Genomic DNA, 57,267 nt, shown 5'->3' on the forward strand with positions numbered 1-57,267 from the left:
CAGCGGTAGCGCGCCGGATGTGCCCGAATCGAGTCACCAACCGACGCGGGGTTGAGGGCTTCATCGCGTAGCGCAGCGCCCTTCCTGGGCTGTCCACTGTATGTGCAGCTCAACGACTCTCGGGAGGGTTGGTGACGCCGTAGCCTTCCGTTCGGAGTGCCTATGAACTGTCCAGCGTTTTCTGGATACAGATTTCGATGTACTATCTGTGATGTGGAGACGTTGTTGCACAGTGACGCACTGGCCCGATTCGGGCACGCGCTGTCGGACCCGACCCGTACCCAGATCCTGTTGAACCTGCGCCGGGCGCCGGGATATCCCTCGGATCTGGCCGACCGGATCGGCGTGTCGCGCCAGATTCTGTCCAACCACCTGGCGTGCCTGCGCGGATGCGGGTTGGTCGTCGCGGTGCCCGAAGGGCGCCGTAGTCGCTACGAGCTGGCCGACGCGCGGATCGGGCGCGCGCTGGAGGATCTGCTCGGGCTCGTGCTGGCCGTGGATCCGGCGTGCTGCCCGGACGCCGAGACGCAGGAGTGCTGCTGATGGCCTCGCTCGGAATGCCGTCGCTGCCATCGATCGCGGGGCCCGGTTCGGCCCGGCGGGCGGTGCTGGCCCGGCGGATCCGCTGGCTGGTCGCGGCGACGATCTCCTACAACGTGATCGAGGCGGTCATCGCGCTCACCGAGGGCACGCGGGTGTCCTCCGCGGCGTTGATCGGGTTCGGCCTGGATTCGGTGATCGAGGTTTCCTCGGCGGCGGCGGTGGCCTGGCAGTTCGCCGGCCGCGATCCCGAAGCCCGGGAAAAGATCACACTGCGGATCATCGCGTTCTCGTTCTTCGCCTTGGCGCTGTATGTCACCGTCGACTCGCTCCGCGCCCTGCTGGGCGTTGGCGAAGCCCAGCACTCGCCGATCGGGATCGCGCTGGCCGCGGCCAGTCTGGTCATCATGCCGGTGCTGTCGGCCGCGCAGCGCCGCGCCGGGCGCGAACTCGGCTCGGCGTCGGCGGTGGCCGATTCCAAGCAAACCTTGCTGTGCACATATCTTTCGGCCGTGCTGCTGGCCGGCTTGCTGCTCAATAGCCTGTTCGGCTGGACGTGGGCCGACCCGATCGCTGCCCTGGTGATTGCGGTGATCGCGGTCAAGGAAGGCCTCAACGCCTGGCACGGTGACACCTGCTGCCCAACGCCCACCGCAGCCCTCGGCGCGCCCAGCACAGCCGGGCACGACTGCGACTGCTGCGACAACCCCGCACCGAAGAAGGACTCCTGATGGCCCCCATACCCGCCCCCGCCCGCGCTCGCTATCACGAGGAGATGCGCGCCGCGAAGGCCGCGATCACCGCCGATCAGCGGTGGATCCACCTCGAACGCGCGCACATCCTGTCCCAGCCCGATCCGTGGCTGCACACCCGCAACCACGTCGCGATGCTCACCCTGGCCGTGCGGCAACGCGACCGCCGCGAAGCCCTCGGCCAGGTCGTGCGGATCATCGTCGCCGCACCCGGATCACTGTCGGGCCGCTACCCAGAAGGCAACACCGGCCGCGCCCATGTCGGCCTGCGCCAACCCATGCCGACCCCGCCGGACCTCGCCGCGCTGCTCCAACCCGCCGCGGCCTGATCCGTCTCCGGCGGTGGCCTGCGCCGCGCATCTACTCGGGTTTGCGGGCCAGCACACGGAACACGATCCCGCCGCGGCCGGTGCGGTCGCGGTAGTCGATCGTGAAACCGGCGTCGGTGAGGTAGCCGACCGGCTCGCGAGTCAGGTGGTCGGCTGCCATCCGCACCGTCAGCGGCTCGATCCATCTCATCACTGCCGCGATCGGGCGGGCACGGGCCGGGCCGTGCTCCACCGCAACGAACAGCCCACCCGGACGCAGCACCCGCCATGCCTGTCGCGCCGCAGCGAGCGGGTCGGGGATCGTGCAGAAGGTGTAGGTCGAGACCACCGTGTCCGCCGAGGCATCGGGCACATCGAGCTGCTGCACATCACCGTGAACCAGCTGCACCGGCGGCGCCGCGGGCGACCGCCTCCGGGCCAGCTCGAGCATCTGCTCGGACAGGTCGACACCGACCACTCGATCGACCGCGGGCCCGTACAGGGGCAGGTTCAATCCGCTGCCCACCCCGATCTCGACGACCACACCCCGCGCCTGGTCGACCGCCCACCGCCGCGCATTTCCGAGCAGCAGGCGCTCCGACCAACCGATCTGCCGGTCGTAGTCGGCCGCGACTCGATCGAACACCGCCTGCACCCTCCCGAGCTCAGCTGGGATCGCACCGAAATCAGACATGCTCCAACTCAACCAGCCGGTCCCCATCCGGTGCATCAGGGATTCCCCTGAAAGTGGGGGTTCACCGACGCGGTGGATGCTGTTCGGGCACAGGCATTCCCGTTGCTCAGACGGTGACGAGCAGGCCGGTGAGGTACATGATCGCGATACCGCCGAGGATGCCGCCGATCGTCGCGGGGTGCAGGCGGTTGCCGTCGGTGCGTAGTACGGGTGCGATCTGCACGACGACTTGCGCGATGGCGCCGACACCGACACCGAGCAGCAGCGCGGACAGTTCGGTGTTGTTGATGCTCGCGCCGATGACCGCGCCGAGGATGGCGGGGGCTCCGGCGATCACACCGAGTATCACCAGAGTGGACACGTGCGGTCGCGCGCGGACCAGGGGAGCGACGATGGCGATGCCTTCGGTGGTGTTGTGCAAGGCGAAGCCGATGACGAGGAAGGCGCCGAGGGCGAGTTCTCCGACGGCGTAGGCGGATCCGATCGCGAGGCCCTCACCGAGGTTGTGCAACCCGATCCCGGCGGCGATCATGCTCGCCAGCCGCAAGCCCGACCGGCCCTCGTCGGAGGTCTGGGCGCGTCGTGTGGTGAGGTAGCGGTCGACGGCGGTGAGCACCCCGAACGCGGTCACGGCGCCGAGAATGACGAGTTCGGCCCCGCCGAAAGCTCCTGCGCCACCGGCGAGTTCGAGTCCTTCGAGGCTGCCGTCGACGGCCAGGAACACCAGCAGCCCGACCGTCACCGCGAGCAATACGCGCAGCGCGCCGGCTCCGGCCTGCCGTATCACGGGTAGCAGCAGCATGCCGAGCAGGACGGGGATGACGCCGACATAGGTGCCCAGTAGCGCCATCGTGGCGAAGAACCTGGTGCCGGGGCGGGGGGTTTCGACGGCGACGGGGATCTCGTGTTCGATGACCAGCCCGGTGGACGTCAGCATCGACACCAGATAGGGCTGACCATCGACCCAGGGATAGCGCAGGGTGAGGGTCGCGGTGTCCAGGCGGTCAATCGGTGCTTCGCCGCCGCGCAGATCGACGTAGGCGTCGTTGACGAACACTTGCGCGATGGTGACCGGGTCCGGCCCGGTGTTACGCACCTTCAGCTCGATCTCTCCCGGCCGTAGCACCGTGTGCTCGACAGCGATCTCTTCGACCGCCGGGCCGGTGCGCTCCGGCAGCGCGCGGCTGCCGAGCAGGCCGAGCGCGGCCAGCGCCACCGCGATGAGCAGCGCCGCTCCCGCCAAGGACACCCACCCGGGAAGCCGCGAAGACGGTTGTGCTTCTGCTTGGCTCATCGGTCTTCGACCTCGAACAAACCCATCCAGCCGAGTTCGGCGAATTCGGATTTGTGGGCGTGGAACATGAACTTGCCCGGGTGCAGGAACCGCAGTTCGCAAATGCCGCGCTGGCCCTGCGCCTGGACGATGGTGTCGGTGAATTCGGACGGTTCGAGCCGGGTCCCGGTGGGGTAGTAATCGAAGAAGTTGCCGTGGATGTGGAAGCTGTTGATCGGGTCGTACTCGAGTACGTTCACCAGATAGATCCGCACCAGCTGATCGCGGCGCACCCGCACCGGTTCGTGCATGTAGTGGAACGGGATCCCGTTGACCGCGTACAGCTGGTTGCCCTCGGCGTCGAAGGTGGTGTTGTAGCCGTGCATCACCATCACCAGCTCATCCGCGGGCGGGCGGGGCTGTTTCGGGTCGATGATGAACGTCCCGTACAGGCCGCGGGCGATGTGCTCGGCCAGCGGACCGACATGGCAGTGATACAGGTGCAGTCCGAACGGTGTGGCATCGAACTCGTAGGTGAACGACTCCCCGGGCTGGATCAACCCGCGTCCGATGCCGGGGACGCCGTCCATCTCGCTGGGATGGATGCCGTGGAAATGGATGGTGTGCGGATGCACGGAGCCGTTGCTGAACGTCACGCGCAGCAGATCTCCCTCGGTGCAGCGCAAAGTCGGCCCGGGGACGCGGCCGTTGAACGTCCACGCCGGAAACCGCACCCCCGGCGCCACCTCGAGATCCGTGTCGCCGCTGGCGATCTCCCACTCCCGCACCGTGCGGCCATCCGGCGACCGGGACACCGTGCCGTAGTCGAAATCCCGCAGTACTTCGGTCGGATCGAATCCGTTCGCGTCGTGGTCGACCACCGCGCCTAACCGGAACGTCGGTCCCTCCACCCCGCCACCGTGCGCTGCCGGATGCCCGGCCGCTTCCGCGGCGGCGACCGTATCCGACCCCGACCGGGTGATCCCGAGCGCCAGGCCCGCGCCACCAGCCAGCGCGCCACCGGCCAGGAACCGTCGACGTGACGATGACACCGTCATCGGCAACCACCTACTCGTCCGTGTCACGCCGCAATGGCAGCGTTACCCCCATCACACACAAAAGTTTGGCATAGCTAACTCTTCTGTTCAATATCACGAATATCGCTGGCCGGTGGGGGAGACGCCGCATAGCGCAATCGGCTTCGGGCGGGCCCAGGGCACCGCCCGTCAGGCCAGGGGCGAGATGACCGCGGCGGCAACTACGACGGTCTACCGGGCGGTTTCGGTCCAGGTGATCGGCAGTTCGTGGACGCCGTAGATATTCATGTCGGTCCTGAGTTTCACCTCGCCGGCGGGGATGGCGAGCTCGAGGGATGGGAAGCGGCGCAGCAGTCCGCCGAAACCGGCGCGCATCTCTATGCGGGCAAGTTGCTGGCCGAGACACTGGTGGACGCCGTGGCCGAAGGACAAATGACCGCGGGCTTTGCGGTGGATGTCCAGGGTGTCGGGGTTGTCGAAGCGCTGGGGGTCGTGGTTGGCGGCCAGCAGCGAGACGACGACGGTCGACCCCTTGCCGATCGTTTCACCGCCGAGTTCGATGTCGTCGGTGGCGTAGCGATAGAAGATGTCGGCGACGGACAGGTAGCGCATGAGTTCCTCGACGGCGTCGGGCAGCAGGTCCGGGTCGGCGCGCAGCTCGGCCAGCTGCTCGGGGTGTTCCAACAGTGCGAAGGTGCCCAATGCCAGCATGTTGGCGGTGGTCTCGTGGCCCGCGAGCAGCAGCAGGAAGGCGATGCCGGTCAGCTCCTCGATGCTGAGGTCGTCATGACGTGCCAGGTCGGACAGGAGGTCTTCGCCGGGCTCGGCGCGCTTGCGCATGACCAGTTCGGCCAGGTACGTGGTCATTGCGCCGTACGCGGCCATCTTCTCGTCGAGCGACTGGTCCCTGACCAAGAACTTGGCGGAGTTGACCTGGAAGTTCGCCCGGTCCGCGTAGGGAACACCGAGCAGTTCGCAGATCACCAGCGAGGGCACCGGCAGCGCGAACTCCTTGACCAGGTCGACCGGCGGGGTCAGGCGCGCCATCTCATCAAGTTGCCGCTCGGTGATGTCGATGATCTGCTCTTCGAGCATCTTCATACGTCTGACGGTGAAGGCGCCGATGAGCTTGCGCCGCAGCCGGGTGTGCTCCGGCGGGTCCATGGCGATGAACAGGCCGGGCACCTGCGGGGACGGCTCGGTGGCGACAGGCATGCCGGGGGTCTCGTACGGCACGTGGACAACGCCGATGTCCTGCCGGGAGCTGAACCGGGTGTCGGCCATGAGCTGGCGGACCGCGTCGTAGCCGGTGACGAGCCAGCCTCGGTGACCATCGGGGAAGACCATGGGACTGACCGGCCGAGCCTTGCGCAGCTGGGTGATTTCGCGGGGAGGGTCGAAGGGGCCCACATTGCGCTCCATGGGCAGGCCCTGCGGGATGGGAACCGTTTGACTCATGAGATTTCCTTTCGTGGCGGTTGTTGCGCCGCAGACGCGGGGTCTAGTCGGCGGAGACGAGGGTGATCGCGCCGGACGGGCACATCTGGGCGGCCTCGCGGAGGGCCGGCTCCCGCTCGGGCGCGGGCATGAGATCCGGCGGCACCACCCGGCCGTCCTCGGTGTCCTGGTCGAACACTCCGGGGGCGGTCAGTACGCACATGCCGGCGCCGATGCAGCGCTCCCGGTCAACCCTGAGTTCCATCAGCTACCCCCGCCTCGCAGGTGACCGGAGGGAGCGCACGCCGTAGCGGAGCGCGTCGGTCTGCATCGGGACCCCGGTCGGGACGGCCAGGCGCGGTGCCGGGAACCGGGTGGCCGGCTTCGAATCAACGCCGTCGGGATTGTCTTGTCCCCGTGCGTCTTCCGCAGTTGGTGCACGCCGCATGTGCGCACCCCGGTCGCCGTGATCGCCGTTGTGGATTGGATTTTCATGGTTCCTCTTGTGTCTGGCCTCGCGCTCGGGGAGCAACTCGGGGGCGATGGGAACTGGACGAGCTAGACAGCGGTGGCGTGCCGGAGGATGACGTTGCCGAAGGAGTTGCGGGCGTACACCTGCACGGTGTCCTCGTTGTCCTGCGGCCGGTCGACCGGTTGCATCAGGTTCTGCACGGTGCCGTGCTGGGCGTTGACTTCCAGGCGGGCCGCGCTGCCCGGGCGGATACCGACCTCCAGCTCGCCCATCGATGTCTCCAGCCGGAGCACGCCGCGCGAGGCTTCGCCGATGCGGATGTCGCCCTTGGCGGTTTTCGCGGTCACCGAACCCAGCGGGCGATCGACGATGATGTCACCGGCGGATATCTCCAGGTCGCACTGGCCGAGTTCGCCGGTGCCCAGCAATCGGCCCACAGCAGCGGTGCCCTCGAGCCGGGAGCCGGTGGGCACCTGGATGGTCATGTCGATCGACGGGTTGCCGCCGAACGGGGTGTACGTCCGCCAGTCTTTCGGCGTTTTCACGGTCAGGATGCCAGCGGCGAAATCGATCCGGGTCTGCTCGGCAGCGCGCACGTCGCCCTTTTTGGACGCGTCGGCGGGCCGGACCTCGACGACGGTGTCGGTACGGTCCGAGGCGATCACCGTGACGTTGCCGGACAGCACGTCGACAGTGACGGCGATCGGTTCCGGCGTCTCGAATGTGAACATGGCTGCACTCCTTCAGCGTGTGAATTGATTGATGTGTGAATACAGTCGCCAGCCCGGCTGATATCGACCTGACACTGACCTGACACGTCAGCTGACACGGTGTTCGGCCTGGTCACAGCGGGAGGGGGACCAACAGGCACCGGCATCGGCCGCGGCGCGGCGGCTACTCTTCCGCGCTGCGGATAGTCGTTGCCGCCATCGGAGTGTCATCCGTGGGACGAGCGGCCCGCTGACCGCCGATCGTCCACGGCAAAATGGTCCGGGTGCAGATCGGGATGCTTGGACCGCTCGAGATCCGAGTAGATGACGGCGGATTGATCGCGGTACCGGGTACCCGGTTACGGGCGCTGTTGATCGCCCTCGCGCTGGAACCCGGTCGCGTGGTCCCGAAAGCGACACTGGTCGATTGGATTTGGGGTGAGCAGCCGCCGTCCGACGCGGCGAACGCCTTGCAAGCACTGGTCTCCCGACTGCGCAGGGTGCTGCCGGACGGGTCGCTCGACGCGCAGCCTGGGGGGTACCGGTTGACCGTGGAACCCAGCGCTGTCGACGCCTCGCGGTTCGAACAGCTGCTCGACCAGGCCCGCAGCAGTGACGACGCGCAACGGGCCCGGCTGCTGCGCGAAGCTCTCGACCTGTGGCGCGGTGCGCTGATGCAGGACCTCGAAATACGGGACAGCGCAGCTGTCGACGCGCTGGTCGCCCGGTTCGAGGGGCTGCGCCTCGCCGCTCTGGAGGACCGGTACGAAGCGGAGATCCGCCTCGGCCGCGGTAGCGAGCTGGTCGCCGAGCTGACCGAGCTGGTGGCCAGGCATCCGGTGCGGGAACGGCTCGTCGCCGCGCTGATGCGTGCGCTCGGCGGCGCGGGTCGTGGTGCCGAGGCACTGATCGTGTACCAGCGTGCACGGGAGGCACTCGCCGACACGCTCGGTGTGGATCCCTCACCGGAGCTCTCCGCACTGCACGTCGCGCTGCTGCGCGGCGAAGTGAGAGCGGAGGAAAACGACCGGAGGACGAACCTGCGGGCCGAGTTGACCAGATTCGTCGGCAAATACGCCGACATCGCCGCGGTCCGCGAACTCATCGCGAACCATCGGCTCACCACGCTGACCGGGCCAGGTGGCTCAGGGAAAACCCGGCTGGCCATGGAAACAGCGCGGACCCTGCTCGACGACCTACCGGACGGTGCCTGGCTGGTGGAACTGGCGTCCGTCGGCGCGAGTGGTGACATCGCCCAATCGGCGCTCGCCGCGCTCGGGCTCCGGGATGCGCTGCTCGGCGGCGCACCGAACGCGGAACCGATGGACCGGCTCATCGCGGCGATCCGCGAGCGCGAAACGCTGGTGATCCTGGACAACTGTGAGCACGTGATCGAATCCGCGGCGGCGTTCGCCCACCGGCTGCTCGGAGAGTGCCACCGGCTGCGGATCCTGGCGACGAGCAGGGAACCGCTCGGCATCACGGGTGAGGCGTTATGGCAGGTGGAGCCGCTGGCGTTGCCAGGCGAGGATGCGGACTCCGGCGAGATCGAATCCTCCCCGGCCGTTCAGCTGTTGCGCGACCGAGCCGGTGCGGTACGCAAGGATCTCGCGGCCGATGCCCGCGCACTGTCGACCATGGCGCGCGTCTGCCGTGCGCTCGACGGGATACCACTGGCGATCGAACTGGCGGCGGCCAGGCTGCGCACCATGTCACTCGACCAGCTCGCCAACCGCCTCGACGATCGCTTCCGCCTGCTCACCGGCGGCAGCCGTACCGCCATCCCGCAGCACCGGACGTTGCGCGCGGTGGTCGACTGGAGCTGGGAGCTGCTCACCGACGCCGAACGGATGGTCCTGCGCAGGCTCGCGGTGTTCTCCGGCGGCGCTAGCCTGGACGCGGCCGAGCAGGTCTGCGTGGGGGGCGGGCACGAAGGGCAGGACGGCGGGAAGAATGTGGCGGTCGAGCGATGGGAGGTGCTCGAGCTGCTGACCGCGTTGACCGAGAAATCGCTGCTGGTCACCGCTGAGGACAGCGGGCCGCGCTATCGAATGCTCGACACGATCAAGCAGTACGCCCTCGACCGGCTCGTGGAGGCGGGGGAATCGGATCCGGCTCGCCGGGCGCATCTCGCGTACTTCACCGGACTCGCCGAAACCGCGGAGCCGCACCTGCGCCGCGCCGAGCAGTTGGAGTGGCTCGCCACGCTCGAGATCGAGCACGACAACATCGCTGTCGCGATGCGTGGCGCGCTCGCGGGAGGCGATGCGGCCGGGGCGATGCGGCTCGCGGCGGCCGCGGGCTGGTACTGGTGGCTCAGCGGGCACAAGGCCGAGGGTATGGAGCTGGTCACCGCAGCCGCCGACGCGTCCGGCGACGTGGACGACGCCACCCGGGCAACGGTGTACGGGCTGGCCGTGCATTTCGTGAGCTCCGGACGCAATGACGAGTACCAGGTGGAGGAATGGATCCACAAGGCGTACCGATTCAGCCGGGGTATTCGGGCCGGCCATCCGGCGTTGGCGTTCGTCTCCGCGCTGGAACGCCTGTTGCAGGGGCCGGATGAGTATCTGCCCGCGTTCGAAGCGCTGCTCACCGACGACGATCCCTGGGTGCGCGCGCTGGCCCGACTACAGCTGGGCAAGATGCGGATCGTGCTCGGGCGGGAGGGGCGGGATGCGGACGCGTACCTCGAGACTGCGCTCGCCGAGTTCCGGGCCCTCGGCGAGCGCTGGGGGATTTCGTTCGCGCTGACCGAGCTGGCGAATCGCATCGCCACGCGCGGCGAATTCGCCTCCGCATGCAAGCTTTTCGAGCAGGCGATCGCGGTGGTCACCGAGGTCGGCGCGATCGAGGATGTGGTCGCGATGCGGTCGCGCCAGGCTCAGCTGTACTGGTTGTCGGGAGATATAGCGGCGGGGGCGGCCGCCATGGCGGAGGCGCAGCAGTGTGCGGATCGGGTTGCCTGGCCGAACGCGCTGGCCGAACTGGCCCTCGCGAAGGCGGACCTGGCCCGATGGAGCGGCGACACCGAGCAGGCATACGAGCAGATCGGCGTCGCGACAACCATGCTGGGCAGCCAGGCCGAGCAGCCGCATATCAGTGCGGTGATACATAGCCTGCTCGGATACCTCGCAAACGGTCCCAGTGAAGCCCGCGAACTCCATGCCGCGGCCTTCCAGGCGGCATCCGCGACGGGGCACGCGCCCCTTGTCGCCCAGGTTCTCGTCGGCGTCGCGGACTTGGCGCTGCGTGACCAGGAATATGAGCAGGCCGTGCGGCTGCTCGCGGCGAGTGCCGAGGTACGCGGACTGCCCGATCGTTCTCAACCGGATACGGCCCGGATCGAGCAGACAGCGCGTCATCGCCTCGGCGAAGCGCGGTTCACCGAGGCGACGAGGGAGGGTGCGCAGGCGAGCTGGCGTGAACTGGCCGGCACTACGCTCGCTTGTTGAATGGCTGCCACACCTACAACATCAGGCTCTACCACGCCTGGGATTCCGCGAGGCTGAGCGGAATCTCCTTGGCGGCCAGGTGCGCCTCGACCTCCTCGGCAGGCAATGGCTGCGCGATGAGGAACCCTTGGGCGCGGTGGCAACCGAGATCGAGCAGTGCGTGTGCCGCCGCGGCGGTTTCGACTCCTTCTGCGACGACTTCGAGTTCGAACGCGCGGGCCAGACCGATGATGGACTCGACGATGGCGCGGTTGTCGCTGCTGTGGTTGAGGCTTCTGACGAAGCTGCGGTCGATTTTGACCGTGTGCACGGGCAGTGCTTTCAGGCACGGCATGGTGTTGTATCCGGTGCCGAAGTCGTCTATCGCGACCTGCACGTTCAGACGTGTGAGCGCACCCAGGGTCGTCTGAGTGCGGGGCAGGTCCTCCAGGGACACGTTTTCGGTGATTTCGAAGCACACCAGGTTTCCCGGAATGCCGTACCTGAGGAGCGCAGTCTCCACCTTTTCCACGAAACCGGGTCTGATCAGCTGCCGCGGAGATACGTTGATCCGCAAGATCACATCCGTGGTCAGCCGACGGCGACGCCAGTCAGCGAACTGTGCGCAGGCGGTGCGAATCACCCAGTCGCCGAGTTCGCCTGCGAGGTTCGTGGCTTCCGCGACCCCGACGAATGTGTCCGGTGCCAGCAGGCCGCGGGTGGGATGCTGCCAGCGCACCAACGCCTCCACGGCAAGCACGCGCCCAGTGCGCAGGTCGACTTCCGGCTGGTAGTGCAGGACCAGCGAGTCGTCGGAGACCGCGCTGGACAAGTTGAGCGCGACATCATCGCGGAGGTCGAACTGCATGAAGATGTTGTCGGTGAATACCGCGACCCCGTCGCCGTCTTGCGTTTTCGCCGCCCGCAGCGCCTGATCAGCTCGGCGCAGCACGTCAGCGGCGACCTCGCCCGGGATGCCGACGGCGACACCGATACTGACAGCGCAACCGATGGATTGACCATTGACGGTGACCCTGCCCGCCAGTGCTTGCCGAATCCCTGACGCGATGAATTCGGCAGTACAAGCGTCCATAGGCTTCGCCAGCACGATGACGAACTCGTCACCGCCGAACCTGGCGATCATGTCGCTCCGCTCCAGATTCTCTCTCAGCCGTGCTGTGACGGCGCGCAGGACGCTATCGCCTGCGGTGCGCCCGAGGTGGTTGTTGACCGTCTTCAACCGGTCCAAGCCAACACACAGCGTCGCTACCGGTCCGGGTCGTCCGGGCCGCAGCCGCTGCTCCAGGTATCTCCACAGCGCGTGGTGGTTGGGCAGGCCGGTCAGGTCGTCGTGCAGGGCGTCATACTGCATCTTCGTCTCGGCCGCGATCCGTGCCTGTAGTTGGGCCAGCAGTGCGGCGATCACCGTGAGAGCGCCCAGCTCCTGGGCGCTCCACACCCAGTCGCCATGCTTGACGAAACCGAGAACGCCGATCGATTCACCCCGCACCAGCAGCGGCACCACAGCCGAGGTCACCTGCTGATCAAAGTAGGAGTCCGCCTGGATGAGCGTCGGCTCGGTCACGTCCTCGACCGCATGGAAGGGCGAGTACGGCTGGTCGAAGTACACGACGTCGAGCGGATCCGGGTCCGGCGCCGACCTACGCGGCCATTCGGCGACCAGCACGGTCGCACGACGGTCACGATCGATACGCCGCAGGTAACCGAATTCGAAACCCAGGTAGTCGATCAGACTGGCGAGGACGCGTTCGGTCGCGGGCGCCATCGTCGTGGAATCGACGGCCATGAGTTCGGTGGCGAACTGCGTGACCAATGATTCGAGTGTCGATGTCGAGCTCCGCCGACCGACGACATCAGCGGAGGGTGACAGGGTCGGGCCACCGCGTCCGGGTGCCGGCCCATCTTCGGCAGTTTCGCGCTCGGCTGCTGCGGGCCTTGTATCGGCGTCCTGCGGAGGCCGGTCGAGGAGCTCGAGGATCCGGTCGATCTGGTTGCGAGAAGCCCGCCGCCGTAGCCGGCGAGGCCCTTGTTCCCCGAGCGACGACTGGTCGATCAGGGCCTGGGTATAGGCGGCAAGACCTGCCGCGGTGGTGAGGTCGAATCGGTTCATCTTTCGCTCCTCAGGGCCAGACGAGCGTTCTTGCGGATCCGATCCAGCCGGCGTTCGATCGCCTTGGGGGTTGCCGTCTGGCTCGAAAGCAGGTGCGCGATTTCAGCGTGCGTGTAGCCCTGGGCAACCGCCAGGACGATGAGCTTGTCGGATTCTGCCAGCGTCGCGAGATAGTCCTCGATCATCAATCGGTCGATCACGGCTGTGCTGGGGTCGGCAGCACCGCCTGCGCTCGAGGGGCTGCGGGCATCCAGGAGCTCGGCTATGTTGTCGTACTCGACGGGTACCGGCTGATTGGCGCGCCGCCACCGCAGTTCCTCCTCGAAGACCTGCGGGAAGGCATAGAGGCAGGCGGTGATGAAGTAGGTCCGCAGCTTCGCCCCTCGGCAGGGGTCCCAGCCCTTTCCCGCACGCATCGCCTCTTGAAACTTCGTCAGCGCGCCGACCACGGTGCGCGCGATGATCTCCTGTCGATAGTCACGGTCCGCGGTCAACGCCTCCCGCTCGGCGGCGTTGGCCTTCAAACCGATGGCCTTGTCGCTGAGCTTGCGGTAGATCTCACCAGTCCAGATCCACGGGTCCAGAACTTGGGTGGCGTACTCGGACATCGCGATGATCACCGTCTCCCAGACGGGCCCTCGGACGCCGTGGGCACGAAGCAGTTCGAACAACTTCCGCTCCGCAGCCGCCTGGTTCAATTCCTCAACGGCCTGCTCGACAGGCCCCGCAGGACGGTTCGCCGCGTACCGATTCCCCCCGGAGCCGCGCTGGTGTTCTTCGCTGAAAGTGCCGGATTCGTGCCGAGGTACGGCCTCTGAGCTCGATGTACCCATGTGTTTTCTCCTCCACGCGCGCGTCACTCCTCGCGATAGCCACCGGTAGCTACTCCCGGGGCACAGATCGAGCACCAGTCGTAAGGGGTTATAGGACGGCACGAACTACATCCCCCATTGAACCGAAAACTGCTGCGCACTTGCGATCCTGGGGGATCTCGCGCTGACAGCACTAATAGATCCGGTGAGAAACACGAACCGGGAAGGACCTCTCATGCCGATCGACCAGCGCCCACGCCGAAGCAATCCCAGATCGGCCACCGTGCTCGACTTGGCGGCGTTGACGCTGATCCTAACGGCCGTTGTCGCGATCGTGGCCCTCAGCAACGCCACCTCCGCGGTCCTCGCAACCGCAGGCGCAACCACCGCCCTGTGCTACCGGGCCTGGCGCGGCCGCAACACCGACAACCAGAACCCGCCTACCGACATCAATGCCAGTGGCAGCCCTCAACGTCTCAGCGAGTCCGGACCACTGATACACAGGAGTTCTCATGATGTCCAGTGAAAGCCAGCGGCAGGCACCCATGCATGGGATGCCGAACTGACCGCCGCCTTCGACATCCTGCTCGGCGGAAAGCGGCCGACGACGGCTCTGATCGGCACCCAACTGCGGATGCCCGCGCTGCTGGAGGTAGTGGTGATGGTGCGGCAGATCGGGCACGGCGCGGCGCCACACCGCATTCAGCGGCCCGTGCGCCGCGCGTGGGCATGGCGACGAGGTACACGCACTGGGACGGCACGAACTGTTCGAGGGTGAACCGTTCGGGCAGCGGCTCGATGCCGGGGCGGCTGTCTGCGCGGCGGGGGTAGTGCAGCCCGTCGTCGGAGACGAGGCGTGTCAATGTGCGACAGGAAGGCTTACGGCTGGATGGCGTAGCAACACTCGATACAACCGGGCGGCTAACAGCAGTACCATCAACGGTCGAACCGAAAGTGAATGAAAATGACCCGATCTGCTGAAGAATCCGCAGGTTAGGAAGTGTGCTCCCCGCGCCAGCGGGGATGAGCCCCCTACCGGCTTCTTCTTCAACCGCGACGTTCCGTGCTCCCCGCGCCTGCGGGGATGAGCCCTCACGACCGCGCGAGCGGAGGTGTGGAATTCAGTGCTCCCCGCGCCTGCGGGGATGAGCCCGCTTCAGGACCGGACTTCTCCGGCCAACTGCTGTGCGCCCCGAGCGAGCGGGGATGAGCCCTGGCCGAGGTCGTCGTCGATCACACCGCGCGTGTGCTCCCCGCGCGAGCGGGGATGAGCCCTCGATCACCACGTGGGCCCGGGCGTGAGTTCCAGGCGCAATCCGGGCCGCCAGCCCAGTTCGGTGAAGGCGTGCTTGTCCACGACACGGCCCGTCTCGCCGACGGTGCACATGCCGTAGATGATGCTCTGGTCAGCGGTCCGCACAACGGGTGTCGCGGAGAGCTGTGCCTGCAACCGCGACTGCGGTGGAACGACAGGCGCGATCACCGGCAATCACCCCGCCAGCAAACATTTTCGAGGCCGCCGAAGCGGCGGGATCCGGCAGATACGCCAAAGATCGGCGCAGGTCAGAGGAACGATTCACTGGTGATCCTGCGTGTGTTCGAGTGCACTCGCACACACGGCACCGATAGTCCAACAGTTCCGTTGGGACTCTGTGCGCGAGAGGGGACTTGGTTACCGATTCGGGCCACCGATGGGGTGGATCCGTGCGGAAGACACCTCTAAGATAGATCGCTGACTGGTAACCGTCAACTTGGATCTTCGGCCTGTATGTGAAAGTGGCAGGGGTGGCACAAGTTTCGCCACCTTGATGAAATAGCTGAGAAATATTTCTGTGTGGAAACGGGTACAGAAGAGGTCGAGACGGCCGCGCAGCGTCCCGCGAGCCGATTGTCGGGCCGTGAGTTCTTCGAAGTACCAGTGGACGAAGCGATCGACGCCGTCCAAGTTGCCGCGCGACAGGTGGCCGGAATCGGTCGCTGGGCCTCTACCGACTCCTACCGCATAGTCGGAGCAGGTGATCGGGTGGCGTTGAAACCACTGCTGCGGCTGAGGCGCACGGTCTTACAGTGGTCGCGCCGACGTAGGAGCTTCGGCAGTCGCTGTGTTGACACGCCAACTGGCCAACCGATGATCGCAGGTCATCGCCGTTGCCATGTGTGATGTGCCCCGCCGAGGGTACATCGCACATGGGAATCTAGTGTCCTGAGTCGTTAATTCGTTGGCGGGCTACGATATTCGGGTGTCGCAGAAGGTGAAGCCTCTGGAGCTGTCGGATGCCGAGCGTCAGGTATTGCGTGGGTGGGTGCGTCGCCGAAAGACCGTGCAGGCGTTGGCAATTCGATCTCGGATCGTGTTGGCGTGCGCGGAAGGTGGGTCGAACACCGAGGTCGCGGGTCAGCTGGGTGTGACGCGAGAAACTGTGCGCAAGTGGAGAACTCGGTTCGAGCGTGATCGACTCGAGGGGGTGTCGGACGAACCGCGGCCGGGGGCGCCGCGCAAGATCACCGATGAACAGGTGGAACGGGTGATCACAGCGACCCTGGAATCTCAACCGTCGCACCATGATTCGCACTGGTCGACGCGGTCGATGGCGGGCGCGACGGGCATGTCGCAGTCGGCGATCTCGCGGATCTGGCGGGCGTTCGGACTCAAACCCCACCTGGTGCAGACCTGGAAGCTGTCGACCGACCCGCAGTTCATCGACAAGGTCCGCGACGTGGTCGGGCTGTACATGAACCCGCCGGAGAACGCGCTGGTCTTGTGCGTGGACGAGAAAACCCAGATGCAAGCCCTGGACCGGACCGCACCGACACTGCCGATCATGCCGACCACGCCGGCGCGCATGACCCACGACTACGTGCGCAACGGCACCACCAACCTGTTCGCCGCACTCGATCTGGCCAGCGGCTCGGTCATCGCCGAGCACTATCCGCGCCATCGCCACCAAGAGTTCCTGCGGTTCCTCAAAACGATCGACAAGGCGGTACCTGTCGAGTTCGACCTGCACCTGATCTGCGATAACTACGCCACCCACAAGACCCCCGAGGTCAAGAAATGGCTGCTGCGCCACCCCCGCTTCCATGTGCATTTCACCCCCACCTCCGCCTCGTGGCTCAACCTCGTCGAACGCTGGTTCGCCGAGCTGACCAATCGCAAACTCCGCCGCTCGGCCCACCGCAGCGTCACCGGACTCCGCGCCGACGTCCAAGCCTGGATCAACGCCTGGAACGCCGACCCGAAACCGTTCGTCTGGACCAAAACAGCCGACGAGATCCTCGAAACACTCGCTGCCTACTGCCAAAGAATTAACGACTCAGGACACTAGCAGCCCATGGTCGCGGCGTCGGTGTTGTGTGCGGGGTGATGGCGGTGCGCGCAGCGCGCTGCGCGGCGGCCTGCGGGCATCCGGCGGTTCCGCCAACGCGCGCTCATAGCCGCTAGGCGGGTGCTCGCTACGGTGGCAGTTACGGCCCGAGGTGACAACTACAACCTGTCGTAAACGTATCAATGCTGGTTGCGGGACAAGAGGATCCGCCCCTGAGCCCGCTGCGCGGGTCGCCATCCATCCGCTGGCCGCCGCGGCTGCTGTCGCGGCCAGAAAACGTCGACGTCCCAGGTGGTAGCGCTGGCTGGTCACGAAGTCTCCTCGGTGCGGTGGTGAGCGGCACGGTTGGGCGCCGCGGGACCGGCGACGAGAAACGCGGGCCGGATGAACCGCGACCGGGCGGCGCGGGGAATGAGCAGGCAGGGCGAGCCGGCTTCTCGAACTCGAGCCACGCCGTGGCCCCGGGACTGTGCGCTGACCATGATAAAGGACACAGTGTGACCGTTATCATGTTCGGTGTCAAACCGGGTGCACCCCGGACGTTCGGGGAAGAAGGGGCCGCTGGTCTGAGCTGCGACGGACATGGTGCTTGCGAGGTGCGGGAGTATGCCGCGGCGGACCTCGAGTGCAGAATTGGGGACCGAATCCGTTGCCTTATCGGATTCGGTCCCCATCTCCGTTGTCTACGGACTCATCGCCGTCGAATATTTCACGTGACGGGTTCGGACCGGGGAGTTGTGCGGGGTACCGGATCTGCCGTCGATGAAGGTGTGGATGACATGGTGGCCGCTGAACTCGCTACGGTTTCCTTCGCTGATTCGTCGACTTCTTTTGCGGTATCGGGCGGCGGGGTTACCTTGGTCTTCTTGCGTGCCCACCGGCGCATGATCGGCTTGTCCACCAGGTGGTAGAGCGCGGCGGCCAGTGGTAGCTGAATGACGAATGTCAATGCGGTGATGAACAGATAGCCGTGGAGACCCCAGCTGTGCCCGGCGATGAGGTGGCGCTGCAGGAACAGCTGGACGGGATATCCCACCATGTAGAACGCGAAAGATACGTCGCCCAACCACACTCCGAGCCTGCTGCTGTAAATCCCTTTGATGCCGCGGAGATCGCGCACCGCATAGGTCGCGATGAGTGCGGCGAGGGGCAGCATCATCACCATGGAGGTCTTGAACGCCATCGGCACGTAATAGGTCAGGGCGTAGGCCCCGGCGCTGGCGACCAGCGGCCAGGCGAGGTTGGTGTTGCGCCACATTCCCGATTTCACCAGGCGGCAGAACATGACGCCGACAAAGAATTCCAGCAGGCGGGTGGGCGGGAATTGGTAGGACAGCCATGCGCTGGTCGGCATCGTAAATGTTCCTGAACTACCGCCGGACCCGGGCATGTCGGGGGACATGGGCATACCAGGGGACGCGGACATGGCGGCCGAATAGTCATAGCCCGACCAGGTTATGTCCGGCGATTTCTGCAGGGGTGGATACATCGACGCCATGCTCGAAATGTCGAAGGCAGGAAAGGCGAAGTGGATTATCAGGTGTATCGCCAGCAGGATTCCGGAGAGGATTCCGATGGTCCACCAGATCGCTCGCCCGCGGATTCGGTTGATGAGTGGCACCAGGAATGGGAAGAGGAAGTAGAACAGCATTTCGGAGCCGAGGCTCCACGACGGACTGTTCAATTCCGCACTGGTGCCCCAATCCTGCGACCAGGTATGGATCAGCAGGAAGTTCGGGATCTGACCGGCCAGTTCGGCGAGTGGGAAACCGAGCAGGACCACGACTATGAGGGCAGTGATCAGATGCGACGGAAAGATTTTGAATACCCGTCGCCGAAGAAATGCGCGGATGGTGTCCTTGGCGCTGTCGTACGACCAGTCGATGATGAATCCCGACAACAGGAAGAAGAATGCGACGCCGGTCGCGCCGAGTTGCAGCGGGATGATGTCCGACAGCTTTTTCGAGGCGTCCGAGGTCGCGAACGGATATATTTGGACCAGGAATCCCGAGTGCAAGAGAAATACTGCGAAGGCGGCAATAAATCTCAACCCGGTAAGGGAAGGTAGCGCGGGTAAACGGCCTTTCGTGGAAGCTATTTCCACAGCGGGTGCAGACATGGAAAGGTAACCACCTCTCGGGCGGGAATGTAGTCGGCGAAATGTGGTGACACGTCGATTCGCCGTTGAGTGAAGTCCGGCTCGGTGTCCGTTCCCAGCCTAAGTCAAAGTTGCATACCTCGGCAAGTTTGCACAACCTGGCAGAATTCTAAGAATCTGCTCCGGGTTGGTTCAGGGCAGGTCGCAGGCGCTCGAACGCCTCGCGCAGCAGCTCCTCGAAGTCGCGCCCGGATCCCTTGTCCGCCAACGCTACTGCGGCTTCGACCGCCGCCTCCGAAGCCGCGACCACGAGCATCGGATACACATCGGTGACGGCGTCGGTGCCGGTTCGCCGCGCGACGACCTGCGCCAGCCGCTGCTTATCCTCCATGCGGGCGAGGGTGTACCTGGCCATCATGGCGGGCGTCGATTCGACGGTCCGAATCATGGCGGTGACTCCATCGATGCCACCGGGTACCGCTTCGAACATTTCCAGAGTGACGGCCAGCAGCGCGTCCCACACACCCTCCTCGGCGGGCCGGGTGGCCAGTGCCGAGACCATGTCGTCGAAGCTGCTGCGGACAGCGTGCTCGACGGCTGCTTCCTTGCTCGTGAAGTAGTTGTGAAAGGTGCGGACCGAGACGTCGGCGGCTTCGGCGATAGCGTCGATCGTGACCTTGTCCAGACCGATCTCGTTGGTCAGTGCCGCGGCGGCCTGGGCGATCGCGGTGCGGGTGGCCGCCTTCTTCCGTTCCCGCAACCCCGGTCGTGTACTCATTTCTCCCAGCTTAAGGCCGTTGCCAGGCGCTCGGATGCACGGCGCGCGATCCCGCGTGGCGAGTTCTGTCCAACACAGTTGTACTGCATATGCAGTACTGCCGATAGCCTGCATGTGCACGATGACGACTACGGATCCGCCCGGCGACTATCGACGTCGTGGCTGAATTCCTCTACCGACTGGGTCGGTTCTGCTTCGAGAAGCGGCGTATGGTCGTGCTGCTCTGGGTGGGTTTGCTGGCCGCGCTGGTGTTCGGCGCGGCAAGAGCACCCGAGGCCGCCGAGAGCGAGATGTCGATGCCAGGCACGGAATCGCAGCAGGCGTTCGACCTGCTCGATCAGCGCTTCCCCGGGGGCAAATCCGACGCCGCCGACGCACGCATCGTTTTCGTGGCGCCGCAGGGTCAGCAGATCACTGCCGCCGGGAACCAGGCCGTGGTCGAGAAGGTTGTGGCCGATGTCGCGCATGGTCCTCAGGTGGCCAACGTGCTCAACCCCTTCCAAGTAGGTGCGATCAGTAAGGACGGTACGACCGCTTACGCCACTGTCACCTACGACGCCGGGAGCGCGAACATCACCGACGCGACGAAAGCGGCCTTGGAGGACGCGGTCGAGCAGGGTCGGGCGACCGGGCTCACCGTCGAGTTCGGCGGCACCGTCCTGCAGGCGATACCCGAGGCGGGTGCGACCGAGGTGATCGGCGTCGCCATTGCCGCAGTCGTGCTGCTCATCACCTTCGGATCCCTTGCGGCGGCAGGGCTTCCGCTGGTCACAGCGCTGATCGGAATCGGCGTCGGGGTGGCCGCGATCGTGGCGATCGGTTTGTCGTCGACGACCTCGATTCTCGCCATGATGCTCGGGCTCGCGGTCGGCATCGACTACGCGCTATTCGTCGTCTCGCGGTATCTGGCCGAACGAAAGGCCGGACGAACTGCCGGGGAGGCCGCCGGGCGTGCTGTGGGCACGGCGGGGTCGGCGGTCATTTTCGCCGGCCTGACCGTCGTCATCGCACTGGCGGGACTGTCGATGGTCGGCCTGCCCGCGCTGACCACCATGGGTTTGGCGGCGGCGGGCACTGTGCTGGTTGCGGTCGTGATCGCGTTGACATTGCTGCCCGCGCTGCTCGGGTTCTTCCCGAACGCCGTTCTGCCGCGCCGACTCCGCGAGGGCGATCGCGCGCCGGACGAGGCCCGAAACACTCAGGACAGCATGGGAACTCGCTGGGCGAGGTTTGTCGTGCGCCGACCGATCCCGGTCCTGTTGCTCGCGGTGATCGGTCTCGGGGTTGTGGCCATTCCGGTCAAGGATCTGGCGCTCGGCATGCCGAGCGATGCGTCGCAGCCGACCTCGACCACGCAGCGCCGTGCTTATGACGCGCTCGCCGCGGGTTTCGGTGCCGGCGCCAACGGACCCCTCACCATCGTGGTGGACGCGCAGGGCGCTCCCGATCCGAAAGCCGTTGTGGCACAGGCTGAAAAGGAGATCTCTGCGACCGAAGGCGTGGTGTCGGTAACCGCTGGGATGTTCAATCAGGCCGGTGACACCGCCGTGCTCACCGCGGTGCCGCAGGCCGGACCGACCGCCGCCGAGACCAAGGACCTCGTACAAACCCTGCGCGACGAGGCGGGTGAACTGCGCACGGCAACCGGGGCGAAAATGCTGGTCACCGGAACGACCGCGCTGAATATCGACATGTCGCAGACGCTGTCCGATGCGTTGGTTCCTTATCTGGCGGTGGTGGTCGGATTGGCGATTCTGTTGCTGATGGTCGTCTTCCGGTCCGTGCTGGTTCCGCTCAAGGCGGCCTTGGGCTTCCTGCTGTCGATATGCGCATCACTGGGCGTGATCGTCGCGGTGTTCCAATGGGGTTGGTTCGCCGACCTGCTCGGGGTCCAGCAGACCGGACCCGTCATGAGCATGATGCCGATCTTCCTCATCGGCGTGGTGTTCGGCCTGGCCATGGACTACGAGGTCTTCCTCGTGACCAGAATGCGCGAGGCATATGTGCACGGCGAGTCGGCGACCGAGTCGATCGTTACCGGATTCCGGCACAGCGCGAGGGTTGTCGTCGCCGCGGCGACCATCATGATCGCCGTCTTCTCGGGCTTCGTCGGGATGAGTGAGTCGATGATCAAGATGATGGGTGTCGGCCTCGCCGCTGCGGTCGTCTTCGACGCGTTCATCGTGCGGATGACCATCGTTCCGGCTGTGCTGGCGCTACTCGGCGACAACGCGTGGTGGCTGCCGCGTCGGCTGCAGCGGATCTTGCCGAACGTGGATGTCGAGGGCGAGAGCCTGCGTCATCTCGAGGTGCCCGAATCGGCTCCCGCACGCGTTTGAGCTGATCGGCGAGCGGTAGGCCACTGCCGGGTGGTCTACCGCATTCGCGTGGTTCGGTGGATTACCTTCGACACGACAAAAGATCCGATCTCGCGAGACCGAGGGCAGTTGATGCAGCGCAATTTCCGCATCGTCGACGTGGCGCTCGCCAGTGCGTTGTTCGGGTTTACCCTCTTCGCGAGCACGCTGGACGCCGAAAGCGGCCCTCCGGAGATCGTCCGGCCTGTGTCTGCGGCCGCCGCCGCGTTCGCCGCCGTCGCGGTTATCGCCTTGCTGTGGCACCGCGGCTACCCGCGCAGTGTGCTGGCGGTGACGACAGTCTGCGGTGTCGTTATGGGCGCAATGGGATCCGGAGTCTCGGGAATGCTGGTGGGACCTGCCCTGGTCGCAGCGCATTCCGTCGGTTCGCGACAGGATCGCCGGTGGATCCAGCCATATCCGCTGGCATCCGGCGTCGTGCTGATGGCTGCGGCAATCGTGCTGAGTCCCGGATCGCTTTTCACCCCCGGCAAGATCAGCCTCTTCGCCGGATTCATGTTGGCCGGCGCGTTCGCCGACGCGACACGGAGCCGGCACAACTATCTCGCTGCCATGCAAGCGAGAGCGGAACTAGCCGAACGCACCCGCGAGGAGGAGGCACGCCACCGTGTCGCCGAAGAACGAGTCCGCATCGCCCGGGAGTTGCACGATATCGTCGCCCATCATATGGCACTGGCCCACGCCCAGGCATCCACCGCCGCCTACCTGCTGCGCATCCAACCCGAACAGGCACAACAGATGCTGGATCAGCTGGCCGACATCACCTCCTCGGCACTGCGAGAACTCAAAGCGACAGTCGGGTTGCTGCGCCGGGCGAACGATCCGGAAACCCTTCTGGAACCGACCCCGGGATTGTCCCGTCTCCCGGAACTGCTGGCCTCCTTCGAGCCCCTGGGACTCCAGATTTCGACATCGGTGACGGGGGAGCCGCAGCCGCTGTCACCCGGAGTCGACTTGACGGCCTACCGCATTGTGCAGGAGGCGCTCACCAACGTCACAAAACATGCCGGAACAGCCTCGGCGTCGGTCCGTCTGGACTACTCCCGGTCGCTGCTGACGATCAGCATTTCCGACAACGGTCACGGCTCCGAGCAGGCGGGCGAGCCCGGCTACGGTCTGATCGGCATGAACGAACGGGCCATCTCCGTCGGCGGTGAACTGTCCGCCGGATTCCGACCAGGCGGCGGCTTCGAAGTATCCACGAAACTACCCCTGGAACCGCGTACCGACGGCCACGACGAGAAGGACACCGAGCAGCGATGACCATCCGCGTCGTGATCGCCGACGATCAAGCCCTGCTGGTCGGAACCTTCCGGATGCTGATCGACTCCACCGACGACATGGAGGTGGTCGGCGTCGCGGGAACCGGCAGACAGGCCCTGGAAGTCGTACGAGCCACGAAACCCGATGTCGCACTGATGGATATCCGCATGCCCGAACTCGACGGACTCGCCGCCACCCAGGAGATCTGCCGCGACGAGTCCCTGGCCACGCGCATCCTCATCCTCACCACCTTCGAACTCGACGAGTACGTCGCGCGAGCCCTGCGCGCCGGTGCCGGCGGCTTCCTCGGCAAAGATGTCGGACCGCAGGAACTGCTCAGCGCCATCCGCGCGATCGCCGCCGGAGACACGCTGCTCTCCCCCAGTGCTACGAGGGCTCTCATCGCCCGTTTCCTCGCGTACCCGGCACCGCAAACCGCGCCCGCCGAATCTCTCGAGGTGCTCACCGCGCGCGAACGCGAGGTCGTCGTGCATGTGGCGCAGGGATTGTCCAACGAGGAGATCGCCGAGCGAATGTATGTGAGCCCGTTGACTATTCGCACCCACGTTCAGCGTGCCATGACGAAACTCGGCGCTCGGCATCGCGCACAACTCGTGGTCATCGCATTCCAGACAGGTCTGGTACGCGTCGAGCCACGGGGCTGAGGTCTGATCGCCTCGTACCTGAGGTGGAGAGCGCCGCATAATATTGACGAAATCGTCATCAACGGTCGGTCTGCGGATCCAGGAAGGAGCGTGTGCCGATGACCTCGGCGTCCAGTGGTCTATCCCAGTGGGTGCGCGATCTCGCCCCGGCGGACCCGGCGGCGCTGCACCGCTCGGTGCTGCCGCCGGAGAAGGTCGCGGAGTTCGCGGCCCGGGTAGGTACCGGTGCTGCCGGGTACGCCGTTGAGCTCGGTCAGGCGATGGCGGCACATATCCTCGCCGAGATTCCCGAGCTGGATGTGGACGGAATCGTGCAGATGGTGCGCGGCGGCTGCGAAGCGGTGGCGTTGGAAGCCGTCGGGGTGATCGCAGGCGTCAAGGACTTCACGGTCGAGGCTGCCCCTGGCGTCTTGCTCGGCCCCGCCGAGGTGGTGAGCCGCGGGATCGGCATCGAACATATGCTGCGCAGCATTCAGGTGGGCCATTCGATGGTTGTGGAGTACGTACTCGACGCCGCCGAACGACTCGTGCCCGGCGCGCAGCGGTTCGCGGAAATGCGGCGTATCACCGCACTCTCGTTCGGCATCGCCGATCGGCTCACGAGCGAGATGGCCCAGGCATATGGCAATGCCCATGAGGCGTGGGTGGCGAGTTCGGCCGCGGCGCGGATGGAGGTGATCCAGCAGATTCTGCGCGGTGACGCCGTACCGCTCGATCGGGCGGTGCGCTTGCTGGGCTATGACCTGACCAGGCAGCATCTCGCCATGGTCGGTTGGTCCGACGAGCAGGTACCCGTTGGTACAACGCGGCTCGAAGACATGGTCGCAGGCCTGCTGGAATCCGCGGGATGCTCGTCGACGCTGGTGATACCGGTTGGCGGTCGCCGTGTGTGGGCGTGGGGTGCGAGCGTTCGCCGTCCGCCTGCCATACCCGTTCCTGTACAGCGGCAGGCGGACGGTGTCCGCGTGGCGGTCGGCTTGTCCGGTGCGGGCGTTCGTGGGTTCGTCACCAGCCATGAACAGGCATTGGAGGTCGCCCACGTGGGCATGCTGGGCTCCGGCGAGCGCTGGTTGTTCGATTACGGCGAGCTCGATCTGGTGGCGATGCTCGGTGGCCGGTTGGACAGGGCCCGCGAGTTCGTGCTGCGTGAGCTGGGTGCGCTGGCGGAGCGGGGGGAGGCCACGGCTGTTCTTCGCGTGACGCTCAAGTGCTATCTCGATGTCGAGCGCAGCCTCAGCGTGGCTGCGGAAAGGCTGCACGTGGCGCGGAACACCGTCGCCTACCGCGTGCAGCGTGCCGAGCAATTGCGAGGTCGCAAGATCGGCGTTCGGCGTATGCAGTTGCACGCCGCGCTCGCGCTGGCCGAGGAGTTGGGTTCGGTGGTTCTCGACGATGAGTGACCGGTTGCCACGCTGACTGCGGCTTCTCCTCTCATATGGGTTCGGGTCCAAAGTGCCGGCGGGTGTTTGCATGGCAGTACAAGCGCCTCAGGGGCGCCCCGGGGTTGGCTGATGGGGATCATTATCCGTGTCCGGCACCGCTTCGGCGGAACATCGGTGCCCCTTTCGGGAGACCTCGTCGTCCGTGAATCCGGCGGCCGAGGCCCTCGAACGCATCGAGCAACGCGGTCGACCGAAAGGGACAAGACACCATGACTCATGAGGCCACCCCGAATTCCACCAACCCGGCCGCACCCGACCTACTGGCCCACTGGGTGGTCAAGACCGCCCGAAGCAAAGAGATGATCGCTTGGTACCTCCTGGAGCGACTGCGTTCCGGCGACGACCCCTCGACGCTGCTCGAACAGGGGGCAGGCACCCGTCCCGGTACGACATCGCGCAGCAACAAGAGCGCCGTTACATGGAAGACGTTGTAGTCACGATGCTCTGGTGCTCCTGCTACGCATCGAGGCCGAGCGCGGCCGAGCCGAGTACGTCGGAACATCCGGGCTCGCAACCTCAGTTCGCGACCGGTGTATAGCGGCGAGGGCGCTTACGGTGCGACGCCTTCCTCGGCGGTGGAGATCGCTGAGCCGCTGACCGTCCGCTCCAGCTCCGCCGCGGCGAAGGTGGCGTCCGCAGTGGTGCGCCAGACCACGTGCCCGTCGGGCCGGACCAGCACGGCGCCGTGTTCGCCGACCTCGAACAGGTCGAGCACCTGCTGTCGGTCCGAGGCGATCGCGGCGTCCAGACCCACCACTATGACGGGCATCGTGGGTGGGACGGCGGTACGCCAGGCCTGCGGGTCGGGTGTGAACAGCGTGTAGTCACGCAGGTCGAGCAGGTCGTGCGTGGACACGTCGTCGTCGTCACCGGCCAGCCACGCGTGCGGTACGCGGGCACCGGGCCATGTCGTCGGCACGTAGTCCACTATGCCGTCGTCGTTGATCGGCTGCGGCGTCGGTTCGGTCCGGATGAGTGCCCCCGAATAGGCGTAGCCGAATTCGAGTCCGGTGGAGGCGAAATGCTGTAACTGGTCCGGTATTCGGGATCCGACCGTGGCGCGTCGGTCACGTGCCGCGGCGCCGTCTCCCAGCAGCGGCGATCGACGGCGGGGGCGAAAGCGCGGGTTACCTGGGCGAGAGCGCGGTTGCCCGGGGCCAGGCCGGCCATGACCTCGTCGAGCCGGAAGTGGTTGTCGACGCTTTGTTCGGCGAACCGTTCCACCACAGGTCGCCGTTCCGGCTCGTAGCTGTGCAGCAGCGAGGTCGGCGCGCGAGCTTCGAGAACGGCGGCGAGTTTCCAAGCGACGTTGTGCGCGTCCTGCACGCCGCTGTTGAGGCCGAAACCGCCGGTGTGCGGAAACCGGTGGGCGGCGTCACCGGCGAGGATCACGTTGCCCTCGGCGAAGGTCTCGGCGGCCTGACTGGTCATCGTCCAGGTGCCCGTGGAATGCATTCGGAACGGGACGTGCTGCCCGATCACTCGCGGTAACGTTCGCGCCCAGAACGCGCGACCGTCCCGAGCGATCTCCTGGTGCTCGCTCAGGAACGGGGTCATGAGCACGTAGTCGTCGTCGGCATGCGCTATCAGCACCCCGCACAACGCGGGGGAGTAGATCCAGCTCAGCAACGGGCGGATGTCGTCGGTGAACAACTCGGCATTGAAGAAGACGCTGCCCATGTTGGCCAGCACCCGGCCGCGCATCCCGATACCCAGAGCTGCACGCACCGCACTGTTGGCGCCGTCGGCACCGACCACGAATCGCGAGGAGATCGCGGTCGTGCATCCGCGCGGGTCGGCTGCGTGCACCGTCGTGCGGGATGGCGTCATCCGCACGTCGCGTACTTCGGCGCCGCGACGGAAGTCGACGTGTGGGTCGGCCTCGAGGGCATCCCAGAGCACCGGCATGAGCTGGTGCTGGCCGATGTGCGAGATGAGGTACCGGCTGTGGCTCTGCACGCGTTCCACCTGCTCGGGGGAGGCCAGCAGGTCGATTTCACCGAGTGGGGCGCCGTTCAGGTCCGTGAACCAGCGGATCACACCGACCTGCTCAGCCGGTGGCGCCAGGGCGCTGATCTGCCTGGCCAAGGTCGGAGAAGCGTGGTGCCAGATTTCCTGGGACCGGGCATTGACGACATGCGCGGCCGGATGGTTCAACGGGTCGGTCCGGCGTTCGAGAACGGTGCTGGCGAGGCCGTAGCGCGACAAGAGCAGCGCCAGGGTGCATCTGGTCGCACCGGCGCCGACAATGGTTACCTCGGACACGGCAGCGCCTCGAGGTCGGCCGGTGGTGTGGTGTCGGACATCGCTCGTTCTCCGAGTTTCCCGGTCAACGCACGGTGTTGCGCTGCGTGCCGAGGTCGAGCACGCCATCGTCGGTGCGGATGGACGCCGTGACGACGTCTCCCGGCGTGAGGTAGGCGCGGTTGCGGGACTGCGTCCGTATGAACAGGTCCCACTTCTTTGCCTCGGGCAGCAGCCCGGCGAGGCGTTGCACGATCGGCTTGGGCGGTTTGATGGCCACCCCGCCTGGAGTGCCGGTGAGCAACAGGTCACCCACCGCGAAGTCCTCCAGCTGAGAGAATTCCGTGAGGGTCTGCGCGGGTGTGAAGACCATTTCCGTGGCCAGTGCCGTCTGGCGGGGCTCGTCGTTGACCGCGAGGCGGAGCCGCAGGTCCTTCCATCTGTGCACCTCGCCGCGGTCGGGCACGCAGAGGTAGGGGCCGACCGGACAGAAGGTGCGATAGCTCTTGCCCTTGTAGTACTGCCCCTGAGACAGCTGAACATCCCGGGCGCTGACGTCGTTTCCGACAACGAAAGCCCCGACGTAGTCCGGGAGGTTCTCCGCGGTAACCGTCACCGGGCCGGTGATCGCCTTGCCTATGACGATCCCCAATTCGATCTCGTAGTCCAGCAGCCGCACGTGTGGCGGAGTGACGATGTCGTCGCGCGCCCCGGTGAGCGAACCCGTGGACTTCGTGAAAAACAGGTTGAACGGCTGGTCGGGATCCACCCCGGTCTCGGCCATGTGCGCTCGGTAGTTCGTGCCCTGGCAGTTGACCTTCGCTCCGGGCAGTGGGTTGAGCGGGGTGGCGTCCGCCAACTCGATGCCGGAATCGCCGGATTCCGTCAGCAGGGCTCGAGCCACCTCGGCGCCTTCCTGAAGCACCTCGCCGGCCGTCGGGTACTCGCCGGGCAGCGGCAGCACCCGCTCGCCGCGAACGACGCCCCAGCCAGGGGCGCCCGATTCGGTGGAGTAGCGGAGAAGGTTGATGCTCACGCGACCAAGTCAACCCGCACCGGCCGGCCCTCCGCTTGGACCACGCGCCAAATCCGAACCGCCGATTTGGACTCTGATGCAATATCGATCGGCGGCACTTGGGGCGGTGTCGCGCTCGGGGCGCCTGACCCGCGGCCGACCCGGAAGACACGATCACCGAGACCGGAGCCGAAGCGTCGCAGTGTGCTTCGGGCGGACCTACAGTGTTCAGGTCGAGCGATCGGGTGTTACGCGCACCAAGGCGACCCCATGTGGCGGGATGTCGTGTGCGGTGATCGGACCTGTTGTCGTTGTGGTCGTGTGTGCCCATAGGTCACGGACCCGGTACTGCTCGGATGTTGCGAGTCCCGTTGCCGCGGTGGTGGTTTTGATGGTTGCCGGGCGGCCGCTGTCGTTGTACAGCGCTACCGCGACGGAGCCATCGGCGAGTGGTTTGACGATGATGCGATGGTCATCGGGCAGGGCGGCGCCAGGTGCGCGTGTCGGGTCTTGGTCGATGGCGATGACTTCGCGGTTGGTGAGGATGTCGCGGGTTTCGGCGGACATTGTTCGCACGTCGTTGCCTGCGATCAGTGGTGCGCCGAGCATGGCCCACAGCGAGAAGTGGGCGCGTTGTTCGGCGATGGTGAGGCTGTCCTGTCGGCGGAGCAGGTCGAGCAACTGCGGGGAGATGCGCAGACCGGTACCGAGACGCGCGGCGTCCTCGGCGGACAGCGCACCCTGTTTGGCGGCCATGGCGGGCATGCCGTCGGTGTGTGCGCCCAAGAACTCGGCCATGGTGATCCCGACGACGAGCATGTCCGGATCGCGCCCGATCCGGTTTCCGGTGGCTGTGGTGGTGTATTGATCTATGACGCCGACGAATCCGCGGGTGTCGAAGTCGCCGATCTTCGCCGGTGGTAAATCGTTGCGCCACAAGGGGATCAGGTCGCCGGTACTGCGCGTCATATCGGCCACCGTCGACCAGTCGTAGGTGGTGCCCGCGTCGGCGTCGTCGGAGCTGTTGGGGTTGATGCTGTAGACGATTGCGCGGCCGGTGGCGCGTAGCTCGTCTCGCATCGCGGTGAATACGTTGACCTGTTCGTTGTGGTCGGAGTCGGCGTGGCACCAGTCGTATTTGAGGAAGTCCACGCCCCATGCGGCGAATTGTCGCGCGTCCTGGGCCTCGTGGCCGAGGCCGGCCGTGGCTCGGGTCTGCCCGCAGGTCTCGTTGTAGGGGCTGGAGTACAAGCCCAGGAGCATGCCGTGGTCGTGGACATAGTCGGCGACGGCGGCCATGCCGTGCGGGAACTTTTCCGGATCGGCCTGCAGGTCGCCGTGCGAATCTCGCTCGGGTGCAGCCCATCCGGCGTCCAGGTTGACATACCGGTAACCGGCATCGCGCATGCCGGAGGCGATCATGGCGTCGACGGTTTCTCGGATTGTGTTCTCGTTCAGCGGAATTCCGGAATTCCAGCTATTCCAGCCCAGCACCGGGACGGGGACCGTGCCGGGCTCGGTCGGGGACGCGTTCGCTGGTGCCGTCGCCGCGGCCATGACCGTAGCCGCGACAAACACTGCGAAGGTCATTCGCCGCCGCATCACCGCTCCGATAGTTCCAGGGAAACCCGCTGGTAGATTCCTGCGGTACTGCTGATCATGACTGTCTGCTCTCGGGTCGTGGGTCACATGTGGACGGTCGGTGTCTGCGAGTCGCTTTGTTCGAGGACACCGCGGCGGTACAGCAGAGCGGTGACGACCATGCCGGTGACGAGGATGGCGGCCGACCACCAGTAGGCGGTGGCGTAGCTGGTGAGCTGAGCGTCGGCGAGTACATCGGGATTGATGGGGCCGTGGGATGCCAGGTAGTCGTTGGCTGCGCTGGTCGACATGGTGGCGAGGAACGCGGTTCCGATCGAGCCGCCCACCTGCTGCGCGGCATTCACGGTCGCGGACGCGGCACCGGAGTCCGCGGCCGCCACCCCGAGGGTCGCCGCGCTCATGGCGGGCGCCACGATCAAACCGATACCGAAACCGGCGACGAACAGTGCGGGCAGCACGTGGGTGAGGAACGCGCTGCTCACGTCGAAGGTGGTCATCCACACCAGTGCGATCGCGGTGATCGCCATACCGGGTGGCACAACGAGTTTGGGGGTGATCCGGGGGATCAGGACATTGTTCGCCGTGATGGCCGCGATCATCAGACCCAAGACCATCGGCATGAACGCCAGGCCGGTACGGATCGGCGTGTACCCGAGATTGATCTGCAGATAGTAGGTGAAATAGAGGAAGATGCCGAACATCCCCGCACCGCTGATGAAGATCGCGGTCATCGACGCGGCGCGAGTGCGGTCGGTCAGGATCCGCAACGGCAACACGGGATGATTCGTGCGGGTTTGCCACCATACGAAAGCTGCCAGCAAAACGGCGCTGGCCACCAGCAGGCCCCAGGCGGAAATATCTGCCCACCCGTTGGTCTCCGCGTTCGTGCAGCCGTAGACGAGGCTGAACAAACCAGCCGACACCAGCATGATACCGGGTACGTCGAGCCGCGCCGTGCGGTCCCGGCGAACACGCGGCAGTAGGAGTGCCCCGCCGATGGCCGCAACGAGCGCGAAGGCCAGATTGACGAACAGCGTCCAGCGCCAGGTCAGTGTCTCGGTCAGTACACCGCCGAGCAGTAGCCCGATGGCGCTGCCCGCACCCGACACCGCGCCGTACACGCTGAAAGCGGTCGCTCGTTCCTTGCCTTCGGTGAAGATGGTGGTCAGCAGCGACAACGCCGCTGGGGCGAGCAGTGCGGCGAAGATGCCCTGCCCGGCCCGGGCGGCCACCAACATTTCGAAACTGGGTGCGGCACCGCCCACCGCGGACGCGACGGCGAAGCCGACCAGACCGACGAGGAACGTCGCTTTGCGGCCGAACAGGTCTGCGATCCGGCCGCCCAGGAGTAGCAGGCTGCCGAAGGCGAGGGCGTATGCGGTGACCACCCACTGCCGTTCGTTGTCGTTGAAGCCGAGGTCGTGCTGCGCCGATGGCAATGCGATGTTCACGATGGTCGCGTCGAGCACCACCATGAGCTGCGCGAGGGCGATGACGATGAGTAGCCACCACCGCGAACCTCCGAGACTTCGGGAGGAATCGGCGGGGGCAGGGTCGCTTTTGGTCAGTTCGACAGCCGCGTGCTCGGGCATGGACTACGCCTCTCTTATAGTACGAAGTCGTTCTATAACAAGAATGGCAGCGGCTCGGGAGGAACGCAATCGTACTATTTAGAGTGTGAGGTGTGTCTCATGAAGACGACTCGGGCTGCTGCTGTCAACTGGACGCGGCCGAGATTCGATCAGCGACAGGCGGAGTGGTGTAGTGCCGGTAGCGCGATGTCGTCGATGAATCGGGTGATGTAGTCGGCATCGGCGAAGGAACCGTCGAAGACCGGCCGCGTGACGAACACGCCGAAGAACAGGGGGGACAGCAATTCGGCGGCGGGGGGCCGTGCGGGTAGTTCTCCTCGTTCGACCGCTCGGTTGACGAAGCGGGCGAGATCGGCGGTGTCGGGCTCGAGCAGGACGGCTCGCAGGGTCGCGGCCAAGTCGGGATTGGTGATTATCGCGTGGTCGAGCGCGGCGATCAGTGCCGTGTCCTGCTCTGCGCGCGGTACGAACCGGTCGGCCATGGCCACCAGGTCTCCCCGAAGGCTTCCGGTATCGATATCTTTCGCGTCGGTCGGCCCGGTGGCGCGCAGGGCTGCGGCGATCAGCTGTGGCTTGGTCGGCCACATTCGATACAGTGTCGCCTTACTGCAATGTGCCCGCGTCGCAAGGGTATCCATCGACAGCGCCTCGTATCCGACCTCGCGCAGCAGATCCAGCGCCGCGGTCAGTAGCTCGTACTCGCGATCAGGCGTCATGCGCGGCCGCCGAATGGGCGCGTTATCGGTCACGGCGGCTCCTCTCTGGGAAGTACGGTTCTGTACTTACCATAGCGGTCCGCTCGCTCGGGGGTACGTGCGCCTGGTCCGAGTCGCATTCGGTGAAGCGTCACCGCTGCCGAGGGCGTGGCCTGCACGCCCTCGGCGGGATTACTTCTACGACCGTTGGATCGACCTGCCGCTCAGATAAGCGGTGTGATGTGCTCGGGGATGCCGAGCAGGGCCTTGCCGTACGTTTCCATCGAGACGTGCGGCAGGGTCACCGCGTGCCGCGCGGCAACGTTGGAATCGCGCCAAATCCGCTGCATGGCATTGACTTCGGCGAACGATGCGGCGCCGTGTGCATCGAGCAGGATGTTCAGCGCCTCGTTGATACTGCGCAAGGTGATCGCGACATCACCGCGAATCCGGGCGCGGGCGATGAGCTCCGGGAACACTCCGGCGTCCGCGTGCGCCTGGATGTCATCGGCAGCACGGTAGGCGTGCAGGTGGGCGGTTTCGATCTTCATCGCGGCGTCGGCGACCAGTATCTGGAAGGCGACGGAGTCGGCTTGCCGAGTGACCGTGGTGTACGCCAGCGCCTTCTCCGCGGCTTTGGTGCGGACCAGCTCCAGGGCCGCACGGCCGAGACCCAGTTGCGGTCCCAGGACCGCGACGTTCATGAACGAGGTCATGGCCGAGCGGTAGAGGGGCGCATCGGGATGTTCAGCGATGTACTCGCCCGTCATGATCGGAAGAAGGGACGAAACGTGAGTGTCGGGAACGAACACGTCTTCGGCGACGATCGTGTTGCTGCCCGATGCGCGCATCCCCGCGACGTACCAGGTGTCCTCGACCTGGAAGTCCGCGCGGGGCATCGCGATCCCGACCTGGTCGAGCACCTGACCGTCGTCGTCGACCAGGAGTGCCCCGTTGGTAGCCCAGTCGGCGTGCAAGCTGGCCGAAGCGTAGGGCCAGCGGCCGTTGACCCGGTAGCCCCCGGCGACCTTGCGGACTGTGCCGGAAGGCGCCAGCACACCGGCGACGATCAGGTCGGGGCTCGCGGCGTACATCTCCTCGAAGGCGCTGCCCCCTTTGAGGGCGGCTATCCAGGCATTGGTGTTCGATATCATGACAATCCATGCCGCGCCGCCGTCGGCCTCGGCGATCGCCGAGGTTACGTCCAGCAACGCGCGCGAGCTGGTCTCGAGGCCGCCCGCGCGACGCGGTGCCAGGATTCGAAACGCGCCGGCTTCCTTCAGCGCGGCGATCGTCTCCTCGGACACGCGGCGGGCCGAATCGCCGTCGGCCGCATTTTTCCGGATCAGCGGCGTCAACTCCTTGATACGCGCCAGCACATCCTCGATGGTCTCGGTCCGGTCATTCTCTACGGTGGTCATGCGTACTCCAAAATCACTGTGGGGGTCTAAAATTCGGCAGGATCACGCCGTATCGGCGGCAACAATGGGGTTTCGCAGTTCGCCGACACCGTCGATCCGGCTGATCAGGGTCTGGCCGGGCTCCAGGAAGCGCGGCGGATTCATCGCGCTGCCGATGCCGGCGGGTGTGCCGGTGAACAGCAGGTCACCGGGCAGCAGTGGGAGCAAGGCCGACAACCGTGAGATCAGCTGCGGCACTGGGAAGATCATGTCTTTGGTACTTGTCTTCTGCACTTCCTCTCCGTTGAGCGTGCAGGTCATGTGCAGGTCGTCGGGATCGGGCAGCTCGTCGGGGGTGACCAACCAGGGGCCGATCGGGCCGTAGCCGGGAAGAGATTTGCCGAGGCTGAATTGCGGTGCGGGACCTCGAAATTGGACGGAGCGCTCGGAGATGTCCTGGGCCACGGCGACGCCGGCGACATGCTCCCAGACGCGGTCGGCCGAGACGTTGCGGGCACCGACACCGATCACGACCGCCAGCTCGATCTCCCAGTCGGCGGTTCCGTCGGTCGGTACGGGAATGCTGCTGTGGGCACCGGTCAGGCAGCTCGCGAACTTGGTGAACACGAGCGGGTCGCTCGGCAGGTCGAGACCGGACTCGGCGGCGTGCTGGCGGTAGTTCAGTCCGATGGCGAAGATCTGGGGTGGGCGTGGCACCGGAGGTCGCAGGAGCGCGGGGTCCAACGGCTCGGCGGCGGACAGATCGGCGCTGTGGGCCCACTCCCGGAACGCGGTCCAACGCTCGTAGACCGCCTGCGGCTCGGCGGTGAAGCGGCCACCGCTGGCGCGTTCGACGTCGACGGCTCCGGCTGCCGTCACGATGACCAGGCGATCACCGAGGTTACCGATCTTCATTGTCGCTCCTTGGATGAAAGATGTTGTGGTACTGCTGAATCCGATCTCCGTCAAGTGATGAGACGGCGATACCGTGAGCCGTGGAAAACCAGGGGGAGTGCGGTGGGATGTGCGTGCAGGCCGCGGATGGCGAGCACCACGATCGTGTGATCGCCTGCGCGGAACTCGTCGTGCAGGGCGCAGTCCAGCCAGGCTGCCGCGCCGGATAGCAGCACGGCGCCCTCGGCGGTGCACTCGTATTCCACGCCCGCGAACCGATCCGGGGAGCGCGACGCCAATTGCCGGCACATCGGCTCCTGCTCGTCACCGAGGATGCTGAGCCCGAGCCTCGGCGCATCGCGCAGCGACGCCCAGGTCTGGGAGCTGTTCATGATGCAGATCGACACCAGCGCTGGGTCCAGCGACACCGAGGTGAACGAGCTGACCACCATGCCCGCGGGTTGTTGGTTGCGCATGGCGCAGACCGCGATGACGCCACTGGGGAAACAGCCGAACGTCAGCCGCAATTGATCCGGGCCGCTGGGCGTAGTCAACGCTGACGGCGTGGCTTCGGTCCCGAAGCTGTTGCTCATCCAATAACTCCGCGGGAACCCTGGGAGCCGAGTTCCTTCGGATGACGGTCCCGTGGTGCTGGGGAGGCGAGTGGTTTGCCTGCCGATTCGGGCCAGTTTCTTCCCGGCATCCATGGTCGCCTCCTTGTTGCGATCCGCCCTGAACAACGCACGGCAACGGTGCGATGTACCAGTTCTGCTGCTGCGGCGGATAGGTGAGTCGGGTCACATCAAGTGATCTGGCGGTAGCGTAACAATTTTATTGATTTGATGTCAACGACTTGGAATCAACTTGTTTTTTCCCAGGTCAACCGGCACTATCGGGCGGAGAGGTGTTCAGCGATGGAGGGCGCAATGACTAGCACGACCGATAAGAGCCGACTGACCTCGCGCGCCGCGCAGGCCGCAGAAACCCGGCAGCGTCTCGTCGATGCGGCGGTCGAGTTGTTCGCCGAGCGCAGTTATGACGAGGTGGCCGTGGCTGACATCTGCCGGACCGCCGATGCCGCCCATGGGCTGGTGTTCCACTACTTCGGCACCAAGCGTGGCCTCTATTTGGAGGCGATACAGGACACGTCGAATCGCATCTTGCAGACCCATGTGCTGCGTCCCGAAATATCGCCGGTCGAGCAGATCCGCAGCGCGTTCATCGCGCAGTTCAGGTTTCTGGCCGCTCATCGCGGGCTCGCCCTGCGCTTGGTGCTGGGGGGTCGGGGCGCTGATCCCGAGGCATGGGAGGTGCTCGAGGCAGGCCGGTGGCAGGCCATCGAGGCCTGGATCTCGCTGCTGGGGCTCGACCCGCAGAATCCGGCCTTACGCATGATGATCCGGTCGATTGTCGGCGCGATCGACGAGGCTGCCGTCTATTGGCTGCAGAACGATGAGCCGTTCGACGTCGGCGCGGTGGTCGAATGCCTGATGAAACTGACTCTGGCGGCGCTGCGTTCGGCTGCCGCACTGGACCCCACTCTCGACGTGGAGTCTGCGCTTCGGCCGTTGCTCGACGAATTCTATGGATCCTGAAGTCCAGCTAGGATTTTCGCGGACAGCTCGTTGTGGGTGACTCCGCCCGCCGCCGTTGAAATGGTTACCCGGTTCGCGGCCGAATGACCCGTGCGGCGGCTTCTACCGCGCTTGCTCGGCGGTGCGCGATCACCGCCGGGTTGTCGGTGAGCGCGGTCGGGTCGGGCCATTGCGCCCAGGAAAGTCCGATGCCGAAGAGCATGACGAGCAGCTCGAGCGGGTCCCACACCGGATCGACGAGGTTTCGCTGCTGGGCTTGCTCGATAGCGGCAAGGGTCTGTGCGGGGATCGGTTTTCCGGCAGCCTGAGGTTCGTCGAGAGTCAACCCTTCCAAGTGCGCCCAAGTGATCATGCGCAGGAAGTCGGGTCGCTGACGGGCGAGATCGTAGAGCTTACCGACGAATTCGGGGACGTCGTCGGGCTCGAGAGCGACTATCTGGAAGAACTCGGCGCCGTCTCGGGCCGCCACTTCCCGGAACAACGCGGCCTTGTCGCCGAAGTGGGCGTACAGGCGTTCCTTGCTGGCGTGGGCGGCGTGCGCGATGCGATCGATACGCGCACCGGCCAGACCGTACCGCGCGAACTCATCCCTGGCGGCGGTCATGATCGCCTCGCGCAATTCGGACGTGTTTCGCATCGGCTGAGCATAGGCTTAGAACAGTCAGAAGAACTAGTTCGTTTGTTAGCCTGGTCGCATCAGCTGTGTCGAGTCGCTTTCCAGGAGGATGGCCATGACGGGTGCGAGTGAAGTCGAGTCGGCAATCGCCGCTATGCCGCGAGGTGGGCCGAACGCGTCCTGGCTGGATCGGCGCATGCAGACCGATGTGTTGGAGTACACCGACCGCTACGACATTCCGGACGAGCTCAAACAGAAGGTCATCAAGAGCCTGGACCGCGTGGGAACACTGGACAAGGTGCATGAGAAGAGTGCGCGTGCGGCGCTGCGGGTGGTCTCGCATATACCCGCGCCGCGCATACTCGAGATCGGCGCCGGCCATGGGAAGCTTTCCGCCAAGATCGTGGAGTACCATCCCCGGGCCGCCGTCACCGTGAGCGACCTGGACCCGACCTCGGTCGCCAACATCGCCGCCGGCGAATTGGGCGCACACCCGCGGGTGCGCACGCAAGTAGTCGATGCGACCGCGATAGATGCCCCCGACGACAGCTACGACCTTGTCGTTTTCGCCAGGGCGTTTCATCACTTGCCGCCGGTTGTGGCCTACAAGGCGATCGCCGAAGCCACTCGGGTGGGAAAGCGATTCCTGGTCATCGACCTCGATCGGCCGTCACCGAGGAAACTTGCGCTGACTCTGATTCTGACGCTCCCTCTGTGGGTCGTTGCTCTCCTCCCGCCGGTGCGCCCGCTGCTGCACGACGGATTCATCAGCATGTTGCGTGCCTATAGCCACTCGGCATTGACGACACTCGGCCGGGCTGCCGACCCATGGATGCGCATCGAGTTCTTCCCCGCTCTGACGCGGTTCGGGCCGCCGTCGACAACCGTTTTGTTTTCGCGCCCGGACGTCACGCTGGATCAGTAACCCACTGCCGCGGGGCTGTGTGCGCCATCGAGGGGCGGTCCCGCGATGCGGCCGAGCGGGGGCGGCCCCGAGCTGGATTCGTGTAGAGATAGTGTTCTACCTGGTAGTTCTTTCGGATACATCGTAGCCGAAGAGTCTCGGCAAAATAACGGCAACAATGTTGCTGAAACCTGTTGACGTCTGTCGTGATAGCGGTCACACTGTATCCATTATGAGTGGACGAGCTACTGCCGAGGGTCGGATCGACCCGGATTCCGCTCTTCGTGACCAGCGTGTCCACGGCAGCCCCGAGGGGGTGCTGGAGTCACAGGATGCCGACGCGGTGAACGCCCGGGCGCGAAGCGCGCTGCGCACACGCGCCGCGCTGATCCAAGCAGGCCGTCAGGCATTGGGTAGCGGCCGGGCCGCGCGGCTCGGCATCGCCGATCTGGCCCGTCACGCCGGTGTCGCGACCGGATCCTTCTACAACCACTTCCGTGACAAAGATGAATTGCTCGACCTGGTTATCGCCGAGGTGGTCGAGGACCTTGCCCGAATCCTGGACAACGCGGCCTCGGGCATCGATGAGCCGGTCGAGGTCGTCCGAGCACAGGTGCGGGCGCTCGGTGCGCTCGGCCTCGCCGATCCCGACGCCGCCGCGATCGTCCTCGCCGCGCGATGCCGGATTCTCGATAACCCCGACATCCGCTCACGCCTATCGTCCGGCATTCGAGCCGGGCTGTCGGCGGGGTGCTTCCACGTCCACGATGTGGGAGCCGCTCTGGATCTGACATGCGGGGTCGTTTTGGCGATCCTGCGAACTTCGCGGCGTGATCCGGCCGCTGTGACAGCCGAGTGGATCGAGACCCTCGCCCAGCAGGTGCTCTTCGCCCTGGGACATCCGGTATGCGAGAGCATCCCGAGCGAAAGATAGATTGTTTTGACTCTGGCACCCAACGTGTCGATCGAACAGCGCAAAGATTCATCCGCGCTGCGGATCGTACGAGCAAATTTCTCCGATACCGTCGTATCGGGCGTACGCACCTGGGGACGGACGGTCGATCTCGCGATCGAGTCCGTCCGGGAGGGGCTGTTGGATCTGGTGCGTGGCCGATTCCAGTGGCGAGAGATGCTGCATCAAGCGTGGTACATGGTCACGGTCACGGCATTGCCCGCGATCCTGATGGCGGTTCCGTTCGGTGTGATCGTCTCGGTACAGATCGGCAACATGATCCGAGAATTGGGCGGTGACTCGCTGCTGGGGGCGGCGAGCGGGCTCGGAGTCATCAAGCAGGGCGCCCCGATCGCGACGGGACTGCTACTCGGCGGTGCCGGCGCCGCGGCGATCGCCGCTGACCTGGGCGCACGCACGATCCGCGAGGAAGTGGACGCGCTGCGGGTCATGGGCGTGAGTCCGGTCCGCCGCCTGGTGATTCCGCGCATTGCCGCGATGGTGCTGGTCGCACCGCTGTTGAACGTGCTGATCATCTTCACCGGTGTGGCCGCGGGTTACATCGTCGCGATCAGCGCGCAGGGCGTGACCTCGGGCAGCTATTGGGCGACTTTCGGTTCCTTCACCACGGTCACCGATGTGGGGATCTCGCTGCTGGAGGCGATCCTTTTCGGGTTCATCGTGGCGGTCATCGGCTGCCAGCGGGGGCTGGAGGCCAGGGGCGGGCCCCGCGGCGTGGCCGATGGCGTGAATGCCTCGGTGGTGCTGTCGGTGGTGTCCGTGCTGGTCGTCAATCTCGTTGTCAGTCAATTGGTTCAGATGTTCGTACCGACGAGGATGGCCTGATGACCGCGACGCCGTACGCGCCGAAAGGACTGCGCTGGGCGTATCGGGTGATCCGCCGACGGCAAGAGCTGCTGCTGCCGATCGACTCGATCGGGTTCATGTTGTCGTTCTGCTGGCAGGTGCTGTCGGCGATCCCGTTGACGCTCAGGCACTATCGGACCCAAACCATTCGCGCCATCAGCGAAACGACGTGGGGCAGAGGCTCGCTGATTGTCGGTGGCGGCACGGTGCCGATGCTGATCGTGCTGGGTATGGTGCTCGGCGCGGCCGTGGGTATCCAGTCGTACGGCACGTTGAACATGATCGGGCTCGGCCCGCTGACCGGGATCGTCTCGTCGTTCGCGAGCACTCGGGAGCTGGCGCCGATCATCGCGGGTATCGGATTCGCGGCGCAAGCCGGATGCCGGATGACCGCGGAGATCGGGTCGATGCGCATCTCCGAGGAAATCGACGCGATCGAATGTCTCGGTCTGCGGTCGATTCCGTTCGTGGTGACCACCCGGGTGATCGCTGGCGTGGTCGCGATCGTGCCCACCTTCCTGATCACACTGATCCTCAGCTATCTGTCCTGCACATTGGTCGTCGTCGGCGTCCACGGCCAGGCATCGGGGGTCTACCAGCACTACTTCAGCCAATTCGTCAGCGGTCCCGATATTGCCGCTGCCGTGCTGAAGGTGATGGTTTTCGGCATCGCGGTGATCCTGATCCATTGCTATCAGGGGTTTTTCGCGACCGGTGGACCGGAGGGCGTCGGTATCGCCTCCGGACGTGCGGTGCGAGCCAGTTTCGTCGCGATCATCACTTTGGACATGCTGTTGAGCCTGGTCATCTGGGGTTTCAGCGCGACGATCACATTCACGGGGTAGCGAGAATGCCAACGTATGGGTTGCCAGGGGCGGCCACCACCGGGAAGTCCGCGCGGCGGACGGGCGTGATCGCCCTCGCTGTTGTCGCGGTCGTGGCCGCGGTCTGGGCCGGGGCTCAGGCGGTGCGCGCGGATGATCGAATGCGGGTAACGCTGCGCACCGAGCAGATCGGCGACGGCATTGTCACTGGAGCGCGAGTGCGGCTGGACGGGGTGAATATCGGCGAAGTCACCGGCATCGAAAGTGCCGGGGCGGGGCAGCAGCAGATCACGCTGCGGTTGGATAAGTCCCAGCTCACCGGACTCACCGACACACTCGTCCTCGACTATGCGCCGTCGAACCTGTTCGGCATCAGCGAGGTCGAGTTGCGGCGCGGCCAGGGCGGTGTCCCGTTACACGAGGGCGGGAATGTCGATCTCACCGGCGCGTCGGCGTCTCGGGTCTCGAATGTCACGATGGGCAACCTGATTCGGTCGCTGGGGCAAACCACCGACCGGGTACTGACGCCACAGCTGGCCGATGTGCTGACCGCTCTGGCCACCGATGCCAAGGCCTTCACCCCGATCTTGGAAGCCGTTGTGATGCTGAGCCGTGCGGTCGCCGAAACCCAGCGCTACGATCCGTCCTTTCTGATCGGGCAGTATGCATCCACACTGCATGGAACGGCCGAATTCGCCGGTGCCACAGTTGATCTGCTCGACCACATCAACAACATCGAAGTCCTGCGCACCGACCAGCCGCTATTCGACTCCGGAGTCGATATGATCGCCGCCAAGCTGTTCCCCGCGATCACGAACCTGGGTTACACCGGGCAGCGGCACTACACCGGCTACAGCGACATGCTGACACCGTTGCTGAGCGTCACAGCCCAGATGGTGCCCACCCGACAGCGGTCGAGTGCGGAACTGCGAACCCTTTTGGAACGCATCGATAATTCGTTCGTCGCCACCCCGGAGGGCCCGGTTCTGCGACTCGAGCTCACCTTGCGTGGGTTTCCGGTGCTGGCCGCCCCACTGCTCGGTGCAGTGGGCAAGGGAGTCGATGTCGCGACGCCTGCACCGGGCGATCCCGCCGCGATTCCGGGAGGTACACGATGAAATCGACTGTCGGCGTCGTTTTGCGGCTCGTGGCATTCGCGGCAGTGATGGCGGTGCTGTTGGCCACGGTGGTGGCGGCGATCCAGCGGCCGGTCTCCGGGAACACCGACTCGTTCCGCGTAATTTTCACCGACGCCAATGGTTTGAAGGCCGGCGACGATGTGCGGATGTACGGCGTGCAAGTCGGCAAGGTACTGACTATCGCGTTGGATCAGGGACGAGCCTCGGTAGGTGTGAGCGTGCAACGCGACCACCCGGTGTTCGAGACGAGCACCTTCGCGATCCGCTACCAGACGCTGACCGGCCAGCGGTATATCGACCTACGTCAACCCGCCGCGCCGGGGCAGAGGCTGGCGGCAGGCGCGACCGTCTCGCCCGAGCACACGATCCCGTCCTTCGACATCACCACCCTGTTCAATGGGCTGCAACCGGTACTTCGGGAATTTTCGCCCAGTGCCCTCAACCAACTCGCCGAAAGCGTCCTCGCGTTGATCCAGGGCAACGGCACCGGCCTGGGACCGGCGCTGGACGCGGTGGAACAGCTGAGCCGCTATGCCGTCGATCGGCAGGTCGTGATCTCCACGCTGGTGCGCAACCTGCATGCCATCGACGACCGGGTCGGCGGTAAGTCGCCGTATCTGGAAACTCTGATCCAGGGGCTGACCGACCTGTTCACCGTACTGGAGGAGAAACTGAAAGGTCTTGTCGACTTCGCCCTTGCCGCACCGCCGGTGCTCGGCCCCATCGACGATATGCTCGCGACCCTCGGATTCACCCCCGACACCAATCCCGACCTCGAAAATGCCCTGCACGCCGCGTTTCCCGATCCGCAGGCGGCGACCGAAGTATTGGGCAAACTCCCCGGACTCCTGCAGGCGCTCGATGCGATGTTGCCTGCGGCCGGACCCGAAATGAACGGGACCTGTTCGAAAGGAAATGCGCCGGTGCCAGCGCAACTGCGGGTATTCATCGGCGGTCAGAGGATCGAGCTATGCAACCGTTGATTTCAGGACTCCGCAAAAGGATTCGCCTCGCCGGCGATCGCCCCGTCGCCGATGACCGATCGGTGCGCCGCCGTGAGCTGCGGCTCGGCCTGATCGGCGCGGCCGCGGTGGTGCTGGTACTGGCTGCCTGTGGCGTCCTGTATGCGATGCCACCGGGCCGGGCGGAATACGGCGCCGATATGACCGAGGCCGGAGCCATCCGCACCGGTGAAGACGTACGCATGGCGGGCATCACGGTCGGAACGGTCAAATCACTGGAACTGTACGACGATCGGGTGCACATGACCTTCACGGTGGATTCCGATGTCTTCGTCGGCGATCAGTCCACCCTCGACATCCGCATGCTCACCATCGCGGGCGGTCATTATGTGGCACTGACATCGGCCGGTTCGAAACCGTTGCGCCAAAAAGTGATTGCGAAAGATCGGGTGCGCCTGCCATACACTCTCGGTCAGGCGTTCCAGGACGCGGTGACCCCGGTCCGCGATGTCGATGGTGAAACCCTGCGGCATAATCTCGGCGAGCTGCAGACGGCACTCGTCCGGAGCCCGGACGGCCTGCGACAGCTGGGACGTGCGGTGGATTCCGTCGTCGATATCCTCGACAGACAGAATGCCGACGTCTCACGGGCACTGGCGGTTTCGCAGGAGTATTTGTCTGCGATCAGCGGCAACACCGCGCTGTATGGTCGACTCAATCGCGAACTCAACCTCACTACCGACATTCTCGTCGGCAAGCGGGCCGAGCTATACGCATCGTTGGATCTGCTCGAACGGATGCTGTCGCGCCTCGCGGCGGCCGAACCGGCTTACGACAGCTCGCTGAAACCCATGCTCGACAAACTCGCCGAGGTGATCCCCGAGCTGGAGAGGCTCACCGGCCGACTCGACCAAGTCGTGGCCACCGTCGAGCACCTGGGGCAGCAGCTGCAGCAGATCGCCGGTGGACCGAATGGTCCCGCCATAGACCGATCCGCGACAACTGTGCCCGCGCCCGCACTGTGCATTCCGGTGCCGGGGAGGTCGTGCTGATGCGCCAATTTCTTGCTTCCCGCGGATTCATGTCGGTTTCGGCCGTCTTGGTCATCGTCGTGCTCGCGGCCGCCGGGTACGTCGTGCTCACCGGCGCCGACAAGCCGATGCGCTCGTACTGCGCGATGATGCCGGACGCGGCGGGGCTCTACCTGGGCAGCCATGTCACCATGCTCGGCATCCCGGTCGGCTCGGTGACCCGGATCGAACCGTCCGGTGACGGGGTGCGGGTCGACTTCCGAGTCGAGTCCGATCACCCGCTGCGCGGCGACGTTTCAGCGGTGACCCTGTCCGACACCTTGGTCGCCGACCGTAACCTCGCGATGCTGTCGGCACCTGAACCCGCGCCGAAGTGGGACTCCGGTCGATGCATCACCCGCGCACTCACTCCGAAGAGCATGACCCAGACGCTGGAGGCCCTGTCGAAACTCGCGACCGAGATGAGCGCTCCGGACGACCCGGCCCGACAGGGCACGGTCAGCGGCGGTGTTTCGGCCCTGGATACCGCCGTGTCGGGCACCGGCCCCGCACTCAACGAGTTGCTGTTCACGCTCGGTGACGCACTGAAATCACCGGACGCCGCGATCGGACGCATCGGCGAACTGATCGATGCGATCAACACACTCGCCGCGGCGATGAAGAACAACTGGGGCGATCTCGAACATATGCTCACCCGCTTGGCCGGCATGTTGGACCAAGCCAACAATGAGGTCATCGCGCCGTTCGTCGGGATCATCGACGCGCTGCGGGTACTGCTGCCCTGGTTCAACGACATCACCACGAAATTCGGTCGGCCGCTGCTGAACCTCGTGCGGGCGAGCGTGCCGATGGTCCGCTGGGTCGGCGCGAATGTCGGCACACTCGAGCAGTTGGTCGGCATGATTCCGACGCTGACCGACGCCTTCCGACGCTCGGTCGATCCCGGCACTGGACGGGTCGCACTCGCCTACGCTGCCCCCAAAGTGGCTCTCGCCCAACCGGATGCCGATCAGCTGTGTGCGGCGATCAACGTCGCTGTTCCCGGCCGGTGTCGCAGCGCCGAGCACGGTTTGGCCGATGTTGATCTGGTTTCGCTGGTACTGGCCATCGCGGGAACGAAATGAGGACCGGGTTGCCGCTGTCGAAAACTTCGCTCTGCAACCGCAGAAGACACTGGGGTGCAATGAAACTCACGACGAAGCTGCTCGCGTTCGCGGTGACGGGATGCACGCTGGGAGGCTGCGCACTCGATCCGTCGGCCATTACGGTCCCGGGCATGGGCCGTGGCGACGGTTACCGGGTGCATGTCGAGTTCGCCAACGCGCTCAACCTGCCGGGGCGGGCGAAGGTGATGGCCAACGGTGTACAGGTCGGTGACCTCGCGAAAGTGCGCGTAGTGGATCCCGCGGCCACCGCCGCAGGCCATGTGATCGCGGATATCGACATCGATCGCGCGGTGAAACTGCCCACCGCCACCACCGCACAACTGCGGCAGAACACCCTGTTGGGTGATGTTTTCATCGAGTTGACCACACCGCCGAACGGATTCGACAAAACCATCGCCGACGGCGGCACCATCCCGATCGCACAGACGAAACCAGCCGTACAGGTGGAAGACGTCATGGCCGGCCTCGCGGCATTCGTTCAGGGCGGTGCGGTGCAGCAGTTCCAGGACCTGGTGAATCGCATGAATGCGGTATTGCCCGAACAGCCTGCCGACAGCGCGCATATCGCGCAGGTGATCGGCGCGGACTTCACTGATGTCGCACGGCATCTCGGCGAGGTCGACAACTTCCTCGACGGTATGGAAGCCAATGTGGCCATGGTGCTCGACCGCGATCGAGCATTGAGCGGGCTGCTGAATGAGCAGGGCGCCACGCATGTCACCTCGGCGTTGAAATCCCTGATCCTCGTGCTCGGGCTGTCCGGTGCGATGGGCGACATCGCCCACGCCTTGACCTGGATGACGCCGCTGGTGACGGCGGGCGACGCCGCGGCGAAAGCTTTTGTGCCGTTGTTGTTCACCGATCGGCCACTGGACCTGAACGCGCCATCGAACCTCAACCGACTCGTGTCACTGCTTCGGGACCAGATCATTCCGTTCATCGAGCACGGGCCCAAAGTGGACATCACCGGTGTCGACACCGGAAATGGAGTCCCCGCGCAGGAACAAACCAGTCGGATCATCGATACCTTACGCATGATCGGAGCAGTGCGTTGAAATCACGAATCCTCGGTCCCGCACTGTCATTGAGCAGCATCGCCGCGGTAGCACTGCTCGCTCTCGCCTACCTCACCTTCGGCGTTGTCGGCGTCGACTGGTTTACCAGCTATGACAAACTGACGATGACACTGACCAATTCGGGCAGCCTCGGTCCGCAATCACCGGTATTGCTGTCCGGGGTTCGCGTGGGGAAGGTCGTGTCCGTGCGCAACGGCGACGGCGGCGTCCAGGTCAGTATGCGAGTCCGCGACGATTACCACATCCCGGTGGCAAGCACGGTCAGCATCGAAAACCTCTCCGCGCTCGGCGAACCACAGGTCCAATTCACGCCCGTAAAGGACGCGGCCGCCCCGTATCTGCGCGACGGACAACACATCGACACTCGGGCCATCCGGACGCCGACCTCGATACCCGAGGTGGCCCGGCAGGTGACCCATCTGATGGAACAGCTGGACCCGCAGGCGATCGGTGACATCGTCGATACCTTCACCCGAGGACTGGCGGGCACCGAAGTGATCGTGCCGCAGCTGGCTCGATCCACCAGCCTGCTCGCCGCCACCCTGCTGTCCCGCACCGACGCCATACACAGCATGCTCATCGACCTGCAGGCGTTGGGCGCGGATATGGATTGGACCGGCCCGGCGATGAGCGCTGCCGCACCGGGCTGGAACCAGGTCGGAACATCGGCGGACAACCTCGCGCAATCCATCGAGAGACTCGTCCGGATCGGACGGATGCCGGACATGTATGTCCAAGACACCGGCCTCATCCCGTTCTCCGCCGAATTGACCGACTACCTCGAGCAGATGGGTCCCGACATGGCGAAGCTGGTGCCGGTGCTCACTCCATTGACCACGCATGCCGCCGGGCAGCTGAGTCGCGTCGACCTCAGCGCGCTGATTTCGCAAGCACTCGCCGAAACCGGGGACGGCGCCTTGCGTTTGCAGATCAACGTCAAATAACCGGCGAACAGATCGAAAACAACACCCAAGGAGCACACATGACCATCGATGTCAACGAACGAATCGACGAAGAAACGACAACTGACCGACCGGCACGGGCTGAGGACAACTCCGTAGCGACCGGGCGCGCATCGGGGACGGTGTCGATACGACTGTCCGCCATCGCACTCGGAGCCGCGATCATCGCTCTGGTGGCGGCAACGGGCGTATTCGCCGCGCTGTGGCTTTCGGCTCGTAGTGATCTCAGCGACCGCGACGCCGCCGCCGCCGCCGACCGCCGTGCCGAGCAAGTCGCCACGGATTACGCGGTCGGCGCCTCCACCATCAACTTCCAGGACTACAACGCGTGGATCGCCAAGCTCAAGGCGAATACCAGCCCTCAGTTGGCGAATAAATTCGATGCCACCGCACCGAAACTGCAGGAAATTTTGGTGCCGTTGAAATGGTCCTCGACCGCAACACCGGTCAGCGCCGTGGTCACCTCGGAGACCGGCGGCGTATACAAGGTGAACGTCTTCCTGAATGTCAACTCCACCAACGCCCAGACTCCCGACGGAGGCCAAACGACGGTGACGTACAACGTCACCGTCGATTCGGGTGCGGGATGGAAAATTACCGATGTCGGCGGTATGGACGGCGCCCTACCGCTGAAATGAGCCTATTTCTGCTGTTGGAAGAGACTGGTGAGATGCTCTTCCAGGGTCGTCATATGGAACGACGGCGCATAGGCTGCGACCGTATTCTCCGACGCGACGGAGCCGTGGCTGTCCCAGTAACGAACCAGGGGAATGATCGATGAGAGTCGGTGTCCACGCCAGCGGAAATAAGGAAGAGCAGCCAGGAAAAGGTAGTAGGTGGGGAACCGCGGCGACGCTTTCACCGTGCGGCCCGCCGCTGTCGTCAGCAATTGCTCGACCTCGTGGACGGCGTAACTTCGTGGTGCGACGAAGTCGATATCCCCATTCACCACACGATCCTTGCAGACCAACTCTTGCACGATGAACGGCGCCACGTCTTTTTGACTCACGTAGCTGATGTGGCGCGACTTGTCGATAGGCAACAAGAACCTGCCCTTGTTGAGCAAATCCAGCCGCGGGTCGAAAACATCCTCCATATATGATCCGCATCGCAGCACGCTGTAGCCGACGCCACTCGACGCCAACAAGCGTTCGACCTCGAACTTGGCGTCGAGAACACCGACGCCGGTGTTCCGGCCTGCTCCCAGCGCGGAGGTGTAGATCAGGTGCTCGAGCTCGGCCGCTTTGGCGCCGGCGATCACAGCCTTCGCGGCCTCGAACTCCGTTGACGGGTCATTCTGCCGCGCGATCGGTGTCAAGAAGAATGCCGCGTCCGCGCCGTCGGCTGCCCGCGCGACATCATCCGCGTTCATCATGCTGCCGGCGACGATCGTCGCTTCGGGATAGCGACGCGCAAGCGTATCGGCGTCGCGGGCGAGGAGGTGGACCGAGACTCCTTGTGCCAGCAGGCCGCGTACGAAGACTTCGGCCACTTGGCCTGAACACCCGATCGCGGCGATGGTTTTCCTTGGCTCGTTCAATCGAACCACCTTTCCGGTATCACCGAATCTGTCCCGAGCCGCGGGCCATAAACGGCGCGGTGCGGCTGACAGATATCAGGCGACGAGCCCCTGAGCCTTTTTCAGCGATTTGTCCAGGGCGCCGACGAGCGAGTTCTTGAAGACCCCGCCCATGGGGCCGTCGATCATCCCGCCGTCGATACTGGCTGTTACCTCGACCGTGGTGGTCTCGGCCTCCCCTCGCAGGCTGAGGGCGAGTGCCAGTTTGACGCCTGCCCTTGTGGTTCCGCCCATGGCGAGCGAGTGCGGCGCGTCGACATTCTCGAAAGTCCAGTCGATGGTGACCGGCATGTTCATCACGCTCGCGCTTGCGGTAGCGGTGTCGCCACTGGTGAGCTGGGCTGGGACGGCGCTCTTCCACGATTTGTGAATCACAAGCCAATCGCCCCAGCGTGCCGGATCGCCGAGGACCTTCCAGACCTCGTCGGGACTGGCCTTGTAGCTGGCGCTGGTTTGCACGGTACGCATGCGATTCTCCTGTTCTCGGAACACTCGCGATCTCGCGCACGACGGCTGTCGCCGCGCGAAGTCCGGGTATCTAATTCGGATACAGTGTATCCGAATTAAACCCGAGCGCCAAGATGGACCGAAGCAGCGGCATCCGAACGAATCAGGTGGGGTCCACCCCGTCGGCCGCCGCGTCGTGCAGTGGCACGAGGCCCGCGACGAGCAGTTGCAGGCCGAAGCGGAATTCGTTTTCCAGGGTTTGCCTCGGCAGGCAATCGGCGACGGCGATCGTGGCGGGGAATCGCGCGGGATCGAGTTGGCGGTAGAGCGCGGTGAGTGGGGTGGGGTCGATGTTGGCTTCGGTGTCGTGGCCTTGGAGCTGGGCGGCGAAGCCGATGGCATAGCGGGCAATGGTGGCGTAGACGAGTGCCGCGGACTCCGGGGGGAAGCCGTTGGCGAGCAGCAGGGCCAGGACTCGCTCGCGCAACATGAGCGAATTGGGTCCGATCGGCACCTGCTCGATGAGCAGGTGCGCGATCCCGCGGTGGCGGTTCAGGACCGCGAAGATGGCCTCCGCGGCGGTGACGCATGCGCGCTGCCAGTCGTCATCGGGCGCGTTGTCGTCGATTTCGATCTCGCCGAGGGCCGAGTCGACCACGTGGGCGATGAGTTCGGCACGGTTGGCGACTGCTCGGTAGAGCACGGCGGTGCCTGTTTCGAGGCGTTGGGCGAGTGTGCGCATCGACAGTGCGTCGGCGCCTTCCTCGTCGATGATGCGCAGTGCGGTCCTCACGATCCGGTCGAAGGGGACCCGTGGGCGGCCGGGGGAGCGGCGAGCCGGGGTCTCGGCGGCGTCTGAATCGGCGGTGGTCACACTCGCATTGTTGCGCATCGACGGTCTGGACACGTGATCACTATATAGTGGTCACATTGTTGCCATTATCACTTGACCTGCGGTCATGTACCGGCAACACTGTAACCATTATGAGTAGACGAGCAGCCGCCGATGATTACATCGACCCTGATTCGCGCTTCGCGATCGCCGAGGGCCGTAACCTCCACTACAAGCGGGCCGGGACGGGGGCTGCGGTGTTGCTTCTGCATGGCAGCGGCTCCTCGCTGCACTGCTTCGACGAGGTGGCCGCGGCGTTGTCGTCGTCGTTCGATGTGATTCGCCCGGATCTGCCCGGCTTCGGGCTCACGGGTCGGCGCGCCGACCGGGACTACCGGATACCGGCCTACGCCGAGACGGTCGCCGCGTTCTTGGACGCCATCGGGGTCTCCAAGGCGTCGGTGGTCGGCAATTCGCTCGGTGGCAATATCGCCTGGAACTTCGCGCTGGATCATCCGCAGCGGGTGGAGCGGCTGGTGTTGATCAATGCCACCGGTTACCCGGGCAAGTCGTTGCCGTTGGCGCTGCGCCTGGCGCGTAACCCGATCGGTCGGGTGTTGATGCGGAATTTGGCGTCTCGCTCGGCCACCGAACGGAATCTGCGCTCGGCGGTCGGGTCGCGCAAGTCGGTGGTGGATGACGCGATGGTCGACCGGGTGCACGCGATGCTGAACCGGCCCGGCAACCAAGAGGCGTTCATCGACTTCGCCAACACCGACCAGATCGACCGCACCGCTGAGATTCCCGCCATCACAGCGCCGACGCTGGTGCTGCGCAGCGCGTCGGTCGACGGACAGTTTTTCACGCGCGATATCCCGGGCAGCCTCGAACGGATTCATCCCAGCGGTGGCCACCTGCTCCCCGACGAAGATCCGGAATGGGTGGCCAGCGCGCTACTGAACTTTTTGACGACCGAGGCGAACTCGCCGAAGAAGGGAAAGTCATGAAGTATTTCGTGGTGCCCGGCGAAACCCGTCAGCTGGACCAGGCCACACGTGCCGAACTGCGTGGTGACTTCATCGAATGCGGCGACGGGATCACGCATTACGAGATGGCCGGGCCCGACGGCGGAGAGGTCGTCGTGTTCGCGGGTAGCCTGACCACCCCGCTGTTCTACTGGGATCAACTCGCCGGCGAGCTGCATTCGCGCGGATTCCGCACCGTTGCCTACAGTCCGTACGGACGCGGCTATTCCGATCGCGTACGGGCCACCTACGATGAGGCCCTGTTCGTGCGGCAAATCGTCGACTTGACTCAGCGTCTGGATCTGGCCGAACCTTTCCACCTCGTCGGAGCTTCGATGGGTGCGTTGGTGGCTATGGCTTTCGCTCAACGCCACACCGACCGCATCGCCACCTTCACCTTGGCCGGTCCCGCGGGCCTGCAGCCCACGCCCGCCTTCGCCCGCTTGCTGCGTCAGGAGATGTTGGGCACCTTTCTGGCGAAGAAGCTGGGCAGCAAAATGCTCGACCGGCACCTGTCCCACAATGTCCGGGATCCGCAGCAGTCCGCGGCGCTCACGGCGATGGTGCGCGAGTGCTACCAGTTCGAGGGCTCGATCTACGCCTTGGCCGCCACGATCGCCGACTTCCCGCTGGGTGGCCGTCAGGACCTCTACCGGCGAACCGGGACACTGCCGTTTCCGAAGATGTTGCTGTGGGGCGACGAAGATCAAGTGACCCCGATCACGAGCTTCGATGAGGTGTCCGCATTGTTCGCGCCGGCCGAAGCGCACATTGTCTCGCCGTGCGGGCACATGGTCCCTTACGAGGAGCCCGCCCGGATGAGTCTGCTTTTCACCGCATTTGCCGAAGCTGCCAGGAAAGGGTCGTCACGATGAATACAGAGTCGAGCACTCGACTGATCGACGTTCTGGTCGTCGGCGGTGGGCCGACCGGCACCGCCTTGGCGATCGATCTGACCCGCCGCGGACTGGCGGTGCGGATCATCGACAAAGCCGCGAGGTCTTTCGATGGTTCGCGCGCCAAGGGAGTCCAGCCGCGCAGTCTGGAAGTGCTCGAGGACCTGGGCGTCCTCGACGATATCCGCGCCGGCGGAGCCGAGTACCCGCTGTTGGGCATTCATGCGGGTCCGCTGACGATTCCGTGGCATATGATCTCCCGCAACGAGCTGACATCCGATGTGCCACACCCGAATACGTGGTTGATTCCGCAGTTCCGCACCGATGCCGCGCTGCGCGCCGGACTGCAGCGGCTGGGCGTGTCGGTCGAATCGAAACGCGAATTGGTCGGATTCGAGCAATTCCGGGATGCGGTCGTGGCGACGGTCGCCGGCGGCGACGGTGTCGAAGAGATCGGCGCTCGCTACCTTGTCGGCGCGGATGGTGGGGCGAGCACGGTCCGCAAAACAGCGGACATCGGCTTCGAAGGCAAGACCGACGAAGCCGATCGAATGATCATCGTCGACGCCATGGTGGACGGTCTTTCCCGGAATCGCTGGCACGTATGGCCGCGTCCGGGCGGCCGGTTCGTCGGTGCGTGCCCGCTACCGCACTCCGATCTCTTTCAGGTGATGATCCGCCTGCAACCCGGTGAGGAGCCCGCTCTCGACGAGGACAGCCTGAACGCGCGCATCCGCAAACAGACCGGCGACGACCGCCTGCGCTTGTCGAACATCGGCTGGACATCGGTATTCCGCCCCAACATTCGCCTGGCGGAACGGTACCGGGCAGGGCGGGTATTCATCGCCGGTGACGCCGCTCATGTCCATCCCCCCGCGGGCGCGCAAGGACTCAATACCGGTTTGCAGGATGCCTACAACCTGGGCTGGAAACTGGGCCAGGTGCTCGCGGGTGCGCCGGACAGTCTGCTCGACACCTACGAGGCCGAGCGGCAGCCGATCGCGGCCGGGGTTTTGGGGTTGGCGACCAAGAAGTACGAGGGCTTGGCCAAACTCGACCCGTCGTCGATCAAGCGCGGCGATGACGAACGCCAGCTCGGCCTGCACTACCGCGGCGGCCCGCTGGTCACGGCCGATGCCGAACAAACCGGAACGCTGCGAGTCGGCGACCGCGCACCGGACGCGAAACTGCTGAACGCGGCCGGGGGAGCGCAGCGCCTGTTCGACCTCTTTTCCGGACCGCATTTCACCGCCATCGGCTACGGCCGCGCGGCCGCCGAGGAACTGGCCGCATTGACGTGGCCGTCGGCGGGCGCGGGACTGAAAAAGGTCGCCATCAATGGCGGTGAGCAGGTGGACGCCGATGTCGTGCTCGTCGACATCACCGAGTCCTTCGCCCAGATCTACGGCGTGGCCGACACCGCACTCCTGTTGATCCGCCCCGACGGCTACATCGGCTCCATCGCCACCACCGACATGGCTCGGGCAACCCTGGCACACGCCACCGCGATGACCCCAGCCGTCGATGCCCCCGCCGTACCCAATGTCGGGGGAAAAGGGTGAATCTCGGCAACGTCCTGCGTGGAACGGCTGCGTCGCGACCTGACGAGCTTCGGACACCGAATGCCCGAAGAAGATCGGGCTGCCATCAGCGCCGCTGAGGGCGTTTTATCAGTTTGGAAATGCGATGTGGCATCTGATGGTCGATTTCGGTATCGGTTCACCATTGCATTTCGTTGCCTCCTACGAGGCGGCTGTGACGTTCGCGCGGGAGGCCATCGAAGGAGGTTGGGCTCGGGCCGTCGCTGTCGATGATCGAGTGGACCAGAGCTATCCCGTTATGCCGTGCCAATGCCTGTTTTCGACGCCGAGCGGGCCGGATCCCGCGTACACGTTCAAAAACGCCGGTTGACGGCTGCCCGGGCCACCAGGGCAGCCGTTCGACCAACGTTGTTCGATGCGAGCGTCGGCAATGCTCGGCCAGACTGTCCAGCCCGAAATTCGAACGCGGGTTAGATGAGTGAGATCGCCGACCGGGTAGCCACCAGCCTCGGATTCACCCCTCGTGCCGTGGCTCGTACCGGGCAGGTGACCGCCGCCCTGCTGTTCGCGATGGAAGGCCTGGGCGTAGCCCTTGTGCCCAATAATGTCCTGCCCGGCGGCTGGACACAGCACACCAGACGAATCGGCCCCGGTGTCTACCGCGAGATCGTCGCCTGCAGCCGCAGCGCGCCGACCCAACTGGCCCAACGGTATCGGGACTTACTCGTCTCCCTCGAGCTTCCGCTCACCGCGGCGACGGATCTTCCGGCAGATGCGCTGCGCTGTCAGCGGCCACGGTTCGTGCGCGCGAGATCAGTAGGAGGCAAGCGGGCGGGTGCGCTCGGTTCCCGGGTGGGCGAGGATGAGACGGCCTCGGATCTCGAGGTCGAGCTTGGGGCGGACCATGTCGAGTGGAGCCGCGAAGCCATAGGCGGACAGGTCGATCCGCGCTTTCGTCGCGGCGGCGATTTCGGGGCCGTCCGGTTCGAGTTCGACGTCGATCTGCATTTCGGTGGTGGTGCCGCGAACGGTCAGCTTGCCTGCTACCGCGAGTCGCTCTGGGCCGCGACTGATGGCGTCGCCATGGAACGAGATCAGTGGGTGGTTTCGCACGTTTAGGAACTCCGGCGCGCATAGATGCCTGTCTCGCATTCCGAGACCGGTCGCGATGCTAGCGGCGTGAAGTTCCAGCAGCACCGTGGCCGATCCATCCTTACCCCAGGTCAACGAGCCGGATGCGCTACGAAAGCGGCCGGTTACCGGGAGCAGCCCCCACAGCCCGCGGGCGAAGAACCTGATGTCCGCGGTTGCGGGATCGAGTTTCCAGACACCGGTTCGCTCGACCGCCTCGGTGTGTTGCTGAGCAGCCGATTCATCTGATATCTGCGGCATCAACTTCCTCAGCGTGCTGTCGAGCTCAATTGACGAGGGCGTCCCAGCCGATGATGCGCCAACCAGAGCCCGAGATGTCATCGAGGCGGTGCTCCGCGCCGCAGAACGTCCGCACGATCGGCTGCGGAAATAAGCGGCCAACCGGCGAGCGCAGCGATGGTGGTGCCAAAAGCAAGCCGCGTCGGTACCGCGCTGGCGGGCGCCAGCGGCCTTGGCGAACGCGTTCCCGTAATGGCGGGACACGCAGGAGCGTCTCGCCCACCCCGTCGCGAATCGCCGCCGCCCACCGCGATTGCATGGTGACCAGATGGCCGACCCGGACCGACAGCTTGGTTATCGCGTCGGCGTGCGGACGCCGCTCGGCCTCGTAGGAGTCGAGGATCCGCAGTGGCGCACCGGCGTTCACCACGGCAGCGATTTTCCAGCTGAGGTTAGTGACATCCCGGATTCCCGAGTTCAGACCCTGACCGATCATGGGAGGCATCAGGTGGGCGGCGTCGCCGCACAGCAACACCCTCCCGACCCGCCAATGCTCGGCGCTCTTGGCTCGGAAGGTGTAGATGAGATGACGCAGGATCTCCGCGGTGTCGGGGTCCGCATCCTCAGCGATCACTCGCCGCGCGGCTCGTGGTGTCAGGATTTCTTCTTGGTCCTCCCACGGCATCACCTTGCGTTCCCAGCGGTGCCCACCAGCGGCGAGCCGTCCGGTCAGGCGGGGTGCCGCCGGGTCCAGCGTCATCTGAAAATACGGGAGATGTGTGACCGGCTCCGGTAGCTTCGCGTCGACGATGAGCCACGTGTCGGTGTATGCGGATCCGGCGAGCTCGACGCCGATCGCTGCCCGGGTCGTACTGTTTGCGCCATCGCAGCCGACAACGAAGCGTGCGCGCGCGTTACCGGTCCCGCCGTCGGCATCACAAAACGTGAGTTCGACGCCTTCGTCGTCCTGGGTCAACCCGGTGAGCCGGTGACCCAGGCGGATATCGACGTCCGGGTACTCCGCAATGGCCGCCCGAAGTTGCTTATCCAGCAACGGCTGGTAGATCGCCGATATCCACGGATGCCCTTGGATTTGCTCCGTCGGCAGCGTCGTCGCGACAACCTTGCCGCCAGCCGACACCCACTGGGCTCCGGCCCCGAGGAGCATGTCGGGAACGGCGCGCTCGTACACTCCCGCTTTCTGCAGCGTGCGCAGCGCTTCTCCATCGAGAACGCCGACGCGCGGGTTGGGGTATACGTCGCTCTCGCGCTCGAGTACCAGTACCGTCAACCCCGCACGCGCCAGCAGCAGCGCCGCCAGCTCACCGACCGGACCCAGGCCGATCACGGCAACGTCGAACGTGGTCATGACAGGTGTCGGCAACCCGTGAAAAGGATGTCGGTAGCTCGCGAACGACTCACGAGGCCAACCGCCGATCGTTCGAGGTGCTGCAGTACCGATTCGACGTCCACGCCGAGCAGTCGGCCATCGCGCTTGACGATTCGTCCATCCACGATCACGGTGTCGACGTTGCTGGTGTCCATGTGCTGCACCACGGCGCCCGCCGCATGATTGACCGGTCCGGCGTTGAGTGTGCGTGCGTTCAACGCGATGACGTCCGCCCGTTTGCCCGGGGTGAGAGACCCGACGAGATGGTCGAGATGAGCCCCTTGGGCTCCGCCGAGCGTTGCCATTCGGAGTATGTCCCGCACCGTGACCGGCTGAACGTCGGGTGAGTTGCTCTGCATCGCCGCCTGGATGCGGCTGCGCTGCCAGTGGTAGGCCGCGCGCATCTGGGAGAAGAAGTCGACGGGTGCGATGCCGACGGTGTCCGTGCCGAAACTTGTCGGGATGCCATGTTCGAGGGCCGTTTGCAAGGCCGGCTGGCCCATGGCGAGCGATTGCTCTGCGCTGGTGGAGACCGATACCTTGCCGCCGGTTCGTTCGATGGCTCGCCATGCGGCGTCTTCGAGACCGAGGCAGTGGATGTAGGTGATCCAGGGGCCGAGCAGTCCCTCCTTCTCGAACTGCTCGAGTACATGACCCCAGCTGGTGTCATTGACATGCGCGAACATCGGCAGACCGAGGTCTCGGGCAAGCTCGAACAAGTCCTCATCGACGTGATAGCCGAGGGCCAGGCGGACGAGCGTTCCCTCCTCGACCGGACCGGCGTTCTCGATGAGGCGACGGATGTCTTCTGGATGGGCATACGACGGGTCCGGCTCGTGATCGCCGAGTGAGGGCGAGAAGCTGAAGACGCATCGGATTCCGGATCGGCGGATTCCTTCGAGCGCGGCGTCGGTGTGTTCGGGGGTATACGAGCATTGCGATGTGTCGACGACGGTCGTGGTTCCCGCGGCCAGGTTCTCCAGTGCCCCACCGAATTGGCCCCAGTAGACGTCCTCGGGGGTGTACTGGTGGAACAGCGCGTCGGCTCCAGCCCGCGATTGCATGAAGTAGTCCAGGTCGAGGGCATCGGCCCAGTACGA

53 protein-coding genes and 1 CRISPR repeat array (1 of these 54 running past the window's edge) are annotated in these 57,267 nt (G+C 65.2%); of the genes, 26 read left to right on the forward strand and 27 right to left on the reverse strand.

Going from position 1 to position 57,267, the window contains the following annotated elements; translation table 11 throughout:
* Positions 1-213 precede the first annotated feature (213 nt).
* Genes NA4_RS01585 through NA4_RS01595 form a run of 3 tightly spaced genes read left to right on the forward strand, consistent with a single transcriptional unit; the run spans position 214 to position 1,621 of the window.
* A complete protein-coding gene (locus NA4_RS01585) occupies positions 214-543 on the forward strand; it encodes an ArsR/SmtB family transcription factor (protein WP_067462687.1) in 330 nt (109 codons plus the stop codon).
* Positions 543-1,271, forward strand: a complete 729-nt coding sequence (locus NA4_RS01590) for a cation efflux transmembrane domain-containing protein (protein WP_157128738.1) — start codon at positions 543-545, stop codon at positions 1,269-1,271. Before NA4_RS01585 ends, NA4_RS01590 begins: the two co-directional genes overlap by 1 nt.
* Entirely contained in the window at positions 1,271-1,621 is a 351-nt protein-coding gene (locus NA4_RS01595; RefSeq protein WP_067462690.1) for a DUF3703 domain-containing protein, read from the forward strand. Before NA4_RS01590 ends, NA4_RS01595 begins: the two co-directional genes overlap by 1 nt.
* A 31-nt stretch (positions 1,622-1,652) precedes the next feature.
* On the opposite strand, the gene NA4_RS01600 is transcribed toward NA4_RS01595, so the two are convergent.
* The 6 genes from NA4_RS01600 to NA4_RS01625 all read right to left on the reverse strand — a co-directional run bounded on the left by NA4_RS01600 (position 1,653) and on the right by NA4_RS01625 (position 7,244).
* Positions 1,653-2,294: a class I SAM-dependent methyltransferase gene (locus NA4_RS01600; RefSeq protein ID WP_067462693.1), complete on the reverse strand. Its 642-nt coding sequence runs from the start codon at positions 2,292-2,294 to the stop codon at positions 1,653-1,655.
* A gap of 106 nt (positions 2,295-2,400) precedes the next feature.
* Positions 2,401-3,588, reverse strand: a complete 1,188-nt coding sequence (locus NA4_RS01605) for a ZIP family metal transporter (RefSeq protein ID WP_067462696.1) — start codon at positions 3,586-3,588, stop codon at positions 2,401-2,403.
* The gene (locus NA4_RS01610) at positions 3,585-4,625 is read right to left on the reverse strand and encodes a multicopper oxidase domain-containing protein (protein WP_067462699.1); all 1,041 of its coding nucleotides are present in this window, start codon (positions 4,623-4,625) and stop codon (positions 3,585-3,587) included. Before NA4_RS01610 ends, NA4_RS01605 begins: the two co-directional genes overlap by 4 nt.
* 210 nt (positions 4,626-4,835) lie before the next feature.
* Positions 4,836-6,062, reverse strand: a complete 1,227-nt coding sequence (locus NA4_RS01615) for a cytochrome P450 (protein WP_067462701.1) — start codon at positions 6,060-6,062, stop codon at positions 4,836-4,838.
* A gap of 43 nt (positions 6,063-6,105) precedes the next feature.
* Entirely contained in the window at positions 6,106-6,306 is a 201-nt protein-coding gene (locus NA4_RS01620) for a ferredoxin (protein ID WP_067462703.1), read from the reverse strand.
* 293 nt (positions 6,307-6,599) lie between these two features.
* Positions 6,600-7,244 (reverse strand): DUF4097 family beta strand repeat-containing protein, encoded by a 645-nt coding sequence (locus tag NA4_RS01625; protein WP_067462706.1) that lies wholly within the window; start codon positions 7,242-7,244, stop codon positions 6,600-6,602.
* Between the two features lie 263 nt (positions 7,245-7,507).
* Between NA4_RS01625 and NA4_RS01630 the strand changes: the two genes are divergently transcribed.
* Entirely contained in the window at positions 7,508-10,678 is a 3,171-nt protein-coding gene (locus NA4_RS01630; protein WP_067462869.1) for a BTAD domain-containing putative transcriptional regulator, read from the forward strand.
* Positions 10,679-10,706: 28 nt separating this feature from the next.
* Here NA4_RS01630 and NA4_RS01635 read toward each other — a convergent pair whose 3' ends face one another.
* Positions 10,707-12,788 carry a putative bifunctional diguanylate cyclase/phosphodiesterase gene (locus NA4_RS01635; RefSeq protein ID WP_307188564.1) on the reverse strand — a complete coding sequence of 694 codons (2,082 nt, stop codon included), beginning with the start codon at positions 12,786-12,788 and terminating at the stop codon, positions 10,707-10,709.
* Complete coding sequence (locus NA4_RS01640; protein ID WP_157128739.1) at positions 12,785-13,408, reverse strand: sigma-70 RNA polymerase sigma factor region 4 domain-containing protein; 624 nt, start codon at positions 13,406-13,408, stop codon at positions 12,785-12,787. The genes NA4_RS01635 and NA4_RS01640 overlap by 4 nt, the downstream gene beginning before the upstream one ends.
* A gap of 427 nt (positions 13,409-13,835) precedes the next feature.
* Here NA4_RS01640 and NA4_RS01645 point away from each other — a divergent pair, with 427 nt between their 5' ends.
* Positions 13,836-14,126: a hypothetical protein gene (locus NA4_RS01645; protein WP_067462712.1), complete on the forward strand. Its 291-nt coding sequence runs from the start codon at positions 13,836-13,838 to the stop codon at positions 14,124-14,126.
* Between the two features lie 476 nt (positions 14,127-14,602).
* Positions 14,603-14,875: a CRISPR direct-repeat array (repeat unit 29 nt; unit sequence GTGCTCCCCGCGCCTGCGGGGATGAGCCC).
* 4 nt (positions 14,876-14,879) lie between these two features.
* Here the strand turns inward: NA4_RS01645 and NA4_RS01650 are convergent.
* Positions 14,880-15,083: a hypothetical protein gene (locus NA4_RS01650; protein ID WP_157128740.1), complete on the reverse strand. Its 204-nt coding sequence runs from the start codon at positions 15,081-15,083 to the stop codon at positions 14,880-14,882.
* Positions 15,084-15,840: 757 nt separating this feature from the next.
* Between NA4_RS01650 and NA4_RS01655 the strand changes: the two genes are divergently transcribed.
* A complete protein-coding gene (locus NA4_RS01655) occupies positions 15,841-16,926 on the forward strand; it encodes an IS630 family transposase (protein ID WP_067462717.1) in 1,086 nt (361 codons plus the stop codon).
* Positions 16,927-17,635: 709 nt separating this feature from the next.
* Here the strand turns inward: NA4_RS01655 and NA4_RS01660 are convergent.
* Both NA4_RS01660 and NA4_RS01665 read right to left on the reverse strand, forming a co-directional pair.
* Complete coding sequence (locus tag NA4_RS01660; RefSeq protein WP_067462720.1) at positions 17,636-19,045, reverse strand: acyltransferase family protein; 1,410 nt, start codon at positions 19,043-19,045, stop codon at positions 17,636-17,638.
* A 148-nt stretch (positions 19,046-19,193) separates the two neighbouring features.
* Positions 19,194-19,802 carry a TetR/AcrR family transcriptional regulator gene (locus tag NA4_RS01665; protein ID WP_067462723.1) on the reverse strand — a complete coding sequence of 203 codons (609 nt, stop codon included), beginning with the start codon at positions 19,800-19,802 and terminating at the stop codon, positions 19,194-19,196.
* Positions 19,803-19,960: 158 nt separating this feature from the next.
* Between NA4_RS01665 and NA4_RS01670 the strand changes: the two genes are divergently transcribed.
* The 5 genes from NA4_RS01670 to NA4_RS42390 all read left to right on the forward strand — a co-directional run bounded on the left by NA4_RS01670 (position 19,961) and on the right by NA4_RS42390 (position 25,984).
* Positions 19,961-22,141 (forward strand): MMPL family transporter, encoded by a 2,181-nt coding sequence (locus NA4_RS01670; RefSeq protein ID WP_067462726.1) that lies wholly within the window; start codon positions 19,961-19,963, stop codon positions 22,139-22,141.
* Positions 22,142-22,189: 48 nt separating this feature from the next.
* Positions 22,190-23,443: a sensor histidine kinase gene (locus NA4_RS01675; protein WP_218022228.1), complete on the forward strand. Its 1,254-nt coding sequence runs from the start codon at positions 22,190-22,192 to the stop codon at positions 23,441-23,443.
* A complete protein-coding gene (locus tag NA4_RS01680; protein WP_067462729.1) occupies positions 23,440-24,108 on the forward strand; it encodes a response regulator in 669 nt (222 codons plus the stop codon). The genes NA4_RS01675 and NA4_RS01680 overlap by 4 nt, the downstream gene beginning before the upstream one ends.
* Positions 24,109-24,206: 98 nt before the next feature.
* Complete coding sequence (locus NA4_RS01685) at positions 24,207-25,508, forward strand: PucR family transcriptional regulator (RefSeq protein WP_067462732.1); 1,302 nt, start codon at positions 24,207-24,209, stop codon at positions 25,506-25,508.
* 251 nt (positions 25,509-25,759) lie between these two features.
* The gene (locus NA4_RS42390; RefSeq protein ID WP_067462735.1) at positions 25,760-25,984 is read left to right on the forward strand and encodes a hypothetical protein; all 225 of its coding nucleotides are present in this window, start codon (positions 25,760-25,762) and stop codon (positions 25,982-25,984) included.
* Positions 25,985-26,100: 116 nt separating this feature from the next.
* On the opposite strand, the gene NA4_RS01695 is transcribed toward NA4_RS42390, so the two are convergent.
* The 9 genes from NA4_RS01695 to NA4_RS01735 all read right to left on the reverse strand — a co-directional run bounded on the left by NA4_RS01695 (position 26,101) and on the right by NA4_RS01735 (position 35,585).
* Positions 26,101-26,469 carry an aromatic-ring hydroxylase C-terminal domain-containing protein gene (locus NA4_RS01695; protein ID WP_157128742.1) on the reverse strand — a complete coding sequence of 123 codons (369 nt, stop codon included), beginning with the start codon at positions 26,467-26,469 and terminating at the stop codon, positions 26,101-26,103.
* Between the two features lie 8 nt (positions 26,470-26,477).
* Positions 26,478-27,815: an FAD-dependent monooxygenase gene (locus NA4_RS01700; protein WP_067462743.1), complete on the reverse strand. Its 1,338-nt coding sequence runs from the start codon at positions 27,813-27,815 to the stop codon at positions 26,478-26,480.
* 64 nt (positions 27,816-27,879) lie between these two features.
* Entirely contained in the window at positions 27,880-28,830 is a 951-nt protein-coding gene (locus NA4_RS01705) for a fumarylacetoacetate hydrolase family protein (protein WP_067462746.1), read from the reverse strand.
* A 207-nt stretch (positions 28,831-29,037) separates the two neighbouring features.
* Positions 29,038-30,399 (reverse strand): glycoside hydrolase family 27 protein, encoded by a 1,362-nt coding sequence (locus NA4_RS01710; RefSeq protein ID WP_245671029.1) that lies wholly within the window; start codon positions 30,397-30,399, stop codon positions 29,038-29,040.
* A 95-nt stretch (positions 30,400-30,494) separates the two neighbouring features.
* Positions 30,495-32,003 carry an MFS transporter gene (locus NA4_RS01715; protein ID WP_067462752.1) on the reverse strand — a complete coding sequence of 503 codons (1,509 nt, stop codon included), beginning with the start codon at positions 32,001-32,003 and terminating at the stop codon, positions 30,495-30,497.
* Positions 32,004-32,152: 149 nt separating this feature from the next.
* On the reverse strand, positions 32,153-32,752 hold the full coding sequence (locus NA4_RS01720) for a TetR/AcrR family transcriptional regulator (protein ID WP_067462755.1): 600 nt from the start codon (positions 32,750-32,752) through the stop codon (positions 32,153-32,155).
* A gap of 170 nt (positions 32,753-32,922) precedes the next feature.
* Positions 32,923-34,119, reverse strand: coding sequence for an acyl-CoA dehydrogenase family protein (locus NA4_RS01725; protein WP_067462758.1), 1,197 nt, complete (start codon positions 34,117-34,119; stop codon positions 32,923-32,925).
* A gap of 42 nt (positions 34,120-34,161) precedes the next feature.
* Complete coding sequence (locus tag NA4_RS01730) at positions 34,162-35,013, reverse strand: fumarylacetoacetate hydrolase family protein (protein WP_067462761.1); 852 nt, start codon at positions 35,011-35,013, stop codon at positions 34,162-34,164.
* A gap of 50 nt (positions 35,014-35,063) precedes the next feature.
* Positions 35,064-35,585, reverse strand: coding sequence for a flavin reductase family protein (locus NA4_RS01735; RefSeq protein WP_084496708.1), 522 nt, complete (start codon positions 35,583-35,585; stop codon positions 35,064-35,066).
* Positions 35,586-35,918: 333 nt separating this feature from the next.
* Between NA4_RS01735 and NA4_RS01740 the strand changes: the two genes are divergently transcribed.
* A complete protein-coding gene (locus NA4_RS01740; RefSeq protein ID WP_067462764.1) occupies positions 35,919-36,587 on the forward strand; it encodes a TetR/AcrR family transcriptional regulator in 669 nt (222 codons plus the stop codon).
* A 64-nt stretch (positions 36,588-36,651) separates the two neighbouring features.
* Here the strand turns inward: NA4_RS01740 and NA4_RS01745 are convergent, their stop codons facing one another.
* Entirely contained in the window at positions 36,652-37,224 is a 573-nt protein-coding gene (locus NA4_RS01745) for a TetR/AcrR family transcriptional regulator (RefSeq protein WP_067462768.1), read from the reverse strand.
* Positions 37,225-37,318: 94 nt separating this feature from the next.
* Here NA4_RS01745 and NA4_RS01750 point away from each other — a divergent pair, with 94 nt between their 5' ends.
* From NA4_RS01750 to NA4_RS01800, 11 genes are all read left to right on the forward strand, one after another.
* A complete protein-coding gene (locus tag NA4_RS01750; protein ID WP_067462771.1) occupies positions 37,319-38,128 on the forward strand; it encodes a class I SAM-dependent methyltransferase in 810 nt (269 codons plus the stop codon).
* 211 nt (positions 38,129-38,339) lie between these two features.
* Positions 38,340-39,041 (forward strand): TetR/AcrR family transcriptional regulator, encoded by a 702-nt coding sequence (locus NA4_RS01755; RefSeq protein WP_169810963.1) that lies wholly within the window; start codon positions 38,340-38,342, stop codon positions 39,039-39,041.
* Between the two features lie 6 nt (positions 39,042-39,047).
* On the forward strand, positions 39,048-39,905 hold the full coding sequence (locus NA4_RS01760) for an MlaE family ABC transporter permease (RefSeq protein WP_245671030.1): 858 nt from the start codon (positions 39,048-39,050) through the stop codon (positions 39,903-39,905).
* Positions 39,905-40,771 carry an ABC transporter permease gene (locus NA4_RS01765; RefSeq protein ID WP_067462776.1) on the forward strand — a complete coding sequence of 289 codons (867 nt, stop codon included), beginning with the start codon at positions 39,905-39,907 and terminating at the stop codon, positions 40,769-40,771. The genes NA4_RS01760 and NA4_RS01765 overlap by 1 nt, the downstream gene beginning before the upstream one ends.
* A 5-nt stretch (positions 40,772-40,776) precedes the next feature.
* Positions 40,777-41,868, forward strand: a complete 1,092-nt coding sequence (locus NA4_RS01770; protein WP_157128743.1) for an MlaD family protein — start codon at positions 40,777-40,779, stop codon at positions 41,866-41,868.
* A complete protein-coding gene (locus NA4_RS01775) occupies positions 41,865-42,872 on the forward strand; it encodes an MlaD family protein (RefSeq protein WP_067462783.1) in 1,008 nt (335 codons plus the stop codon). The genes NA4_RS01770 and NA4_RS01775 overlap by 4 nt, the downstream gene beginning before the upstream one ends.
* On the forward strand, positions 42,860-43,903 hold the full coding sequence (locus NA4_RS01780; RefSeq protein WP_067462786.1) for an MlaD family protein: 1,044 nt from the start codon (positions 42,860-42,862) through the stop codon (positions 43,901-43,903). The genes NA4_RS01775 and NA4_RS01780 overlap by 13 nt, the downstream gene beginning before the upstream one ends.
* A 29-nt stretch (positions 43,904-43,932) precedes the next feature.
* Complete coding sequence (locus NA4_RS01785) at positions 43,933-45,006, forward strand: MlaD family protein (protein WP_245671031.1); 1,074 nt, start codon at positions 43,933-43,935, stop codon at positions 45,004-45,006.
* Positions 45,007-45,065: 59 nt separating this feature from the next.
* Positions 45,066-46,103, forward strand: coding sequence for an MlaD family protein (locus NA4_RS01790; RefSeq protein ID WP_084496711.1), 1,038 nt, complete (start codon positions 45,066-45,068; stop codon positions 46,101-46,103).
* Positions 46,100-47,068 (forward strand): MlaD family protein, encoded by a 969-nt coding sequence (locus NA4_RS01795; protein WP_084496712.1) that lies wholly within the window; start codon positions 46,100-46,102, stop codon positions 47,066-47,068. The genes NA4_RS01790 and NA4_RS01795 overlap by 4 nt, the downstream gene beginning before the upstream one ends.
* Positions 47,069-47,106: 38 nt before the next feature.
* The gene (locus NA4_RS01800) at positions 47,107-47,724 is read left to right on the forward strand and encodes a hypothetical protein (RefSeq protein WP_067462792.1); all 618 of its coding nucleotides are present in this window, start codon (positions 47,107-47,109) and stop codon (positions 47,722-47,724) included.
* A gap of 2 nt (positions 47,725-47,726) precedes the next feature.
* Here NA4_RS01800 and NA4_RS01805 read toward each other — a convergent pair whose 3' ends face one another.
* The 3 genes from NA4_RS01805 to NA4_RS01815 all read right to left on the reverse strand — a co-directional run bounded on the left by NA4_RS01805 (position 47,727) and on the right by NA4_RS01815 (position 50,019).
* Positions 47,727-48,626, reverse strand: a complete 900-nt coding sequence (locus NA4_RS01805) for an SDR family oxidoreductase (RefSeq protein ID WP_169810964.1) — start codon at positions 48,624-48,626, stop codon at positions 47,727-47,729.
* A 75-nt stretch (positions 48,627-48,701) separates the two neighbouring features.
* The gene (locus NA4_RS01810) at positions 48,702-49,133 is read right to left on the reverse strand and encodes a type II toxin-antitoxin system Rv0910 family toxin (RefSeq protein WP_067462797.1); all 432 of its coding nucleotides are present in this window, start codon (positions 49,131-49,133) and stop codon (positions 48,702-48,704) included.
* A gap of 142 nt (positions 49,134-49,275) precedes the next feature.
* Complete coding sequence (locus NA4_RS01815; protein ID WP_245671032.1) at positions 49,276-50,019, reverse strand: TetR/AcrR family transcriptional regulator C-terminal domain-containing protein; 744 nt, start codon at positions 50,017-50,019, stop codon at positions 49,276-49,278.
* A 77-nt stretch (positions 50,020-50,096) separates the two neighbouring features.
* Between NA4_RS01815 and NA4_RS01820 the strand changes: the two genes are divergently transcribed.
* From NA4_RS01820 to NA4_RS01830, 3 genes are read left to right on the forward strand one after another with little or no spacing between them, the layout of a single operon-like run.
* Positions 50,097-50,951, forward strand: coding sequence for an alpha/beta fold hydrolase (locus NA4_RS01820; RefSeq protein WP_067462803.1), 855 nt, complete (start codon positions 50,097-50,099; stop codon positions 50,949-50,951).
* Positions 50,948-51,844 carry an alpha/beta fold hydrolase gene (locus NA4_RS01825; protein ID WP_067462805.1) on the forward strand — a complete coding sequence of 299 codons (897 nt, stop codon included), beginning with the start codon at positions 50,948-50,950 and terminating at the stop codon, positions 51,842-51,844. The genes NA4_RS01820 and NA4_RS01825 overlap by 4 nt, the downstream gene beginning before the upstream one ends.
* A complete protein-coding gene (locus NA4_RS01830) occupies positions 51,841-53,427 on the forward strand; it encodes an FAD-dependent oxidoreductase (RefSeq protein WP_067462808.1) in 1,587 nt (528 codons plus the stop codon). The genes NA4_RS01825 and NA4_RS01830 overlap by 4 nt, the downstream gene beginning before the upstream one ends.
* A gap of 792 nt (positions 53,428-54,219) precedes the next feature.
* On the opposite strand, the gene NA4_RS43565 is transcribed toward NA4_RS01830, so the two are convergent.
* The 3 genes in view from NA4_RS43565 to NA4_RS01850 are tightly spaced (each overlapping or abutting the next) and all read right to left on the reverse strand, a layout consistent with a single transcriptional unit that may run on beyond the window.
* The gene (locus NA4_RS43565) at positions 54,220-54,879 is read right to left on the reverse strand and encodes a YceI family protein (RefSeq protein WP_084496714.1); all 660 of its coding nucleotides are present in this window, start codon (positions 54,877-54,879) and stop codon (positions 54,220-54,222) included.
* Positions 54,824-56,146 carry a bifunctional 3-(3-hydroxy-phenyl)propionate/3-hydroxycinnamic acid hydroxylase gene (locus NA4_RS01845; RefSeq protein ID WP_067462817.1) on the reverse strand — a complete coding sequence of 441 codons (1,323 nt, stop codon included), beginning with the start codon at positions 56,144-56,146 and terminating at the stop codon, positions 54,824-54,826. Before NA4_RS01845 ends, NA4_RS43565 begins: the two co-directional genes overlap by 56 nt.
* A protein-coding gene (locus NA4_RS01850; RefSeq protein WP_067462820.1) for an amidohydrolase family protein crosses the window boundary here: on the reverse strand, positions 56,143-57,267 show its 3' portion. Its footprint extends 222 nt past the window's final position; only the last 1,125 of its 1,347 coding nucleotides appear in the window; its start codon lies off the right edge, out of view — the gene reads right to left on this strand; it ends in the stop codon at positions 56,143-56,145. Before NA4_RS01850 ends, NA4_RS01845 begins: the two co-directional genes overlap by 4 nt.

Source organism: Nocardia amamiensis NBRC 102102, from assembly GCF_001612745.1.
GTDB classification, from domain to species: domain Bacteria; phylum Actinomycetota; class Actinomycetes; order Mycobacteriales; family Mycobacteriaceae; genus Nocardia; species Nocardia amamiensis.

What these genes read in the sequence shown, in the direction of transcription:
- NA4_RS01745 (WP_067462768.1), bottom strand. Translation starts at nt 37,224, where the DNA reads ATGCGAAACACGTCCGAATTGCGCGAGGCGATCATGACCGCCGCCAGG.
- NA4_RS01685 (WP_067462732.1), top strand. Translation starts at nt 24,207, where the DNA reads ATGACCTCGGCGTCCAGTGGTCTATCCCAGTGGGTGCGCGATCTCGCC.
- NA4_RS01590 (WP_157128738.1), top strand. Translation starts at nt 543, where the DNA reads ATGGCCTCGCTCGGAATGCCGTCGCTGCCATCGATCGCGGGGCCCGGT.
- NA4_RS01750 (WP_067462771.1), top strand. Translation starts at nt 37,319, where the DNA reads ATGACGGGTGCGAGTGAAGTCGAGTCGGCAATCGCCGCTATGCCGCGA.
- NA4_RS01680 (WP_067462729.1), top strand. Translation starts at nt 23,440, where the DNA reads ATGACCATCCGCGTCGTGATCGCCGACGATCAAGCCCTGCTGGTCGGA.
- NA4_RS01830 (WP_067462808.1), top strand. Translation starts at nt 51,841, where the DNA reads ATGAATACAGAGTCGAGCACTCGACTGATCGACGTTCTGGTCGTCGGC.
- NA4_RS01775 (WP_067462783.1), top strand. Translation starts at nt 41,865, where the DNA reads ATGAAATCGACTGTCGGCGTCGTTTTGCGGCTCGTGGCATTCGCGGCA.
- NA4_RS01785 (WP_245671031.1), top strand. Translation starts at nt 43,933, where the DNA reads ATGTCGGTTTCGGCCGTCTTGGTCATCGTCGTGCTCGCGGCCGCCGGG.
- NA4_RS01730 (WP_067462761.1), bottom strand. Translation starts at nt 35,013, where the DNA reads ATGAAGATCGGTAACCTCGGTGATCGCCTGGTCATCGTGACGGCAGCC.
- NA4_RS01710 (WP_245671029.1), bottom strand. Translation starts at nt 30,399, where the DNA reads ATGACCTTCGCAGTGTTTGTCGCGGCTACGGTCATGGCCGCGGCGACG.
- NA4_RS01715 (WP_067462752.1), bottom strand. Translation starts at nt 32,003, where the DNA reads ATGCCCGAGCACGCGGCTGTCGAACTGACCAAAAGCGACCCTGCCCCC.
- NA4_RS01635 (WP_307188564.1), bottom strand. Translation starts at nt 12,788, where the DNA reads ATGAACCGATTCGACCTCACCACCGCGGCAGGTCTTGCCGCCTATACC.
- NA4_RS01810 (WP_067462797.1), bottom strand. Translation starts at nt 49,133, where the DNA reads ATGCGTACCGTGCAAACCAGCGCCAGCTACAAGGCCAGTCCCGACGAG.
- NA4_RS01660 (WP_067462720.1), bottom strand. Translation starts at nt 19,045, where the DNA reads ATGTCTGCACCCGCTGTGGAAATAGCTTCCACGAAAGGCCGTTTACCC.
- NA4_RS01800 (WP_067462792.1), top strand. Translation starts at nt 47,107, where the DNA reads ATGACCATCGATGTCAACGAACGAATCGACGAAGAAACGACAACTGAC.
- NA4_RS01825 (WP_067462805.1), top strand. Translation starts at nt 50,948, where the DNA reads ATGAAGTATTTCGTGGTGCCCGGCGAAACCCGTCAGCTGGACCAGGCC.
- NA4_RS01665 (WP_067462723.1), bottom strand. Translation starts at nt 19,802, where the DNA reads ATGAGTACACGACCGGGGTTGCGGGAACGGAAGAAGGCGGCCACCCGC.
- NA4_RS01770 (WP_157128743.1), top strand. Translation starts at nt 40,777, where the DNA reads ATGCCAACGTATGGGTTGCCAGGGGCGGCCACCACCGGGAAGTCCGCG.
- NA4_RS01610 (WP_067462699.1), bottom strand. Translation starts at nt 4,625, where the DNA reads ATGACGGTGTCATCGTCACGTCGACGGTTCCTGGCCGGTGGCGCGCTG.
- NA4_RS01725 (WP_067462758.1), bottom strand. Translation starts at nt 34,119, where the DNA reads ATGACCACCGTAGAGAATGACCGGACCGAGACCATCGAGGATGTGCTG.
- NA4_RS01790 (WP_084496711.1), top strand. Translation starts at nt 45,066, where the DNA reads ATGAAACTCACGACGAAGCTGCTCGCGTTCGCGGTGACGGGATGCACG.
- NA4_RS01615 (WP_067462701.1), bottom strand. Translation starts at nt 6,062, where the DNA reads ATGAGTCAAACGGTTCCCATCCCGCAGGGCCTGCCCATGGAGCGCAAT.
- NA4_RS01765 (WP_067462776.1), top strand. Translation starts at nt 39,905, where the DNA reads ATGACCGCGACGCCGTACGCGCCGAAAGGACTGCGCTGGGCGTATCGG.
- NA4_RS01620 (WP_067462703.1), bottom strand. Translation starts at nt 6,306, where the DNA reads ATGGAACTCAGGGTTGACCGGGAGCGCTGCATCGGCGCCGGCATGTGC.
- NA4_RS01845 (WP_067462817.1), bottom strand. Translation starts at nt 56,146, where the DNA reads ATGACCACGTTCGACGTTGCCGTGATCGGCCTGGGTCCGGTCGGTGAG.
- NA4_RS01735 (WP_084496708.1), bottom strand. Translation starts at nt 35,585, where the DNA reads ATGAGCAACAGCTTCGGGACCGAAGCCACGCCGTCAGCGTTGACTACG.
- NA4_RS01595 (WP_067462690.1), top strand. Translation starts at nt 1,271, where the DNA reads ATGGCCCCCATACCCGCCCCCGCCCGCGCTCGCTATCACGAGGAGATG.
- NA4_RS42390 (WP_067462735.1), top strand. Translation starts at nt 25,760, where the DNA reads ATGACTCATGAGGCCACCCCGAATTCCACCAACCCGGCCGCACCCGAC.
- NA4_RS43565 (WP_084496714.1), bottom strand. Translation starts at nt 54,879, where the DNA reads ATGACATCTCGGGCTCTGGTTGGCGCATCATCGGCTGGGACGCCCTCG.
- NA4_RS01645 (WP_067462712.1), top strand. Translation starts at nt 13,836, where the DNA reads ATGCCGATCGACCAGCGCCCACGCCGAAGCAATCCCAGATCGGCCACC.
- NA4_RS01625 (WP_067462706.1), bottom strand. Translation starts at nt 7,244, where the DNA reads ATGTTCACATTCGAGACGCCGGAACCGATCGCCGTCACTGTCGACGTG.
- NA4_RS01755 (WP_169810963.1), top strand. Translation starts at nt 38,340, where the DNA reads ATGAGTGGACGAGCTACTGCCGAGGGTCGGATCGACCCGGATTCCGCT.
- NA4_RS01605 (WP_067462696.1), bottom strand. Translation starts at nt 3,588, where the DNA reads ATGAGCCAAGCAGAAGCACAACCGTCTTCGCGGCTTCCCGGGTGGGTG.
- NA4_RS01740 (WP_067462764.1), top strand. Translation starts at nt 35,919, where the DNA reads ATGACTAGCACGACCGATAAGAGCCGACTGACCTCGCGCGCCGCGCAG.
- NA4_RS01820 (WP_067462803.1), top strand. Translation starts at nt 50,097, where the DNA reads ATGAGTAGACGAGCAGCCGCCGATGATTACATCGACCCTGATTCGCGC.
- NA4_RS01600 (WP_067462693.1), bottom strand. Translation starts at nt 2,294, where the DNA reads ATGTCTGATTTCGGTGCGATCCCAGCTGAGCTCGGGAGGGTGCAGGCG.
- NA4_RS01780 (WP_067462786.1), top strand. Translation starts at nt 42,860, where the DNA reads ATGCAACCGTTGATTTCAGGACTCCGCAAAAGGATTCGCCTCGCCGGC.